This is a genomic window from Brevinematia bacterium, assembly GCA_039630355.1.
Lineage (GTDB): Bacteria > Spirochaetota > Brevinematia > DTOW01 > DTOW01 > SKYB106.
In genome coordinates this window covers 1-57,671 of the sequence record JBCNVF010000019.1, presented here as the reverse complement: position 1 = coordinate 57,671, position 57,671 = coordinate 1, and the positions used below count along the sequence as shown (strand labels likewise).

The 57,671-nt window shown below is 37.6% G+C and carries 52 protein-coding genes, 1 tRNA gene and 2 rRNA genes (1 of these 55 running past the window's edge); 25 read left to right on the top strand and 30 right to left on the bottom strand.

All coding sequences use genetic code 11. The features are described 5' to 3' along the window. Positions 1-238: the 5' portion of a phosphoglycerate dehydrogenase gene (serA, locus tag ABDH28_01830; GenBank protein ID MEN2997765.1), read on the bottom strand. The gene continues 1,361 nt to the left of window position 1, outside the view; 238 of the gene's 1,599 nt are visible here — the first part of the coding sequence; its start codon is at positions 236-238; the stop codon falls past the left edge of the window. A 187-nt stretch (positions 239-425) separates the two neighbouring features. Between serA and rplM the strand changes: the two genes are divergently transcribed. From rplM to fmt, 4 genes are read left to right on the top strand one after another with little or no spacing between them, the layout of a single operon-like run. Beyond that, entirely contained in the window at positions 426-851 is a 426-nt protein-coding gene (gene rplM, locus ABDH28_01825; protein ID MEN2997764.1) for a 50S ribosomal protein L13, read from the top strand. A gap of 8 nt (positions 852-859) precedes the next feature. Further along, positions 860-1,261, top strand: a complete 402-nt coding sequence (gene rpsI / locus ABDH28_01820) for a 30S ribosomal protein S9 (protein ID MEN2997763.1) — start codon at positions 860-862, stop codon at positions 1,259-1,261. Between the two features lie 7 nt (positions 1,262-1,268). Continuing rightward, positions 1,269-2,111: an NAD(+)/NADH kinase gene (locus ABDH28_01815; GenBank protein ID MEN2997762.1), complete on the top strand. Its 843-nt coding sequence runs from the start codon at positions 1,269-1,271 to the stop codon at positions 2,109-2,111. A 23-nt stretch (positions 2,112-2,134) separates the two neighbouring features. Then, positions 2,135-3,061: a methionyl-tRNA formyltransferase gene (gene fmt / locus ABDH28_01810; protein MEN2997761.1), complete on the top strand. Its 927-nt coding sequence runs from the start codon at positions 2,135-2,137 to the stop codon at positions 3,059-3,061. On the opposite strand, the gene ABDH28_01805 is transcribed toward fmt, so the two are convergent. Then, the gene (locus tag ABDH28_01805; protein MEN2997760.1) at positions 3,062-3,820 is read right to left on the bottom strand and encodes an enoyl-ACP reductase; all 759 of its coding nucleotides are present in this window, start codon (positions 3,818-3,820) and stop codon (positions 3,062-3,064) included. 363 nt (positions 3,821-4,183) lie between these two features. On the opposite strand from ABDH28_01805, the gene ABDH28_01800 reads away from it, so the two are divergent. The 3 genes from ABDH28_01800 to ABDH28_01790 are packed head-to-tail and all read left to right on the top strand — an operon-like array spanning position 4,184 to position 6,532. Next, positions 4,184-4,471 (top strand): hypothetical protein, encoded by a 288-nt coding sequence (locus ABDH28_01800; GenBank protein MEN2997759.1) that lies wholly within the window; start codon positions 4,184-4,186, stop codon positions 4,469-4,471. A 5-nt stretch (positions 4,472-4,476) separates the two neighbouring features. Continuing rightward, positions 4,477-5,805: an ATP-dependent protease ATPase subunit HslU gene (hslU, locus tag ABDH28_01795; protein MEN2997758.1), complete on the top strand. Its 1,329-nt coding sequence runs from the start codon at positions 4,477-4,479 to the stop codon at positions 5,803-5,805. Next, complete coding sequence (locus ABDH28_01790; protein ID MEN2997757.1) at positions 5,795-6,532, top strand: HAD hydrolase-like protein; 738 nt, start codon at positions 5,795-5,797, stop codon at positions 6,530-6,532. Before hslU ends, ABDH28_01790 begins: the two co-directional genes overlap by 11 nt. Here the strand turns inward: ABDH28_01790 and ABDH28_01785 are convergent. The 4 genes from ABDH28_01785 to ABDH28_01770 are packed head-to-tail and all read right to left on the bottom strand — an operon-like array spanning position 6,482 to position 10,110. Further along, positions 6,482-7,117: a CDP-alcohol phosphatidyltransferase family protein gene (locus ABDH28_01785; protein MEN2997756.1), complete on the bottom strand. Its 636-nt coding sequence runs from the start codon at positions 7,115-7,117 to the stop codon at positions 6,482-6,484. The two genes, ABDH28_01790 and ABDH28_01785, sit on opposite strands and share 51 nt — an antisense overlap. Further along, entirely contained in the window at positions 7,092-8,450 is a 1,359-nt protein-coding gene (gene rimO, locus ABDH28_01780; GenBank protein MEN2997755.1) for a 30S ribosomal protein S12 methylthiotransferase RimO, read from the bottom strand. Before rimO ends, ABDH28_01785 begins: the two co-directional genes overlap by 26 nt. 15 nt (positions 8,451-8,465) lie before the next feature. Then, positions 8,466-8,978, bottom strand: a complete 513-nt coding sequence (gene purE / locus ABDH28_01775) for a 5-(carboxyamino)imidazole ribonucleotide mutase (protein MEN2997754.1) — start codon at positions 8,976-8,978, stop codon at positions 8,466-8,468. Further along, positions 8,950-10,110: a 5-(carboxyamino)imidazole ribonucleotide synthase gene (locus ABDH28_01770; protein ID MEN2997753.1), complete on the bottom strand. Its 1,161-nt coding sequence runs from the start codon at positions 10,108-10,110 to the stop codon at positions 8,950-8,952. Before ABDH28_01770 ends, purE begins: the two co-directional genes overlap by 29 nt. 399 nt (positions 10,111-10,509) lie before the next feature. Between ABDH28_01770 and lpxC the strand changes: the two genes are divergently transcribed. Further along, on the top strand, positions 10,510-11,367 hold the full coding sequence (lpxC, locus tag ABDH28_01765) for a UDP-3-O-acyl-N-acetylglucosamine deacetylase (GenBank protein ID MEN2997752.1): 858 nt from the start codon (positions 10,510-10,512) through the stop codon (positions 11,365-11,367). A gap of 19 nt (positions 11,368-11,386) precedes the next feature. On the opposite strand, the gene ruvC is transcribed toward lpxC, so the two are convergent. From ruvC to rpmJ, 5 genes are read right to left on the bottom strand one after another with little or no spacing between them, the layout of a single operon-like run. After that, positions 11,387-11,887 (bottom strand): crossover junction endodeoxyribonuclease RuvC, encoded by a 501-nt coding sequence (gene ruvC / locus ABDH28_01760; GenBank protein ID MEN2997751.1) that lies wholly within the window; start codon positions 11,885-11,887, stop codon positions 11,387-11,389. Further along, entirely contained in the window at positions 11,884-12,963 is a 1,080-nt protein-coding gene (locus ABDH28_01755) for a mannose-1-phosphate guanylyltransferase (GenBank protein MEN2997750.1), read from the bottom strand. The genes ruvC and ABDH28_01755 overlap by 4 nt, the downstream gene beginning before the upstream one ends. Before the next feature lie 15 nt (positions 12,964-12,978). Then, on the bottom strand, positions 12,979-13,956 hold the full coding sequence (locus tag ABDH28_01750) for a DUF4340 domain-containing protein (GenBank protein ID MEN2997749.1): 978 nt from the start codon (positions 13,954-13,956) through the stop codon (positions 12,979-12,981). A gap of 10 nt (positions 13,957-13,966) precedes the next feature. Beyond that, positions 13,967-14,338: a 30S ribosomal protein S13 gene (gene rpsM / locus ABDH28_01745; GenBank protein MEN2997748.1), complete on the bottom strand. Its 372-nt coding sequence runs from the start codon at positions 14,336-14,338 to the stop codon at positions 13,967-13,969. Next, on the bottom strand, positions 14,326-14,463 hold the full coding sequence (gene rpmJ / locus ABDH28_01740; GenBank protein ID MEN2997747.1) for a 50S ribosomal protein L36: 138 nt from the start codon (positions 14,461-14,463) through the stop codon (positions 14,326-14,328). Before rpmJ ends, rpsM begins: the two co-directional genes overlap by 13 nt. A gap of 345 nt (positions 14,464-14,808) precedes the next feature. Here rpmJ and ABDH28_01735 point away from each other — a divergent pair, with 345 nt between their 5' ends. The 3 genes from ABDH28_01735 (at position 14,809) to ABDH28_01725 (ending at position 17,286) form a co-directional block, all read left to right on the top strand. Beyond that, on the top strand, positions 14,809-15,207 hold the full coding sequence (locus tag ABDH28_01735; protein MEN2997746.1) for a hypothetical protein: 399 nt from the start codon (positions 14,809-14,811) through the stop codon (positions 15,205-15,207). Between the two features lie 6 nt (positions 15,208-15,213). After that, complete coding sequence (locus tag ABDH28_01730; protein MEN2997745.1) at positions 15,214-16,461, top strand: putative sugar nucleotidyl transferase; 1,248 nt, start codon at positions 15,214-15,216, stop codon at positions 16,459-16,461. Between the two features lie 63 nt (positions 16,462-16,524). After that, the gene (locus tag ABDH28_01725) at positions 16,525-17,286 is read left to right on the top strand and encodes a hypothetical protein (GenBank protein MEN2997744.1); all 762 of its coding nucleotides are present in this window, start codon (positions 16,525-16,527) and stop codon (positions 17,284-17,286) included. A gap of 2 nt (positions 17,287-17,288) precedes the next feature. On the opposite strand, the gene ABDH28_01720 is transcribed toward ABDH28_01725, so the two are convergent. Then, entirely contained in the window at positions 17,289-18,557 is a 1,269-nt protein-coding gene (locus ABDH28_01720) for a tetratricopeptide repeat protein (protein ID MEN2997743.1), read from the bottom strand. A 131-nt stretch (positions 18,558-18,688) separates the two neighbouring features. Between ABDH28_01720 and ABDH28_01715 the strand changes: the two genes are divergently transcribed. The 3 genes from ABDH28_01715 (at position 18,689) to ABDH28_01705 (ending at position 21,331) form a co-directional block, all read left to right on the top strand. Beyond that, positions 18,689-19,939, top strand: a complete 1,251-nt coding sequence (locus ABDH28_01715; protein ID MEN2997742.1) for a cyclic nucleotide-binding domain-containing protein — start codon at positions 18,689-18,691, stop codon at positions 19,937-19,939. Positions 19,940-19,990: 51 nt separating this feature from the next. Then, the gene (locus ABDH28_01710) at positions 19,991-20,722 is read left to right on the top strand and encodes a lysophospholipid acyltransferase family protein (GenBank protein ID MEN2997741.1); all 732 of its coding nucleotides are present in this window, start codon (positions 19,991-19,993) and stop codon (positions 20,720-20,722) included. A gap of 147 nt (positions 20,723-20,869) precedes the next feature. Further along, positions 20,870-21,331 (top strand): thioesterase family protein, encoded by a 462-nt coding sequence (locus ABDH28_01705; protein ID MEN2997740.1) that lies wholly within the window; start codon positions 20,870-20,872, stop codon positions 21,329-21,331. 2 nt (positions 21,332-21,333) lie between these two features. On the opposite strand, the gene ABDH28_01700 is transcribed toward ABDH28_01705, so the two are convergent. From ABDH28_01700 to mnmE, 3 genes are all read right to left on the bottom strand, one after another. Further along, positions 21,334-22,269: an oligopeptide/dipeptide ABC transporter ATP-binding protein gene (locus tag ABDH28_01700; GenBank protein MEN2997739.1), complete on the bottom strand. Its 936-nt coding sequence runs from the start codon at positions 22,267-22,269 to the stop codon at positions 21,334-21,336. Beyond that, complete coding sequence (gene gyrA, locus ABDH28_01695) at positions 22,269-24,674, bottom strand: DNA gyrase subunit A (protein MEN2997738.1); 2,406 nt, start codon at positions 24,672-24,674, stop codon at positions 22,269-22,271. The genes ABDH28_01700 and gyrA overlap by 1 nt, the downstream gene beginning before the upstream one ends. 169 nt (positions 24,675-24,843) lie before the next feature. Then, a complete protein-coding gene (gene mnmE, locus ABDH28_01690) occupies positions 24,844-26,316 on the bottom strand; it encodes a tRNA uridine-5-carboxymethylaminomethyl(34) synthesis GTPase MnmE (GenBank protein ID MEN2997737.1) in 1,473 nt (490 codons plus the stop codon). Between the two features lie 392 nt (positions 26,317-26,708). Here mnmE and ABDH28_01685 point away from each other — a divergent pair, with 392 nt between their 5' ends. Further along, positions 26,709-26,981, top strand: a complete 273-nt coding sequence (locus tag ABDH28_01685) for an HU family DNA-binding protein (protein ID MEN2997736.1) — start codon at positions 26,709-26,711, stop codon at positions 26,979-26,981. Positions 26,982-27,018: 37 nt separating this feature from the next. Here ABDH28_01685 and ABDH28_01680 read toward each other — a convergent pair whose 3' ends face one another. Continuing rightward, complete coding sequence (locus tag ABDH28_01680; GenBank protein ID MEN2997735.1) at positions 27,019-29,550, bottom strand: glycogen/starch/alpha-glucan phosphorylase; 2,532 nt, start codon at positions 29,548-29,550, stop codon at positions 27,019-27,021. Positions 29,551-29,878: 328 nt separating this feature from the next. Between ABDH28_01680 and ABDH28_01675 the strand changes: the two genes are divergently transcribed. Both ABDH28_01675 and ABDH28_01670 read left to right on the top strand, forming a co-directional pair. Then, positions 29,879-30,616, top strand: coding sequence for a response regulator (locus ABDH28_01675; protein ID MEN2997734.1), 738 nt, complete (start codon positions 29,879-29,881; stop codon positions 30,614-30,616). Between the two features lie 29 nt (positions 30,617-30,645). After that, positions 30,646-32,157 carry a HAMP domain-containing sensor histidine kinase gene (locus tag ABDH28_01670; protein ID MEN2997733.1) on the top strand — a complete coding sequence of 504 codons (1,512 nt, stop codon included), beginning with the start codon at positions 30,646-30,648 and terminating at the stop codon, positions 32,155-32,157. Here the strand turns inward: ABDH28_01670 and ABDH28_01665 are convergent, their stop codons facing one another. The 4 genes from ABDH28_01665 to ABDH28_01650 all read right to left on the bottom strand — a co-directional run bounded on the left by ABDH28_01665 (position 32,158) and on the right by ABDH28_01650 (position 38,809). Next, on the bottom strand, positions 32,158-33,225 hold the full coding sequence (locus ABDH28_01665; protein MEN2997732.1) for a hypothetical protein: 1,068 nt from the start codon (positions 33,223-33,225) through the stop codon (positions 32,158-32,160). A 101-nt stretch (positions 33,226-33,326) separates the two neighbouring features. Continuing rightward, complete coding sequence (gene ruvA / locus ABDH28_01660) at positions 33,327-33,920, bottom strand: Holliday junction branch migration protein RuvA (GenBank protein MEN2997731.1); 594 nt, start codon at positions 33,918-33,920, stop codon at positions 33,327-33,329. Position 33,921: 1 nt separating this feature from the next. Further along, positions 33,922-36,753, bottom strand: coding sequence for an SEC-C metal-binding domain-containing protein (locus ABDH28_01655; GenBank protein ID MEN2997730.1), 2,832 nt, complete (start codon positions 36,751-36,753; stop codon positions 33,922-33,924). Positions 36,754-36,928: 175 nt separating this feature from the next. Beyond that, positions 36,929-38,809 (bottom strand): alpha-amylase family glycosyl hydrolase, encoded by a 1,881-nt coding sequence (locus ABDH28_01650; protein ID MEN2997729.1) that lies wholly within the window; start codon positions 38,807-38,809, stop codon positions 36,929-36,931. Between the two features lie 227 nt (positions 38,810-39,036). On the opposite strand from ABDH28_01650, the gene ABDH28_01645 reads away from it, so the two are divergent. After that, positions 39,037-39,110: transfer RNA gene (locus ABDH28_01645), tRNA-His, on the top strand. A gap of 2 nt (positions 39,111-39,112) precedes the next feature. On the opposite strand, the gene ABDH28_01640 is transcribed toward ABDH28_01645, so the two are convergent. Further along, on the bottom strand, positions 39,113-39,577 hold the full coding sequence (locus ABDH28_01640) for a hydrogenase maturation protease (GenBank protein ID MEN2997728.1): 465 nt from the start codon (positions 39,575-39,577) through the stop codon (positions 39,113-39,115). A 142-nt stretch (positions 39,578-39,719) separates the two neighbouring features. Then, positions 39,720-41,009, bottom strand: coding sequence for a homoserine dehydrogenase (locus ABDH28_01635; GenBank protein MEN2997727.1), 1,290 nt, complete (start codon positions 41,007-41,009; stop codon positions 39,720-39,722). 144 nt (positions 41,010-41,153) lie between these two features. Here ABDH28_01635 and ABDH28_01630 point away from each other — a divergent pair, with 144 nt between their 5' ends. From ABDH28_01630 to ABDH28_01615, 4 genes are all read left to right on the top strand, one after another. Continuing rightward, positions 41,154-41,657: a hypothetical protein gene (locus tag ABDH28_01630; GenBank protein ID MEN2997726.1), complete on the top strand. Its 504-nt coding sequence runs from the start codon at positions 41,154-41,156 to the stop codon at positions 41,655-41,657. A 2-nt stretch (positions 41,658-41,659) separates the two neighbouring features. Then, complete coding sequence (locus ABDH28_01625) at positions 41,660-42,220, top strand: class I SAM-dependent methyltransferase (protein ID MEN2997725.1); 561 nt, start codon at positions 41,660-41,662, stop codon at positions 42,218-42,220. Positions 42,221-42,595: 375 nt separating this feature from the next. Beyond that, a complete protein-coding gene (rpsB, locus tag ABDH28_01620; GenBank protein ID MEN2997724.1) occupies positions 42,596-43,435 on the top strand; it encodes a 30S ribosomal protein S2 in 840 nt (279 codons plus the stop codon). A gap of 1 nt (position 43,436) precedes the next feature. Continuing rightward, entirely contained in the window at positions 43,437-44,162 is a 726-nt protein-coding gene (locus tag ABDH28_01615; protein MEN2997723.1) for a polyphenol oxidase family protein, read from the top strand. Here ABDH28_01615 and amrS read toward each other — a convergent pair. Beyond that, a complete protein-coding gene (amrS, locus tag ABDH28_01610) occupies positions 44,159-45,160 on the bottom strand; it encodes an AmmeMemoRadiSam system radical SAM enzyme (GenBank protein ID MEN2997722.1) in 1,002 nt (333 codons plus the stop codon). The genes ABDH28_01615 and amrS overlap by 4 nt on opposite strands. A gap of 280 nt (positions 45,161-45,440) precedes the next feature. Then, a complete protein-coding gene (ftsZ, locus tag ABDH28_01605) occupies positions 45,441-46,658 on the bottom strand; it encodes a cell division protein FtsZ (GenBank protein MEN2997721.1) in 1,218 nt (405 codons plus the stop codon). A gap of 662 nt (positions 46,659-47,320) precedes the next feature. Between ftsZ and pyrH the strand changes: the two genes are divergently transcribed. The 3 genes from pyrH to recN all read left to right on the top strand — a co-directional run bounded on the left by pyrH (position 47,321) and on the right by recN (position 51,023). After that, positions 47,321-48,031, top strand: a complete 711-nt coding sequence (gene pyrH, locus ABDH28_01600; protein MEN2997720.1) for a UMP kinase — start codon at positions 47,321-47,323, stop codon at positions 48,029-48,031. A gap of 4 nt (positions 48,032-48,035) precedes the next feature. Next, complete coding sequence (locus ABDH28_01595) at positions 48,036-49,154, top strand: glycosyltransferase family 4 protein (protein ID MEN2997719.1); 1,119 nt, start codon at positions 48,036-48,038, stop codon at positions 49,152-49,154. Positions 49,155-49,328: 174 nt separating this feature from the next. Then, positions 49,329-51,023, top strand: a complete 1,695-nt coding sequence (recN, locus tag ABDH28_01590; GenBank protein MEN2997718.1) for a DNA repair protein RecN — start codon at positions 49,329-49,331, stop codon at positions 51,021-51,023. 6 nt (positions 51,024-51,029) lie between these two features. Here the strand turns inward: recN and fliD are convergent, their stop codons facing one another. From fliD to ABDH28_01560, 6 genes are all read right to left on the bottom strand, one after another. Then, a complete protein-coding gene (fliD, locus tag ABDH28_01585) occupies positions 51,030-53,096 on the bottom strand; it encodes a flagellar filament capping protein FliD (protein ID MEN2997717.1) in 2,067 nt (688 codons plus the stop codon). A gap of 58 nt (positions 53,097-53,154) precedes the next feature. Beyond that, positions 53,155-55,686 carry an endopeptidase La gene (gene lon, locus ABDH28_01580; protein MEN2997716.1) on the bottom strand — a complete coding sequence of 844 codons (2,532 nt, stop codon included), beginning with the start codon at positions 55,684-55,686 and terminating at the stop codon, positions 53,155-53,157. Positions 55,687-55,697: 11 nt separating this feature from the next. After that, positions 55,698-56,057 carry an Hsp20/alpha crystallin family protein gene (locus tag ABDH28_01575; GenBank protein ID MEN2997715.1) on the bottom strand — a complete coding sequence of 120 codons (360 nt, stop codon included), beginning with the start codon at positions 56,055-56,057 and terminating at the stop codon, positions 55,698-55,700. A 56-nt stretch (positions 56,058-56,113) separates the two neighbouring features. Beyond that, the gene (locus ABDH28_01570) at positions 56,114-57,235 is read right to left on the bottom strand and encodes a hypothetical protein (GenBank protein ID MEN2997714.1); all 1,122 of its coding nucleotides are present in this window, start codon (positions 57,233-57,235) and stop codon (positions 56,114-56,116) included. Between the two features lie 21 nt (positions 57,236-57,256). Further along, a 5S ribosomal RNA gene (rrf, locus tag ABDH28_01565) occupies positions 57,257-57,373 on the bottom strand. Positions 57,374-57,436: 63 nt separating this feature from the next. Then, positions 57,437-57,671: ribosomal RNA gene (locus tag ABDH28_01560) — 23S ribosomal RNA — on the bottom strand; the annotation flags it as partial.

Below are 57,671 nucleotides of genomic sequence, written 5' to 3'. Positions count from 1 at the left end.
CCAATCCCACACCAGCCCTGGCTATTATCTTTAGCCTCTTGCCTGCATCAATTACATCTCTATCAACTTTCGTTGAACTTCTAACTACCAAAACATCATAGCCTGGTATCTTATCAATAAGTTCTTCTTTTGAAGTCTTCTCATTAACAGTAACAGAGATCTCTTCATAGTAAGAGAGTATATCCAGGCCAACCTTTGAAAAACCATCCGCGCAGAAAACTTTCACCTTGCCTCCCATACTCAACTCCCCTTAAGGATACACTTAGATTAAATGTAAAAACTAAACTTTTTCAACTATTTCAAAACCTTTACAACAAATATATAATTTGCAAATCTCCAAATTTTGGAATTTACTGTTGATTACAATTCTTAACTTGAGAATCTGTGGAAACTAAGTTTATAATAAGCAAGAAAGGTGAAAATGTATGAAGACAATAATGATCAAAGGGAGCGAAGTATCAAGAAAATATTACGTTATAGATGCCGAAGGGAAACCCTTAGGAAGACTAGGTGTTGTTATAGCAAAACTTCTTATGGGCAAACATAAAGTTAACTATACTCCTCATATTGATAACGGTGATTTCGTTATTGTTAAGAATGCTTCAAAAGCTATCCTGACAGGTAAAAAGCCCGAGTATAAGGTATTCTTCTGGCACTCTGGATACCCAGGTGGGTTGAAGCACCTTCACTTTAAGGAAGCAATAGCAAAAAATCCAAGGTTTGTATTTGAAAGAGTTGTGAGAGGAATGCTACCGAAAAATAGACTGAGAAAACATAGATTGCGAAGGCTTATTGTCTTCAAAGACGAAAATATTAAAGCTCCTATTGGTGCAATTGAATACAAAATTTAGGAGGTAATATGAAAACCCTAACAACTCCAACAAGAGGTGCAAGAAAAACTTCTGTCACCAGAGTTTTCCTAAAGCCTGGTGGTAAGGGTAGAATTACAATAAACGGTAAAGATCTGAAAGAGTATTTCAGAGGAATAGAAAGTTATATCAACATTGTATTAGAACCCTTCAAGGTAACTAATACTCTCAACAAGTTTGACATTTATGCAACAGTAAGAGGTGGAGGTATCTCTTCCCAAGCCCAGGCTATCAGACATGGCATTGCACTGGCTCTGGCAAACTATGATCCTCAGACATTAAGACCTACACTTAGGAAGCTAAACTTGGTTAGAAGAGATCCCAGAATGGTGGAAAGGAAAAAATACGGCGAGGTTAAAGCAAGAAAATCCAAGCAATACTCAAAGAGATAGTTCTTAGATGTCACCTTTCATCGCCATTGTCTATAATCCTGACAAAAATGAGGCGAAAAGAATAATAGATGTCCTAAAGAATTTCTTCACAAGAGAAAGAATTGAATTTTTCATTTTAAAAACCGATTTTTCGGACTTTTCTGCAAATCTCAGCTCTTATAAGGATATTAAGAAACCAGATTTTGTCGTAAGCATTGGTGGTGACGGAACGCTACTCTACTCCGCTAGACTCTTTTCAAAGTATGAAGTCCCCATTGCGGGAGTAGACGTAGGTAAACTTGGATTTCTTATGCATTTTTCAGAAAATGACCTTGAGGAACTTACCCAATTGATCGTGTCAGAGAAATACGAAGTTGAGAATAGAATGATGTTAGAAGTGGAAATAAAAATTAGTGGGAAGGAGACATACTACAACTCTGCGCTAAACGAGGTTGTGATCTCCAGAGGAAAACTCCACCGCCTTATTGAGATAGAGGTCCTTATTGACGGAGAGTTTTTCAATAGATACCGAGGAGATGGAATCATCGTCTCCACACCTACTGGTTCTACCGCATACTCACTCTCTGCCTTTGGCCCGATATTGATGCCAACTATGGAGAATATTCTAATAACCCCTATATGTCCACACACTCTCTCAGCAAGATCCATAGTGCTTGACAAAGATAGCACCGTCACTCTCAAAGTAGATTACCTTTCACCACTACCGGTTGTAGTATTTGATGGGCAAGAGTATATTGACGTTGACGGTAAGACTGAGCTAAACATAAAAAGAAGCAAGTTCTATGCAAAAGTTGTTAGAAACCCCAAAAGAAAGTTTTTTGAAACCCTTAGGACAAAGTTAAGTTGGTAGTGAATATCCCCTACGGAGGCTTTATGAAGAAAGTTTGTTATTTTGGGTCAGGAGAGTTTTCCAAAGCAGTTCTTGAAGGTCTACTACATATTTCTTGTGACTACAAGATTGATTTTGTAGTAACTAAGTCAGACAAAGAGAAAGGAAGAGGAAGGGTTCTAAGTCCTACTCCTGTTAAGGAATTAGCAATCTCTAATAGCATTGAGTTTACGGATAATGAAAATATCAGGTCACAAGAGTTTTTTAACCTCTTAAGTTCTAAAGGCTTTGATCTATTTATTGTGTGCGACTATGGGAAAATAATTCCTAGAGAAATCTTTGAAATGCCACCTATGAAGACAGTAGGCATCCATCCCTCGTTACTTCCGAAATACAGAGGACCTTCTCCTATTCACTTTGCTTTGCTAAACTGTGACAAAGTCACAGGAACTACAATTTTCTACATAAATGAGAAAATGGATGCTGGGGAAATCTTACTTCAGAAAGAAGTGGAAATTGACGAAGATGATGACTACTCATCCCTAAAAAGGAAACTTACCGAGTTGTCTATAGAGCTGATAGCTAGGTTCTTTGAAAATCCCAACATTACTCCAGTTCCACAGGAGGATAGTTTAGCAACTTTTACCAAGATCATAAGAAAGGAAGACTCAAGAATTGACTGGAGTAAAGAAGCCAGACACATATTCGGTCAGGTCAGAGCTTTTGTTGAATGGCCTAAAGCTTATTGTTTCTACAAAGGTAGAATGGTGAAGATTCTTAAAGCTAGGTATTCGGAAGAAGAAACTAGCGGTGACTTTGGTGAAGTTATTAGGCTAGGCGATAGAATAGGCATTAAGACAGGGAGGGGAGTGCTGGAAGTAGAAAAGCTACTCCCAGAGAATTCTAAAGTAATGGATGCTAAATCTTTTGTAAACGGTTACAGGGTAAAAGTAGGTGATAAGTTTGAATAGCTACATTCCCATTATTTCATACCCAGCGTCCACGTATATAACCTCACCAGTTATTCCAGAAGAGAGGTTACTTAAAAGAAACAGAGCAGTTTCTGCTACTTCCTCCGCACTTACGTTTCGCTTGAGTGCAGATCTTTTAGGATACTCTTCATACATACTCATAAATCCACTTATACCTCTAGCAGCTAATGTTTTTATTGGTCCTGCAGAAATTGCATTACACCTTATACCTCTTGAACCTAGGTCGTAAGCGATGTATCTTACACTAGACTCAAGCGCAGCTTTTGCAACACCCATAACGTTGTAGTTCGGAACCGCTCTGACAGAGCCAAGGTAAGTCATAGTAACTATGGCAGAGTTGTCATTCAAATACTTCTCTGCCTCTTTGACAATCTTGACAAGAGAATAAGCACTTATATCAAGTGCGATTCTAAATGCCTCTCTAGTGGTATCAATATATCTTCCCTGTAGTGCCTCCCTTGGAGCAAAAGCAATTGAGTGCACAATAAAATCAATCTTTCCAAACTCTCTACCAACGAATTCAAAAAGCCTCACAATATCTTCATCCTTTGAAACATCACATGGAAAAATCTTTGCATTAATTTCACTGGCTAATTCCTTGATTTTATCTTCTTCACCTAAGTAGGAAAGAAGTATCTCTGCCTTCTCTCTATGCAGTGACTTTGATATTGCCCACGCAATACTCCATTTGTTAGCAACACCAAAAACAACTCCCCTCTTACCTTCCATCAATCCCATAAAACACCTCCAGAATGCTAAAAATAATACAAAAACCCCAAATACCGATTCAAGTTAATTAACTACAATGCCGATGAATTCTAAAATTCAACAATCAGGCATGTCTTTCTTTTATTTCCCTTGCAATACCCATCTGGACCAAAGGAATACTCTTCTTAACAAGCACATAAGAAGCTCGATTTAGGTGAAGCTTTGTAACTCAAGAAGACTATCTAGAAACAAAGAGGTTAAGTAAGCGAAAAGTTCGGAATCTTGCTTTCTCACCTAGTGGAAGTAATGGAAATTGGAACTTATCAGGCAGTTATTTATAGTCTTGATTGAACATTTAAACTAAACTCATTTATAATTTTTAAGAGGTGATTGATGAAGAATTCTAGAATTCTAACAATCCGTGATCTTATCTTATCCTCCTTTGCTCCAGATACAATCTCCTACGAATATTCCTCTTGGTACTTTGAAGGTAAATGCTCAACAAAAAGGGATATCCTCCAAGAACTCCTTGATATAATACCAGACATTACAATTGACGCTTTCTCACTGAAAAAGACAGGTAAAAATTCATATAAATACTCTGTAAGATTCTCTTTTATAGAAGACGAAATATCTTTTGGTGAAATTTTCAACCTACAAGACGATTACGAAGAGGAGTAAAACACATGGATAAACTAGGCCTAACCCCAAGAGAGATTGTTGAAGAGCTAAGTAAATACATAATAGGGCAAGAAGAAGCTAAAAAAGCAGTTGCAATAGCCTTAAGAAATAGAAACAGAAGAAAAGCCTTACCAGACAGCTTGAAAGAAGAAATAATACCCAAAAACATCTTAATGATAGGTCCAACCGGAGTTGGTAAGACGGAAATAGCACGGCGAATGGCAAGCATAATAAATGCTCCTTTTGTTAAAGTTGAAGCAACAAAGTTTACAGAGATTGGCTACATTGGCAGAAGTGTGGAATCAATGGTAAGAGATCTAGTAAATACTGCCTACTCTATGGTAAAGAAGGAGCACATCTCAAGAAATATTGATAAATACGATAAAAAAGTGAATGAGATCATATACAAATACCTAATAAAATCAAACCCCTCTCTGATTGAACTTGACAAAAGTGAGGTAATAAACCAGATAAAAAAAGGAATTTACGACGATGTTGTGATTGAGATAGAAATAGAAGAACTACCCAAAGAGAACTTAATGACATTTGAAGAAATTCTAGAAACTGGAAATTTTGGACAAATAGTTGATGTTCAAAATCCCTTTGATTTGATATTTGGATCCAAAGAGAAGAAAAAGAAAAAAAGGGTCGCCGTTAGAGATGCTAGAATACTGCTATCATCCATAGAATCCGAAAAAGCTATAAACCCCTCCGATATAGCAGATGAGGCTAGGAAGAGAACAGAAGAAGAAGGAATAATATTCATAGATGAGATAGATAAGCTTATAAGTAAAGGTGAAACCACAGGACCTAATGTCTCAAGAGAAGGTGTGCAAAGGGATCTTTTACCAATTGTTGAAGGAACGACAGTCAATACCAAATACGGTCCCGTCAGAACTGACCACATCCTTTTCATTTCAGCAGGAGCATTCTCAAAAAATAAACCCTCAGATTTAATAGCAGAACTTCAGGGAAGATTTCCAATAAGAGTAGAGCTTAAACCTCTGTCTATGGAGGACCTAGAGAGAATACTAGTTGAACCGAAAAATGCTCTTGTAAAACAATACAAACTCCTTATGGCAACAGAAAACGTCAAGCTTGAGTTTGAGAATTCAGCAATAAGAAGAATAGCAGAGATAGCTTACGATTCTAACCAGAAACTTGAAAATATAGGAGCCAGAAGATTATACACTGTGATGGAAAAGCTTCTTGAAGATATCGCATTTGAGGCACCAGAACTATCTGGAAGGGAAATAATCATAACCAAAGAGTATGTAGATAAGAAACTTTCAAGCATTATACAAAACGAAGACTTAGCTAAGTATGTCCTTTAGAAACAGAATACTTTTTCTTTACGATATAGATGGAACCCTAGTCAAACTAGATGGCGGAAGATTGGTATACCAGAAAGTTCTCTCAGAAACCCTTCGCAAGGATATATCCTTAGAGCATATTGACTGGCTTGGTACTACCGATGTAGAAGTAATTCACAAAATTCTCTGCGATAACGGATTTGCAGGAAAACAGTTAGTTACAAAAATGTTTGAAGTTTTTGAAAAAGCCTCTGAGCTATTTAGAGAAATGATAGAAAAAAACCCTGAGAAACTTAGAGCACTACCATACGCAAAAGAAACAACTGAGTGGACATACAAAAACTACTACAACTGCCTACTCACTGGAAACATAAGAAAAATTGCGTATATGAAACTCTCACCATTCGGTATGGACAAATACTTCCCAGTAGGCGCATTTGGAGATGAAAAGAAAAGCAGAACGAAGTTAGTGCCAATAGCAATAAAAAGATCAATGAAACACTACAACACAAGTTTTGACGAATTTTTCATAATTGGAGACTCTCACAGAGACACAATAACCGCAAGGGAAAATGGAATAAGGTCAATAATAGTTACCACAGGCAAAATGAGCAAGGAAGAATTAGAAAAATTCGCTCCAGACTTTCTGATAGATTCCCTCTCCGAACTTCCCAAAATAGTAGCTCAATTTACTGATTCACCTTCCCCCATTCCTTACACCCCTGATTCCCCTCACAAACAACACTAAATACTCAACACCCGAAATGATAGTCACCATCGCCACAAAGAGAACAATGTAGTAAGGCAAAAGTGAGAATACCTCAACCGAAAGCAATTGGTTTCCCGAAACTGAATAAACCGTAAGATTTACAAAAATTAGGTAGACAAACACAAGAATTATCCCTACAAACTGCACTGTCGTTTTGACTTTCGCAAAAAGCGTAGTAGGTATGGAAAACCCCCACCTCTCGGAAATAGGTTTAAGAATACTAACAATAACATCCCTGAAAAGAATGACAAAGAAAAGCCAGATAGGTATCATCAAATAATCAACTAGAGAAATTGCAAGAAGAGTCCCCAGCACCAAAAACTTATCTGCTATGGGATCAATGATAAAACCAAATTTGCTCTCAACATTGTATTTCCTTGCAAGAATCCCATCAAAAGCATCCGTCAAAGCCCCTATAACAAAAAGAAAAAATGCTATCAGTATATTCACCAACCCACCACTTAAAACAAGAACAAGTATCACCGGGAATAAGGCTACTCTCGCCAAAGTAAATATGTTGACAAGAATAAGCTTTGACCTAAATTGCTCTTGCATATAAATCATATCCTACCACTTTCACTATGAAGCTTTCAACAAAATCTCCTTTCCTCAACCCCTTAGCAGACATTAGATGAACAGCTCCATCAACCTCTGGAGAATTATACTCACTTCTTGCTATGTAATTCCTCTCGTCCAAAACTTCATCAACAATAAGCTTCATAACTTTACCAACAAGTTTCTTAAGACTATTCTGAGTTATCTCCTGCTGAACTCTTAAAAGCCTATTCCTCCTTCTCATTTTGACAGCCTTTGACACATCATCTACCAGCGAAAAAGCCTGTGTCTCCTCCTCATGCGAATATGCAAAAACCCCAACCCACGTAAACTGAACTTGCTTTATAAACTCCTCAAGCTCTCTAAACTCCTCTGCACTCTCGCTAGGAAACCCTACAATAAAGGTAGTCCTAATAGCTGAGTCTTCTGCCTTGCTCCTTATCTTCTCAATAAGCTCAATATACTTTCTTTTTGATCCTCCTCTCCCCATAAGTTTAAGAATTCTATCACTCACATGCTGAAGAGGTATATCAAAGTAATTACAGACCTTCTCTATCTCAACTATTGCAGAAATTACTTCGTCACTTACTTCGGTAGGATAGAGATAGTGTAACCTTATCCAATTAATACCCTCAACCTTACTAAGACTATACAGTAGTTCTGGTAACTTTGGCCTACCATAAATATCTATCCCATAACTTGTAGTATCTTGCGAAACCAAGATCAGCTCTTTTACGCCACTGTCAGCTAAAAATTTTGCCTCCTCAACAATACTCTCTATACTTCTGCTTCTTTGTCTTCCCCTTATTAAGGGTATAGCACAAAAGGAACACGAGTGGTTACACCCTTCCGAAATCTTGACATAGGCATAAGGAAGCTCTTTGTTCACAAGCCTTCTAACTTCTTGCTCAGCAAAGACAATATCTCTATACTCATAAGCTGTATCCAGAAATTTGTTGTTCCCGGGTTCAGTTAGTAAGTTGACTAACGCTGTATAATCCCTAACTCCTGAGATCAGATCTATCTCTGGAATTTCCTCTACTAACTCTTTTCTATATCTCTCCGCTAAGCACCCGAAAACTACTAGTTTTTTCCCACCTTCTCTTCTTCCCTTAAACTCTTCCTTCAGTTTAGCATACGTTAGAATGTAATCTATTGATTCCTGCTTTGCACTTTCTATGAAACCACAAGTATTAACAAGTATAATGTCGGCGCTCTCAGGATCATCAACTACCTCAGCTCCGTTTTCAACTAGCAGGAAAGCTACCTTCTCAGAATCAACAATGTTTTTCGCACATCCTAGTGTTTCAATAAAGATTTTCTTTCCGCTAAGCTTCTGCATAAGGACTACCACTTATCACTTTCTTTCCTCAAGGTATACCCTATATCCAACCTCCTGAAGCCTATCGTCTTTGGTATTAACCTCATCTTCCATCTTCTTTCTAAACTCCTTTAGTTTCTGTCTCAACTCTGGATACTTTATGGAAAGAATCCTGATCGCTAACAGTCCTGCATTCCTTGCGTTGTTTATAGCAACCGTTGCTACAGGAACTCCAGCCGGCATTTGAACTATTGAAAGAAGAGAGTCAAGACCATTTAGTGAAGTAGTCTTTACTGGCACACCTATTACTGGTAAAGTCGTCATTGACGCTGTCATACCAGGAAGATGAGCAGAACCACCGGCACCAGCTATTATCAGGTCTATCCCTCTCTCTTCGGCAGTTTTGGCATACTCATACATCTTCTCAGGAGTTCTATGAGCAGAAACAACTCTTATCTCGTATTCAACCCCAAATTCTTCCAAAACTTTAGCTGCCTCGGACATTACCTCAAGATCCGAATCACTTCCCATTATTATCCCCACCTTCATACCTCTCTCCCTTAACTTTTAGTTTTTCTTTCACAAGCTTAGCCTTCTCTAAGGCTAACTCAAGATCTCTGTCAATCACTGTAACATGCCCCATCTTCCTACGAGGAAAGGTTTCTCTCTTACCATAGATGTGCAAATAAACACCGGGTATCCTTAGCACTTCTTCCACTCCCTCATACACTGCTTTCCCATAGTATCCATCACTACCCAATAGGTTGACCATAACAGCTGAAACCAAAAGATCCGTTGCCCCCAAAGGAAGTCCTAAAATTGCTCTGATATGCTGTTCAAATTGACTAGTAGCACAAGCCTCTATTGTGTAATGACCTGAGTTATGTGGCCTCGGAGCTATCTCATTTACTAAAACCCTATCATCCCTTGAGAGGAAAAATTCTATCCCAAACACTCCCACACCACCTAACGCCTCAACAGTTTTTACCGCAAGCCTCTTCACCTCGTCAACTACACTAGTTTCCACCCTCGCAGGAGCAATAAGAAAATCAAGAATATTCCCCCTAGGATCAAACACCATCTCAACAACTGGGAAAACCGCAATCTCTCCATACCTATTCCTTGCTACCATCACAGCAAGTTCTTTAGCAATATCAATAAATTCCTCAATATAAGATGGAGATGTTATTGCTCTCTCCAAATCATCTCTACTTCTTATAACAAAAGTTCCTCTTCCGTCGTAACCCCCTCTCCTTGCCTTCTGAACACACGGAAATACATCTATCTCACCAACCCCACCTATCTCTCTAAACTCAGGTGTCGGAATACCATGCTGTTTCAGAAACCTTTTCTGCAAAAGCTTATCCTGAATAATATCTAAAATTTCAGGAGAAGGAAAAACTTTGTATTTTATCTCCCGAAGATAAGAAGTATCCACACTTTCTATATCGTAGGTAATAACATCAGATACTTCTGCTAGCTTTTTCACATACTCGGAATTCCTGAAGTCTCCTACTATCTGATTTGCAACCATTGACGCCGGAGAGTGGGGAGTAGGATCTAGAACAACAACCTCCAGTCCCATCTTCCTAGCTTCCTGAGCCATCATCTTCGCAAGCTGTCCACCACCAAGTATACCTATCCTCAGATCCATCAAACTTGAAACCCTTTGAGAATTCATACCCAAATTTTAACCAAACATCCTCAGTTATTTCAAGTCGCTAGAAAATGAGCCTAAAACAGATTTCTCTAATTGACTACCCCACAAGTCCTCTGTCACTACTTCTAAATACTTGTAAGCTATCAAAATCATCTCCTGAGAAAAATTCCTAAAACTCTCCTCACTTTGCATTCCCAGAGCTAAATAAGAAAACATAACCATAACACACCAACAACACCCCTTATTTACCTAACGAGAGTTAGAATCTATTGATCTCAGAAGTCTTCAAATTGAAAGTGACTTGGAATAACTAAGAATATAATACCAAACCATAGATACTGCAAAAACCAAAAAGTAGTCAAACCATCGGAAATCTGAATTGATCCTAAACATCACAACTTAAGGAAAAGAGGTGATAGTATGTTTAGAGAAAATATAACCTTCCAAAAAACACTCAAGAAACCCATCTCCTTTGAAGGAATAGGATTGCACAAAGGAGAGTATTCTCTAATTCATCTTCTACCATCGGATGAAAACACTGGAATAATGTTTGAGTTTGATAATAAAGTTTTCCCAGTAAGTCCAAAGAATGTTTGTGATACCTTACAAAACATAACACTCTGTTTTAATAGTTACAAAATAATGACAGTAGAACATCTATTCTCAGTATTCGTTGGACTAGGAATTGACAACGTTGTTATTAAAGTAGTGAGTGGAAGCGAAATTCCTATTCTTGAAGGAAGTGCACAAGTTTTTGTAGAGAAAGTTCTAGAGGTTGGAACAGTTCAACAGAGTGCTAGGAGGAACTACCTGTTTTTAGGTAAAGAATACTCGTTTTACAAAAACGAAGATCAATACATCATTGCAAGACCGAGTGATAGGTTAGTAATAGACTATGAGGTAGAGTTTGAGGTAATTGGTAAAGAAAGCATAAGGATTGAGATCAACGAGGAGAACTACGTGAAAGAGATAAGTAGGGCAAGAACCTTTGGGTTTCTTGAGGATGCTGAAAAACTTAAGAAAGCAGGACTAGCCTTAGGAGCAAGTATGGAGAACGTCCATGTTTACAGCAGAGCTGAAAGAAAATCTCTCAATGGTGATAGGTATCATAACGAGAATGTAAGACATAAGGTGCTGGACCTACTGGGAGCAATAGCACTCACCAATCCCAGAGTAGTTGGAGAGTTCATAGCAAGGAAAAGTGGACACTACATTGACTGCAAACTCATAATGAACATAGTTGAAGGTGAGAGTAAAGAAGAGGGGAAAATTGTCTAGTTATATCTTTATTATTTCTCTAGAGTTGCTTTGGCAAAACCCTACACACCCTTGCTTTAGAAGCGCCAGCAATCGCAACAGCTATTGCATCTGCACAATCATCAGGCTTTGGTATCTCATTAAGTCTCAGTAACATCCTCACAAGATTTTGAATTTGAACCTTAGGGTGTTTCCCTTTCGAGCCTACTATCAACCTTTTAACTTCTGAAGGAGTTATACCAACCAGTGTAATATTTTTTTGCAAAACTGCAAGCTTGACTACTCCGACCATCTGGGCAACCTTCATTCCAGTTTTCACATTTTTGCCAAAGAAAATTTCCTCCACACATACCATGTCAGGTTTGTACTCCGAAATTAGAGAAGATAGTGAAGAGTAGATAATAACCAATTTTTGATTGAAATCTTGCTGTGAACTCGTATCTATAACTCCAGCTTTGACAAGGCTAAATGTTTCACTTTCCTCATCAACTATCCCAAAACCTAGAAGTGAATATCCTGGATCTATTCCAAGAAATCTCATAAATATTTCGCATATTTATCCTGACTCTTCATAAGCCTAACAAGCTCTCTTATTGACTGATCCTCAGACTTTTTTGTAATCAAAACATTATCACCATCTTTGACCACAATAACATCCTCAAGACAACTCACAGCAATCACCCCTGTTGTTTCGCCAATTATCAAGGAATCCTTAACATTGTAAGTTATCACATTTCCCTCAATAGTATTACCATTTCCATCTCTCTCATTCAACCTATATACAGCTGACCAAGAACCAACATCATCCCACTCAAAATCTCCTTTTACACACAAAACCGACTTACTCTTCTCCATAACACCATAGTCAATAGAAATACTTTCCAGTTTCTCAAACTCTCTAAGAACAACCTCCCCTTCGTATTCCTTTCCTATAGCCTCATCAATGTTAAGAAGTGCTTCAGTAAGAGCAGGCATGCATTTAGATATCTCCTCAAGTATTACAGAAACCTTCCAAACAAACATCCCACTATTCCAGAAAAATTTTCCGCTACTTAGGTATTCAACCGCCTTATCATAAGAAGGTTTCTCAACAAATCTCCTTACCTCAAAAACATTTCTCCCAAGAAAAGAATCTATCACATTTCCAACTTCTATATACCCATACCCTGTATCTGGTCTTGAAGGTTTTATACCTATAGTCACCAAAGAAAGATACTTCTCTGCAACACTGAACCCTGCGTCAACGGTATTCAAAAACTTATCTACACCACCGATGTAGTGATCCGAAGGAGTGACAAACATGGTACAATCTCCGAGATACTTCCTTACATAAACTGCAGACAATCCGATAGCAGAAGCGGTATTCCTCGGCAAAGGCTCAACAATTATGTTCTCTTGCCTAAGCGAGGGTAACTGCTCCTCAACCAATTCAACTAGATCAGAAGAGGTAACAACAAAAATCTTATCCTCATCCACTAATTCACTAACCCTAGCGTAAGTGTGCTGTATCATGGATCTGTCGCCAAAAAGATTAAGAAATTGCTTTGGATAAGAACTTCTACTTTTGGGCCAGAATCTCTCTCCTCTCCCACCAGCCATTATCACCACACACCGCATAAATGCTCACTCCCATCAGTTAGTAATTTTAACAAACCTTTCGTAACCACTCGCAAATAAACTCTTCGTGCTCTCGTAATCTATTGCAAACAATACATTCCTCTGCGGGTCAAAACAGTAGAAGTTAGTTGAAATGTTGGTAAGCACAAGCAATAAGAATCGTTCCCCAGCGTTGTAAAGCCTTATATAAGAAATAGGAGAATTGGTTTTTGGTATGAATAATGAATACCTCCTGTCATCCCTATCTATAAAGTATTCTATTTGAATGCTCCTTAAGTTTTTGAGAAATTCAGTCTCTACAAAAACAGAATCTACTTCTTTGTGCAAAGGTTGTAACAAGAACCAAACTTTATTACTGTTTGTAAAAACAAACACGTTTGTTGACGAAACCGGCTTATACTCAAACCCCATAACATTCGTCCACTGGTAAGTAAAGATGTTCCTATCCCTTATCTCATAAGGATACTTGAGAATATTGTCTATTTTGTATGCATATACAAGGTAAATAGTAGCATAGTTATCGTTAAGCAAGGTATAGTAATAGTCCTTCGTAGGAGCTAAATTACCCACTCTAAGCCTATTTGTCTTCCCCCTAACATCAAATTCTATTTCAGCATTAGGAATATTAAACCCAAAAGCAACATTAATGTCCTCTACCTCATTTGAGGATATAGTTCCTAAGCTCTCAATATCGCCTAAAATGTTGACCACGAAATTACCTAACTTCGGATCCACTCTATCAACAACATTTGAATGTGAAACAAACCAAGTGTCGTTTGACTTAAACAGAGTATATCTATACTCCTTGGTCCTATCATAATAATCCCTAAAATATACCGAAACAAAAGAGACATCTTGGTGGGTAAATTCCCCGACTAAAAATTTCTGCTTTTTGAGTACCTTTACCTCTCCTCTCTCAAAAATGAAAAAGACTAACAAAAGAACAGCAAGAACAAGAAGGAGGGAAAGTATCGTTAATGTCTTCCCCCTCATATACCTTCCTTCATTTTTTCTCTTTCTTACCTAATCTATGAGGCCTTGGACCTTTTCTAGTCCTTGCGTTAGTTCTTGTCCTCTGTCCTCTGACTGGTAACCCTTTCTTATGTCTTATTCCTCTATAGCAACCGATGTCTATCAACCTCTTTACATTAATCTTTATCTCCGTTCTCAAATCTCCTTCAACTTTATAGTTTTTCTCTATTTCGTTCTTAAGCTTATTGAATTCCTCCTCAGTAAGCTCAGAAACTTTCTTATTTGGGTCAATTCCTAGCTTCTTTGGTATACTGTAAGCTAAGGATTTACCAATTCCAAATATATACCTAAGGGCAACAAGTAACCTTTTGTTAGGAAGCTCAACTCCCGCTATACGTGCCATGACACTCTACCTCCTTTCTGCCTTTGCTTATGCTTAGCATTCTCACAGATAACCATAACTCTCCCCTTCCTCTTCACTACTTTGCATTTCTCACATATAGGTTTAACCGAAGCCCTCACCTTCATAAACTCCTCTTTCAAGCCTAAAAATTTTAGACAAGCTACCCCATAAAATTCAACTTAACCGCTACTCACCAACAACAAATTCCGATTTCCATTAGGTGATAGAAAAAATTCTAAACTTTTTGTTTACCTCCTCTCTTTGTTTCTAGATAGTGTTTGTCGGTCACAAAACTCTACTTCATGCCAAGTCTCAAATGCTCGTTGAGAAAAAGTATTTACCTAGCTCCGATAAAGATTGTGAGAGTAGTGAAAAGAGAACTATTCTCTAACTACAAATTTTGGAAGTTACTGCCACCAATTAGAGCCCAAATTGCCAAAAGACTTACGTTTTGATTAAAATAGAAAAATATGAAAAAACTTTTACCAATTCTTCTTATATTCATACTTACACTTTGCGGATGCGGGCCTGCAATAAGGGAAAAGAAGGAAGAGATAGAAAAAATGGATATACCAACAATATACAGACTCGCGATAAAGTATTACTCTGAAGGACTTGTAGACGAATCGGAGATCCTATATAAAGAGATAATAAACAAATACTCACAACTTAAAACACCTAGTGAAGAAGAAAAAAGAACATACTTCTGGGCTCTTTACGAGGTAGGATTCATCAATTACACAAAGGGTATTTACAAAACTTCTAAAGAATACCTTGAAAAACTATTCTCTGAAGTTGGGAATAACCATACTTTACCTCAGGTAGTTCTAGGTAAGAAGATCTACTCAAAAGTTAAGTCAACGGAGTAGTAGTTGATGATAGTGCTTTTTGAAGAAAAAAAATCGGTAAATTGCCTTAAACCTTTTTCTCTAACAAGACCTATACAAGATCTCAAAAGTGGATTCTTGACAGTATCGGAAAGAATATCCTTTATGTATAATTCCGAAGTTAAGCTACTTACAAGAAGTGAAATGATGTTTCACTTTCCCGAAACAAGAATACTTTCATTTCAGGACATAACCAGAAAAAATAACATCATATTTCTAAACTCATCCTACTTCTGTCCAAAAGAGAATTTTGTTGATACCATGAACACCGTTGCTACCTTTGACGGCAGAGTGATATTTCTACACATTGATTCTTCAGAAATTAATTCCCCTGAGCTACTCTTAGAAGGCTTGTACGAAAACGATCTTCAGAAAGTAAAAGATGCACTTGATACTAGCATCCAAGAGGTAAATCTTAAGGAGATAAGCAACTTTGTCTTCTATCCTTGGGATTTAGTCTACCTTAATACCTTCCTAATGAAGCTTGACTTTGAGCTAATACTGAAACATTCCCTAGATGCTAGTCTGAGTAAAAACTTGGAGGATTTGGAAATAGAGGGAAGTAGCGAGTTTGTTATAGTTTCCAGAAAAGCAAGTATTTCCAAAGGAGTATTTATTGACGTAACCGAAGGTCCTGTTTTCATAGACGCAGAAGCGAGAATATCACCTCTTACAGTCATAACAGGTCCAGCATATATTGGCAAAAAGACTGTAGTTAGTCAAGCTAGAATAAGAGAAGGAAGCAACATAAGGAATGTATGCAAGGTATCTGGCGAAATAGAGGAAAGCATAATTGACTCATTTTCAAACAAGAATCACGAAGGATTTATTGGACATTCTTACATTGGGCAATGGGTAAACATTGGCGCAATGGCTACAAACAGCGATCTTAAAAACACCTACGACGAGGTAAAAGTTTTCCTGTCACCTAACGAGGTTATCAACACTGGACTTCTTAAAGTAGGGTGCTTCATAGGAGATTTCTCAAAAATAGGAATAGGTGTTCTCATCAACACTGGAACCGTCATAGGAGTTGGAGCAAATGTATTTTTTGAAGGCGAATTAGTGAGAAAATATGTTCCCAATTTCGCATGGGGTGGCAAAGAACCTTACAGAAAATTCCCACTACCAAGACTTATGAGCATGATCAAAACTATGTTTTCAAGAAGAGGAAAAGAAGTTAACGAATCTATTGAATTCATCTTAGCAAACCTATATAATCAAGTACAGAGCTAGTTAGATTCTGACGAAAATAAAAATGACAGTTAGTATTTTGATAACCTAACTTTGGAGGCATTAATGGAAAACTTCATAGGTATTGGTTATCTGACTTACTACTCAGAGGGGGATATAACTATGTACGATAAAGTTGACATAAACGTCAAAAGCGAAGAAGAGTTTCTTAAAGTTGTGGATAGTTTTGTAAAAGAGGGTAAATATTTTTTTATAAAGTTTTATGGAATTTCTTCTGAAATAGAGAGGCGCCTCAATTTGGTAATAACAAGAATATTTGAGCACTACGGAAGGGAAGATTTGTCGGACGTTATATACACTTGCGTCAAAGAACTCGTTCTGAACGCAAGTAAAGCCAATATAAAAAGAATAGTATTTGAAGAACATAATGTTGACCCTTCCGATGAGAAAAGCTTCTTAGCTGGTATGATAAAATTCAAAGAAGAGCTCTCAGAGATGAATTTACCGAAATATCTACCCAAACTAGCAAACAAAGACCTATATATAAGTGTAGCATTCTACCACTCCCAAGATGGAGTTAGGATAGAGGTTGTAAACAATGTGGCTATAACCGAGTTTGAGGATAAGAGGGTAAGAGAAAAGCTTAAGAAAGCTATGGGATATGATGACTTATCACAATTCTACCTTGAACAAGGAGATGAACTTGAGGGAGCTGGCATAGGAATAGCTCTTATCGTGATGTTGCTCAAAGGAGTAGGAATTGATCCCGCTCTTTTTAGAATCTCAGGACCTAACAACAACTATGTCCTAGCTAGAATAGAAATTCCTTTCACCGATAAATATGTAAGTGTAAGAAGAAGGCAGTAATATCACCTATTCACTAAAAACCTATCCAACCAAAATCCTGCCTCCTCTGGTAGTATCTTCACAGCCCTGAAAAGAGTAGCTATGGCCTCCTCCCTATTACCCAGAATATATTCAGCCCTTGCTAAGTATATCATGATCCTGCCCTTCAACTCAGAATCTTCTCTCACTTCACTCAGTAATTCTCTAAGCATACTCCTGGCAGTAGAATAATCCTTCTTATTGAAAAACTTCAAAACTATATATTTCAGTTTAACCTGTAGTTGTTGCAATTCCAAATCATAAGGTTGGACATACTCCTGAGACAAAGGAGCAGTATAGAGAGGCTTTATCTCTTGAACAGTCTTCTGATTCCCAATATTGTCAACGACTCTGGATTCCATATTAGTATAGAAGACTAAGTTAGTCAGTGTAACTGTATTGGTCTGAAAAAGCACAACCTCATTGGTTGTATAAACAGTTACATAATTAGTTGCAAAATTAGTCACGTAATTAGTTACATGATTAGTAAGAGCTATTTCTCTAAGATTCTGCAAGTGCGATTTTACCTCCACAAACTTTTGACCGTAAGTCTGACCTTCTAGAAAGTCCCTTTTTGACATCTCCATAAATATACCATTGTATTTCCTAGAAAAGTAGTAGTTAGTATAGTGCTTAGTAAAAGGAACAACAACATAAAAAAAGTTAGTATCAGAAGGAATTACATCAAAAAATATAGTTTCATTGGATGTAAGTTGAACCAAAGGTTGAACTTTAGAAAGGTTCCCACTAAAACTATCTCTTAACTTATAAACCAGATACCCTTCGGCACCCTCCACCTTCTCCCACCTTATTATAGCATTGTTCACACCCCTTACAAGCTCAACCGAAACCTTCGGCAGCGGAATATATACTATAAATCCAGAGGAATAATTTTGCTCTGGTATAAACTCAATAATATCTTCACCATTCTTGTTACCAAAAATGAAATAATAATTTGTGCCAACATTAGGCTTTGGATCTATAAGGTAGAAATATTCTTTCTCTCTCCTCAACTCAGCTTGTGAAAAAGTCCCCAATTTGTATACAGAACTTAAGTTGTTTGAAAATGAAGCAACATTTGAGATCATAACAGCACTACGATACACTGAAAAATTTATACCCTTTTCAGCAGACTTCCACTTCACAAAAACATCGCCATCTTCTACACCGTAAGTTATCAAAGATACATTTTGTGCCCCTCCCTCATGAGAAAACAAAAACAGCATTAGGAAAACAACAATTAGCACCTTCATAAAACCCACAGATAATATTATCGTAATTCCCAGCTTATTAGCAAATTGGATAGTTCTCTCCCTTCACCTAGTTTACATTGTTGTTAGTGAAGCGTATATTATTTATAATAGTTTTCGGTAAGGAAGATAATATGGACGGTGGAATGACTTTCAAGGTAGTTAAATACCGGCAAGGAAGTTACGTGATGATAGAAGGTGACAAGATTCCAGAGGAGTTTTATATAATCCAAGATGGTAAAGTGCAAGTGTTTGAAACAATTGACCCTATAATAAGGGGAACAAAAGAAGGAACAACTCTCTATAAAGGTGATTTTTTCGGTGTAGTATCCTGCATGAGTAAGAGAAGCAACATGGAAACGGTTTTAGTTCTGGAGGATACCTCTTTATTGTCAATCCACAGATCTCAGTTTGGAGAACTGATACAGAAGAGCACTCCTATCGCTATAAAAATCCTTAGATCATTCAGTCAAAAGCTTAGAGAATATGACTCAACTCTGACAAAACTCACTTTTAAGTCTCAGGTTGATGAAGATCCCTACTACCTTTTCAACATAGCTGAATTTTATTACTCCAAGAAGATGATGGAGCAAGCAGCTTATGCCTACAAAAAATACATAGAATACTGCCCAGACGGCGGTTATGTATCAGTAGCTAAGATGAAGCTCGCTTCTATTGACCCTATCATAGCAATGGCTGAACCCGAAGTTGATCCTTCAAGATCGGTTGAAAGATACCACGACGGCCAAGTTATTTTCTGCGAGCACGAATACGGGGAAAAGGCCTATGTTATACTAAAAGGCAATGTAAGAATAACAAAATTTGTAAATGGAAACGAAGTATTACTAGCAGTTCTTAAGGAAGGAGATATCTTTGGAGAAATGTCAATTCTTGAAAATAGACCCAGAAGCGCAACAGCTACAGCCGTTGGAAATGTAGAACTACTCTTTGTAAAGAGAGGAAACTTTGAAGCTATGGTTCATACAAGACCTGAAATAGCTACCAGAATAATAGAATTACTAAGCGACAGAATATGGGCAATATACCGCCAACTTGCAAATATAGCACTCAAAGAACCTAATGCAAGGATCTATGACGCCTTGATGATACAAATAGAGAAAAATAGAATTCCGATAAAACCCATGGAATCATTTAAGTTGAACTTCTCCATTGAGGATCTAATAAAGTTTCTTGGATATACTATGGAAGAAGGCAAGAAATATATAAAGAACATCCTTGATAACGACAAAAATATCACCATATCCCAGGACGGCAAAATAGTAGTAAATGATCTTGAGAAACTACTCAAGGATGTAACTTTCTACAAGAAAAAGCTTCTAATGGAACTGAAAATCCAGATAAGCAGACAGCAAGGAAAAACTTGAGAGTTCCTCATTTTGATTTCAACACACTTATACGCTTATAGTTTATCTTCTATGAAGAAAAAGTTAGCCTATCTCATGAAAATTTTGTTTACAGTTTACCTCTTTTTAGCGCTAATTCCCCTTACAATCATATTCGGAATCCTAGGAATAACCCTAACCTTTTTCTCAAGAAATCTAGCCCATTATGTTGAGAAAATGTATTTCAACACAATACTTACCCTTACTTTTACACGTGTAGAAATCTCTGGACTTGAAAACCTAGAGAGTGGTAAAAATTATATAGTCACCGCAAATCACCAAAGTGCATTTGACATCTTAGTTCTTTCCGCAAAGTTACCCTTGCAAATAAGGTGGGTCTCCAAAGAATCTGTATTCAGAATACCTATAATTGGACAATTCATGAGGCTTATGGGGTATATACCAATACCCAGAGAAAAGCTAAAAGAGTCAGTGAGCCTTATGAAAAAAATGGCTACCAAAACAGACGGTAGCCCAACTATATTTCCTGAAGGGACAAGGTCAGAAGATGGAAGATTACAAAAATTCAAAAGAGGCTTTGTTATCCTTGCTAGAACTACCAAACTAGATGTGCTACCCGTCGTGATAAAAGGAACCATAGAAATTATGAGAAAAGGCTCTCTTCTAGTAACACCCTTTAGAAGTGTAAAGGTAAAAATCCTATCACCTATAAGTAACGAAGAAGTTACAAACAACGAAGAAATCATAAACGAGCTTAGAAGAATATACTTAGTTAACCTTGAGCAAGAAAATCATCAGCCTTAAATAGAAAAAGTCCGAAAGTTTAAAGTATCGCTTTTAGCTAGCTCAAATACCGCCCGCTGGAGACTGAGCTAGTTTTTAGGCGGGATACAAATACTCCAGCCCAAATTGTGAATAAGCATTTTTCACAATTTGGATAACCTAAAAAATATGATCAGTGAAACCAGGATAAGAGTTAGATATTCAGAAACAGATCAGATGGGGGTAGTATACTATGCAAACTACTTTATCTGGATGGAGATTGGTAGAACCGATCTTATAAGGAAGTGGGGAATAACCTACAAAGAAATTGAAGAAAGGGGATTCCTTCTACCAGTTATTTATGCCTCAGCTAAGTTTTTAGGCTCTGCTTACTACGATGACGAGATTATCATTCAAAGTGCATTAGTGGAACTTACTAAAACCAGAGTAAGCATCGGGTATAAGATCTTCAGAGCAGACAAGGAAGTGAAACTTATATGCGTAGGAATATCAGATCTTGTATTTCTGGACAAGAGTAGCAGAAAAGTTGTCAAGGCTCCATCGTTTTTCGTTGAACTAATGAAAGTAGAAGACACAGAGGAATATAGGGAATTTGTTGAGTTTGTAAGGACTTCTTTAGCCCAGAAATAAGCTTATGCATTGTGGCAGTAGGATATGTGCCCCTTAGAAACTTCTCTGGGATCAGGAAAGCTTTTCATACATATTCCAGAGGCTAGTGGACACCTATCGTAAAATGGACAACCTTGACCCTTCTCATCCCTCTGAACTACCTGAAACTCTGGCACAAGGGTCTGACCAGGAACCGAAAAAAGCAAAAACCTAGTGTATGGATTTGTTGGATAAGAAAACACCTTCTCTGACTCACCAAACTCCATAACCCTACCCTTATACAAAACAAGCAAGTAGTCAGAAATGAATCTAGTTGTTGACATATCATGGGAAATATAAACATAAGTCAGATTGTGGTTTTTCTTAATTTCCATAAGCAAATTTAGAACTTGTGCTCTGACTGATACATCCAGCGATGACACAGGCTCATCAAGAACTAGAATACTAGGGTGAGATACTATACTCCTCGCTATGCTAACTCTCTGCTTCTCACCCCCACTCAGTTCATGAGGATATTTGTAAAGAATATCCCTACTCAACTTCACTTCCTCTATAACCTCCATTATTCTCTTCTCAATCTCGCTCCTTGAAAATCTCTTCCTAAAGATCAATGGCTCAGCTATTATTGTTTTCACATTCATACGCGGGTTCAAAGAACTTAAAGGATTCTGAGAAACCGTATGAATCTGTTTTAGATATTCTTTCCTCACTTCTGCTGAAAATATTGAGTTTCCGTTCCACCTAACATCACCCTTAGTCGGCCTTAAAGCTCCCAGGATTATATTGCCCAGAGTTGTTTTACCAGACCCGCTCTCACCAACTATTGAGAAGGTTGTACTTTTAGGAATATGTAAATTTATCCTCTCAAGAGCTTTCACAGGAATATACGAGAAGAACGTGTTAGGGTTTTTGATATAAAATGTATGAGATACTTCAATAATTTCTAAAAACTTATCCATCATTCAAATATCTCAACATCAACTACAGTATCATTGTCCTTAAGATTTACAGCTTTTATACCTCTGGCTGGCCTTCCCATAATAGGTATCTCATCTCCCGGAATTCTTATTATCATTCCCTTTGATGTTATTATCACAACTTCGTTCTCTTGAGACACAGGAAGAGTCCTTACAACCTTTCCCGTCTTTTCGTTCACACCAAAGTATACTACCCCCATTCCGCCTCTACCCTTTTGCAAGAACTCCACCATCTTTACTCGCTTTGCATACCCTCTTTCCGTAACTGCTAGAATCTCCTTACTATCGGTATACCTAGTCAGCCCAATCACATAATCATTACTTCTAAGTTTTATTCCCGTCATACCCCTAGCTATCCTACCCATAGGTCTTATCTTTTTCTCAGAAAACCTTAAAGCATAACCGTAAGCAGTTGATATTATCACATCGTCACTCCCACTGGTAAACACTGCATCTTGCAGAACATCCCCTTCCTCCGTAGATAACGCAATTATACCACTTGACCTTATGCTTCTAAACTCTTCTACACTTACCTTCTTTATCATCCCTCTTCTGGATACCATGGTTATATACCCCTTCTTATTTTCATCAAAAACAACCATTGCTCTTATATTCTCATCACTCCCAATGTTAAGAAACATTCTTATGTTCGCACCTCTTGCAGTTTTAGAAGACTCCGGTATTTTATACACATCTAGAGAATATGCCTTACCCTTGTCAGTGAATATTAACAATTTCTCAAGTGTATTAGCTATTATCAGATGCTCTATTGAATCTTCCTCCATAGTAGAAGTTGCAACAACACCTCTACCTCCCACTCTTTGGGACCTATATACAGAAAGAGGTATTCTCTTTATCATACCTATCTTCGTCAATATTATTGCTACATCCTCCTTTTGCACCAAGTCCTTTTCGTCAACTTCCTCAACCTCACCATACTCTATCTCAGTTCTCCTCTCATCACCATATTTCTCAGATAGATATCTAAGCTCTTCTTTCATTATTTCAAACACTCTTTTCTCACTTGACAGAATATCCTTCAGATCTTTTATCACTTCCACCAAATTCCTATGTTCTTCCTTTAGATCCTTGACTTCAATAGATGTAAGTTTTTGAAGTTTCATGTCTAGTATTGCATCTACCTGAGCTTCAGTAAGCTTAAATCTCTGTGACAACTTTACTTTTGCCACTGATGGAGAATCAGACGACTTTATCATTTCTACTACTTCATCAATGTTTCCCAAAGCCACTAATAGCCCCTCAACTATGTGTAGCCTTTCCTGAGCTTTCTTAAGCTCAAACTTTGCCTTTCTCGTTATCACCTCCTTCCTGTGCTCTACATAATGATAAATGATATCCTTAATGGACAGGACCTTAGGTTCGTTACCTACTAAGGCAACCATACTAATGCTAAATGTCTGTTGTAGCTGAGTATGTTTATATAACTTATTCATCACTATCATAGGATTGACTCCTCTTTTGAGCTCTAGAACTATCCTTATCCCATCTCTATCCGACTCATCCCTAACATCGGACACTTCATCAAGCTCTTCATCTTTAACTAACTCAGATATTCTCTCAACAATTGCTGACTTCCTAACTTGATATGGAATCTCGGTTATAACGACCAAATCTTTGCCACTTTTAAGTTTCTCCAATTCCATCTTTGCCCTTACCGTTACTCTACCTTCCCCCGTTTCATATGCTTTCTTCATCTCTTCATCACCTATTACTACTCCTCCAGTTGGGAAGTCAGGCCCCTTTATAAACTTCATCAAGTCTGCTACAGAACAGTTCCTATGGTCTATATAGTAAATCACTGCATCTACAACTTCTCTCAAGTTATGAGTAGGTATATTGGTAGCCATACCTACCGCTATTCCACTAGCACCATTCACAAGCAGATTGGGTAATACTCCTGGCAATACCGAAGGTTCCTCTAAAGAGTTATCAAAGTTAGGTCTAAAGTCAACAGTGTCTTTATCAATGTCCTTTAGCATTTCTTCCGCAATAGCTTCAAGCCTCGCCTCTGAGTATCTCATCGCTGCCGGAGGATCACCATCAATTGAGCCAAAATTCCCCTGACCATCAATAAGAGTGTATCTCATATTAAAATCCTGTGCCATTCTCACCAAAGCTTCGTATACCGAAACATCACCGTGAGGGTGATATTTACCTAAAGTATCTCCTACAATTCTTGCACACTTCTTATACGAAGTATTGTGCCGTAATCCTAGTTCATACATTGTGTAGAGTATTCTCCTCTGGACAGGCTTTAAGCCATCCCTTACATCTGGCAACGCTCTGCTTACAATAACACTCATTGCATAGGTCAGATAGGATTTTTTTACCTCTTCCTCCAGTACAGTCTCTATTACCCTATCCATATATTCCCCTCAAGCTTTGATCCTATTTTGAATGATTTTAAAACCAGAGTTCTAAAAACCTTCAAAAGTTCCAATTCAAAACTTACAAAACACCTAAGAAAACTCATTCTACTCTATAAAATCACACCTTGACGAGAATTAAACAGATTGCCGAAATACTCAAAAATCCCTATTTCCCCACGCAAAAATTCCTAAAAATAGCATCCATCAAATCTTCTGTAGTTACCTCTCCTACCATCTCACCAATATAAGACAAAGCATCCCTTATCCCTATCGCTATAAACTCTTCAGACATTCTGTCCCTAGCGGACTCGTAAGCCTCTTCAAGCGAAGAAATGACATCTAGGATAAATTGCCTATGTCTCTCGTTATTCACTAGAATGTTATTAACTTCGCTCTCAATATCCCCGATTACACTTTCCACAATCCTCTTTGAGAGTTTCTTAATACCTATTCCATCCTTAGCTGAGACTAAGAAATATTCTGCTATTTCAACGTTGTTGCTTTTCACAAACTCCAAAATTTCATCAACCACTCCTTGGAGCTTTGAGTCTTTAGAAGAAAAGCTTTCTCCAACATCCGCTAAACCAAAACCTGAAGAGATGAGATCTATTTTGTTTAGCACCAAAAATACATTTTTGCCTCCTGCATACATTTTAACAGTCTCCAGAGCTACCAAGTCCTCATCTGATGGTTTTAAAGAAATATCAAGGACCAAGAGTACAACATCTGAAGTTTCTATACTCCTAATAGTTCTCCTCACACCTTCTTGTTCTATAGGGTCTTCGGATTTTCTTATACCTGCAGTATCAAAAATACTCACGGGAACACCTTCTATTGAAATTATCTCCTTTATTACATCTCTCGTCGTTCCTGGAATACTAGATACTATAGATCTATCCTCTCCTATCAGTGCGTTCATAAGACTTGACTTACCAGCATTTGTCCTTCCAACTATGCAAATCTTAAGTCCCTCGCTAAAGAATCTACTATTTTTTGACTTCTCAATCAGATCTTCTAGTACCTCTTTGGACTCCAGAATCGTTTTCTCAATGTAATTCCAGTTTCTTTCAGCTAATTCCTCTTCAGGATGATCAACCAAAACTTCCAGATAAGCAAGAAGATTGAGCAAATTATTTTTAACCTCCTTTATCCTTTCCGAAAGTTTTCCGTCAAGGATATGCCTCGAAATCCTCAGATTTGAGGTATTTCTACTCATAACGAGAGAATTGACTGCTTCAGCTTGAAGTAGATCCATCTTACCATTTAGAACTGCTCTCTTAGTAAACTCTCCGGGGAGTGCCATCCGTAACCCTTGTTTCTTAAGTAGTTCCATAACCTTACCAACTATCAACGGATTTCCATGACAACTTATCTCAACCACATCCTCACCTGTGTAAGAATTTGGCTTTCTCATAACCGCAACAAGCACATCATCTAGTTTTTCACCACTCTCATCTACTATATACCCGTAGCTCAAGGTATGAGTCCTAGCATCCTTGAGACTCCTCTTACCTCTGAATAACTTATCAACTGACTCTATTGCTCTCTCACCCGAGACTCTTAATACACTAACAGCAGAATGAACATTTGGCGTTACAGGAGCAAAGATCGTATCTTCGTCAGAAAAAACCTCTCGCATAGTCTTATACTCTCCTTACTTCTTCGCTCTACGATAACGAAATTCTAATACAAACCCTCCATAATATTAAAAATGAAATCCTCTTACCAGCAAAGTCTAATTTTATATCTCACTCTACACAGCCTCCGGACTTCACTAAGAAAACTATTTTACCCAATCCTGAGAGAAAATGCAAGAAAAGTGAAAGAAAAACTATACCCAATCATTAAACTCTAGAACCTATTGCTACAGTCTCACTCTCTGCATTAACAGAAAAGCAAAAAAATTTCCAAACTTGAACTTATCAACAAAAGAGAAGAGATCAAACACCCAAAATATAGTATTCTAGAGAAAATTTTCTTGACAACGTTAAGCCTGATAAATAAAATAAAGAATGTAAAGGAGGTTTGCCTATGAACAAAAAGGAGCTTATTAGGAACATTTCAGGTTCCACCAAGCTCAGCCAAAAGGCTGTTTCTCAAGTTATTGACGCCTTACTGAAGGAACTTGAGAAAGTGGTTAAGAACAAGGGGACGCTTTCACTGGTAGGGTATTTCACTCTCTCCGTAAAGCAAAGAGCCCAAAGAACCGCTATCAACCCAAAGACCAAGCAGAAGATTACAATTCCCGCCAGAAACTATCCAGTGTTCAAGGTTGGAAGCAAGTTAAAGAAAATTGTCAAGTAAAACCCCTTTATCTAGGGGAGCATAAGCTCCCCTCATCCTAATCTATCTCAACCTTCACGGGTTTGACTTTCCATATCTCTTCAGCATATTCCCTTATCGTCCTATCACTGGAGAATTTGCCAATTCTTGCAACATTAAGTAGTGCTTTCTTGTTCCACTCATACTTATTCTCGTAAAGAGCAGAAATTTTCTGGTGAGTATCTTTATAGCTATTAAAGTCAGCAAGTAGGAAATACTCATCAGGAGCAGACCCTCCTCTTCCAAAGAGTAATGAATTATAGATAGGCTCAAATATTCCTTGCTCCTTGGGAGCAAAGTAACTATTGTTTATCATATCAAGTATTCTCTTGATATTTGCGTCAGAGTTGTATATCTCATAAGGGTTGTATTTCCCTGTCATTCTCAGTTCGGCAACTTCTTCTGCCCTAAGACCAAAGATGAATATATTCTCCTCTCCTACCTCTTCCATAATCTCAATATTTGCTCCATCAAGAGTTCCTATTGTTAAAGCTCCATTAAGGGCAAATTTCATATTTCCTGTTCCGGATGCTTCCTTACCAGCAGTAGATATCTGTTCACTAATGTTTGCAGATGGTATTATTTTCTCTGCTAGAGAAACATTATAATTGGGCACAAATACAACTCTTATCTTCTCATTTACACTTTTATCTCTATTGATAGTCTCCGCTATGCTATTTATAAGCTTTATGATAAGTTTTGCCATGTAGTACCCTGGAGCCGATTTTGCACCAAATATAAATGTCCTAGGATACATATCTAAATTTGGATTATCCTTCAGCTGGTTATACAGGTATATTATGTGCATAGCATTGAGCAACTGTCTCTTATACTCGTGTAATCTCTTGACTTGGACATCAAAGATACTGAGAGGGTCAATCTTAATATCACATACCTCCTTAACATATTTTGCTAACCTCTCCTTATTGTGCTGTTTTACCTTGTAGAACATTTCAAGAAAGCTCTTATCATCAGAATATTTTTCAAGCTTTCTAAGCTCACTTAGGTCCTTGATCCAACCATCGCCGATCGCATCAGTTATCAATTTACTCAAAGCTGGGTTAGCAACCAGTAACCATCTTCTCTGAGTCACGCCATTTGTTTTGTTGTTAAACCTCTCTGGAAATATCTCATAGAAGTCCTTCATCACACTATTCTTCAGAATTCTAGTATGCAGTTCCGAAACACCGTTTACAGAATGTGAACCCACAACACATAGATTTGCCATCCTCACCATCTTTGAAGGGCCTTCCTCAAATATGGAAACATTTCTTATCTTGTTCATATCATTGAATCTTACTGAAACTTCGTTTAGAAACCTTCTGTTTATTTCGGTTATAATCTGCAGATGCCGTGGGAAAAGTCTCTCAATCAAGGTAACCTCCCACTTCTCTAAGGCTTCTGGCATTACAGTGTGGTTTGTGTAGCCAAAAGTTCTTACTGTTATATCCCAAGCTTTGTTCCACGGCACTTCCTCAATGTCAACCAATATTCTCATAAGCTCTGGTATAGCAAGCGCTGGATGAGTGTCATTAAGCTGTATAGCAACTCTGTCCGGAAAGATTTCAAAATTGTTTCCAAATTGTTTCTTAAACCTTCTTATTATATCCTGAAGTGAAGCAGAAACAAAAAAATACTCCTGTTTCAACCTTAACTCTTTACCTTCATATATGTTATCATTCGGATACAAAACCTTAGAAATAACTTCGGATAAATTTTTATTCTCAACGGCTTTTATGTAATCACCATGGTTGAATATCTGTAGATCAAACTCCTCTGAAGCTCTAGCAGACCACAATCTCAATGTATTCACAGTATTTGTATCATAGCCTACCACAGGAGTATCATAAGGAACCGCTAGAACATCATGGGTATCAACCCATTCAAATTTCAACTCTCCACCCTTGACATATGAATGAACCCTACCATAAAACTTCACAGGCACAGTATATTCCGGCCTTTCTATTTCCCAAGGATTACCAAACTTCAACCATTCCTCCGGCTTTTCAATTTGATAACCATTCTGGAAAACTTGCTTGAATATTCCAAACTCATACCTTATACCATACCCATAAGCAGGATAACCCATCGTAGCCAGTGAATCAAGAAAACAAGAAGCAAGCCTTCCTAGTCCACCGTTACCGAGACCAGGATCTTCCTCAAGTTCCGCTAACTTCTCAATGTCTATTCCTATATCTTCCATCGCCTTTCTTACTTCCTCATCTATCCTTAGATTAATCATGTTGTTTACCAACATCCTCCCGATCAGAAACTCAAGTGAAAAATAATATACTCTCTTAATATCGGGAATCTCATAGTACCTCTGCTGTGTCTTTATCCACTTTTCTACAAGCCTATCCCTTACAGTCAAAGCTAAACTGAAAAGCTTATCCAAATCCGTAGCGGAATACTCATCTTTAACCATAGAATACTTTAAATGCTTTGCAAAAGAAGATTTTATTGAGTCTACATCACAACCTTCCTTATACTCCTTGAGTATCTTCCTTGTTACAGGATCCTTAACTAGTCTGCTTAAACTACCACCTGACATAAGCCTATGCCCCCAAAGTTACTATAAATTTTAATAAAAAAGACAAAACAATATCAAAGTCCGAAGTTTGCATAAAAGCTCAGCTAAACTGACAAACAAAGTAATAAGCCCAGAGCTAGCTACTGAAACTATCTATATGTAATACCTACAAACAAAACCCCAACACTACACATATTCTCCGTAAACACTCTCCACTCTTACCTACATCTTCAAATCACACAAAAATACAACACCTAGTAATATAACCAAAAGAGGGTAAAAGGTTTTGACGAAAATCTCGTAAAAATGTTGAAAGAAATTCCAATGATATATAATATTTTCTTGTGTTATGAAGGTGTTAATAGTTGAAGACAATCCTTTGAACTTGAGATTATTTGCAGACACCCTTAACATGAAAGGTTTTGAGGTAATAACAGCAAGAAATGGCATGGAAGCTCTAGAAATACTAAAGAATGTTACTCCAGACATAATACTGCTTGACCTCTACATGCCAGGTATGAGTGGATTTAGGTTTGCAAGCGAGATATCAAAAGACCCAAGATATCAGGGAATACCAATAATAGTGGTAAGTGCTAGTTCATCAGTGTATGATGTGAAGGAAATGGCTTCGTATAACATCAAAGCTTACTTAGTCAAACCGGTTTCCCCTACTAAACTACTGGAAACCCTGAAAAAGGTAATAATACAAGAAGAAATAAGAGGAACAACTCAGAACCACCACCTTCAAGAAAAATCCAGCCTCCAAAAAGATGAAGAAACTGTAGCTCTTCTACGAAATGAGTCTCCAGAAAGAGTCAACAAAAGAGAATTAGAAACAGGAATAAGAATATCAGTAGATGACTTGATAGAAGGTATGATCTTGGGAGAACCTGTTGTTAAAAATAGGACAATAATATACAAGGAAGGTACGACGATAGATAGTAAGATTACTGAAAAGCTTAAATCCCTCGGAATAAGAGAAGTCTACATCACCAAGGAAAGCTTTGAGGAATTTAGAGACCTAATAGACATCAAAAGAGAAAAAGAAGAAACTAATGTTGACATTTTTAAAGATTTTGACGAATAGATACAAACATGGCATGGAATACTAGCTTTATGAATGAGCTTCTAGAAGTACTATCAGTTGGCTCAAAATTGTCAGAAATCTTCCAAAAGATAAGTGTCATCTTTTCTATAAAGTTTGGAACCAAAAACTTCTTCTTTGGTAACCAGAGAGAAATAATATATGGTTTCGGCAACAAATCAACAAAACACATCCTCAACCTCATCAGAGAAACCCAAGAACAAATAAACTACAAAGATGTAGAATGTGTAATGAAATTAAACAACTATTTCCTCTACTTTGACATAAACTCCTTTACAAGTAAGGAAGAGATAATATTATCCTACGCCATTATAGACAATTTTCTCAAAAACCATGAAAAATTTGAAACTATTTACACAAGATTCAAGTATCTCAAAGCTTTAGTATTCTCCATAGAGCCACTGATATATGAGATCTCAATAAAAAATGCCCTATCTCACTCATTGATCTCCTTAACAACTTTCACCGATATTGACAAAGCAATAATTGCAATCTTGTCTAACAAAAGAATGGAAGTAGTATCGGCAATCGGCATAGAAAAAGAAATTCTAAAGAACAAGGAAATACTGATAAACATAAAAAAGATTCTGTCAGGCGAAAAAGAGATATTCCTTAATATAGCAACCTCCCAAAACAACAAGCACAGGCTTGTCGGAATAGTTCCTCTAAGAGAGTTTAACGAAACAAAAGGAATACTACTCGTGGAGTTTAAAGAAACAAAAGAAAGCGTAACCGAGATTGACAAAGAAATCCTAAAGATTCTCTCCTTTGTAATGACACACAGAATAAAACTCTACGAGATGAATATAAACCTCATAAGGGCAAAAAAGAGAGCTGAAGAATTATCAAGACTGAAATCGGAGTTTGTTGCAAACGTTTCGCATGAACTAAGAACACCTCTTAACGCCATATTGGGCTTCGTAGAACTTCTAAAAATGGGAGACTTTCCAAAAAGTGAGCAGGATAAATACCTTGATTACATAATGTTTGCAGGAACATCGCTACTTGGGATGATAAACAACATACTTGATCTATCAAAAATAGAAGCAGGAGCAATGAAACCTATCTTCACCAGAATACAAGTTAAGGAGATCTCCGAAGAATTGGAAAGATATGGAAAGGTCCTTTCTAAAAACAAAAACATAGACTTTTACATAGAAAACAACACTGGCGATATGACTATAAATACAGACTACATGATGATAAAATCCATCCTAGTAAACCTGATATCTAACGCTGTAAAGTTTACCGAAAAAGGCTGGGTAAAAGTATCTATATACACAAAACCTAACAATGTAATTTTCAAGATTGAAGATACCGGAATAGGTATGAAGGAATCAGATCTAAAAAAAATCTTCACACCGTTTACCCAACTTGAAAACGTGAGGAATAAAAGGTTCTCAGGAACTGGTATTGGGCTATCTCTCTCAAAAAAGTTTGCTGATATGCTGAATGCTAAAATAATCCCCAAAACGAAAGGTGTAGGTAAAGGATGTATCTTCTACGTAGTTCTACCTACTTAACTACACTGATAGGTTGAAAAACTTTCTAAGAATACTTGCCCTTTCCTTACCAATAAAAGACTCAGTAGGAGGAATATTAGAATACAACATTATACTAGCATCTCTAAGGAGAAGTATAAGAAAGTTGATCATCTCACTTAGGTATGCAAAGCTTTCCTCATCATTATCACTAAACAACGAGATCATACTCAACTTGGACATAAGCCCCAAAAACGCCTTGTAATGAATAAAGTTTGCACTCTTTATAGTATTCTTAAGATCATTATACTCCCTGTATAGACTTCTTGAAGTATACCTCATTCCAAGCTTTTTTCTCTCATCCAGTTCTATCTCCCGAACCTTCTCAAGCAGAGATTTGAAGATAACCTTATTGGCAACCATAGATTCATCTGGTTGGAATACATACGTAAACTCCATAAAGTTCGTCCTATCATACAAAGGATTGTGGTTGTAAAATACCCCGTTTGATGAAAGAACTTCAAGAACACTCTCCAGAGAACCTGAGTTTCTAAGTCCCCAAACATTCATAAGAAACTTTACCTTCACACCATGACCTATTGTAGAAATATCACTAGTTATATACCCATACATCTTGCTAAAAGCAGGCACAAAATACTCATCAAACAGTATACTAAACCTCTCCACTATATCAAAAGATCTATCTATACCGTTACTCACAAAAGTGCTTCTAACTGAAAAATGATCATAGGCATTAGTAGCAATAACGTAATTTACCTTCTGATCAAAAAACAACCTCAACATTTTGTTCTTAACATTCAGAAACCTAATTAAATCATAGTCTATTATTTCCCTATCTATCAGCCCTAGAAGCTCATTATCCCTACCAGTGATAGATGTAGCATCAACTAGATTATCATACTCCGGCAGGGTTTTCAGAAATTCCATTATCTTTGAATTTATCTCCTTCTTCTGTTTCTCCCCCAATCTTACAGGTATATCATACCCATCAATATTTCTAGAAAGCGTTGTAACTGTGTATACTATAAAGCTACTATCTTCCTTCGCCTGAACCGGCATCATCTTATCAAAAACTACACTTTCTATCATAAATATAAATTTAATTACTTACCCGTACTTATTCAAATCTACACCTTCCAACAAAACGAAACTTTTACCTCCTCAAGCTTTAAACCTACACCTTTTACCAACTACTTAGAGCTACTTTTTAAAGCAGACAGACATAGATGTAGCGCCGAAGAAAGATCAAGGTAAAGAAGATTAGGATTTTGTTTCCTTACAGTATTGATTGCAAAAAGTATTTCATTCTGGTTATACCCCAAACTTCTTAAGGCCTTTACAAGATCATCAAAGTTTGACTCCTCTCCCTCAACTTTAATTCCAAGCCGATGAATTGTATTCTTCAGTTCTGCTACTATCCTCTCGGCAACCTTATCACCTACACCTTTGATTGCTGATATCACCTCGGGTTTATTCGTAGTTACAGCTCTTACTATTTCTGAAGGAGAAAGGTAGGATAAGATTCTCAAAGCTATTCTAGGACCAACATTACTAACCCCTGTCAAAACTAGAAAAAGTTTCTTTGAGTCCCTATCAATAAACCCATACAACTCCTCACCATCTTCGTAAACGTGCTTATGAACATAAATCTTATACTCTCTATTCACCTCCAACAAGTTTACATCCCTCAGAGGCAACAGAATACTATAGCCAATGTTGTTAACTTCAACCACAATCCTATTTTCCTCAACCTCGGTAACCTTTCCTACAAAGTATTCAAACATGCTACTTCCTGTTTATATAAGTTATTCCCGATGACTCAATGTCAGAGTATTTATCCGAGTCCATATGACACTTTTTGTACTTTTTACCACTACCACACCAGCAAGGATCATTGGGACCAGGTCGCTTCACCGCTCTTATTGTTCCGCTTTCCCTCTGCTGGGTAACAAAAGCAAAAGGATTTTTAGCCTCAAACTGCCCAAGTTCGTCATGCTTCTGATACATCTTATCCCAAGGAGTAGTAACAACCTTTGCAACTTGAACTTCTTCAGCCATCCTAAGCCTAGAAATTAACCTACAAAACTCACTTCTTATTTCCTTCATAGTATTGTGAAATATTTCATAAGCATCCAGCTTAAACTCAACCAAAGGATTTCTTTCACCATAGGACCTAAGAGTTATACCCTCCCTAAGTTCATCAATTTTATAAAGATGGTCTACCCACTTCATATCAATTATATTGAGAAGAATAAACCCTATTCCTTCATAGAATCTTTCATCAGAAACACCCTTTCCCATTCGCCACCTTATACCTTGATACACAAGTTCCGCAATTTTATCGTTTCTCTCCTCTTCGTTAGCAGAAGCTTTAAGTTGCTCCCTAATAAACTCTTCACTCACATCTAAAAGGAAAGTATTCTTAATCAGAGATAATATGTCATCTATCGTAAATGTAGACTTTTCAGAGCTTTTGTCAAAAAAATAATCCGAAATCATCTTCTTCACTAATTCATCAATTCCCTCTTTACGCAGAATTTTATCCCTTAGAGAATAAACTATATTTCTCTGTTCATTTAGAACATTATCATACTCTAGAAGATATCTTCTTATTTCAAAGTTATATCTCTCAACTCTCTTCTGAGCATTCTCTATAGCCGAAGTTAGCAATCTATGTTCTAACTCTTGACCATATTCCCACTTCATGATCTTCGCTAACCTCTTGAGTCTATCAGATCCAAACAACCTCAGCAATTCGTCCTCAAAGGAGATATAAAACCTTGTAAATCCAGGATCTCCCTGTCTGCCAGCTCTACCTCTTAGCTGATTGTCAATTCTTCTTGCTTCATGTCTTTCCGTGCCTATGATGTGAAGCCCACCAAGTTCTCTAACCCCCTCACCAAGTTTTATATCCACTCCTCTACCCGCCATGTTTGTAGCAACAGTTACTGCGAACTTCTTTCCAGCTTCAGCAATTATTTTAGCCTCCTTTTCGTGGTTTTTAGCGTTAAGGACATTGTGGGGTATCTTTTCTTTAGACAGCATTTTAGAAAGAATTTCCGACTTCTCCACAGAGATTGTTCCCACAAGCACAGGAACTCCTTTCTTATGGAGCTCTTTGATCTCTCTCACAACTGCCTCTAGTTTCTCCTTTTCCGTCGCAAATACCTTATCGTCAGCATCAACTCTTCTCACAGGCTTATGCGTAGGAATTACAACAACGTCAAGATGGTATATTTTCCAAAACTCTTCTGCTTCGGTCTCTGCAGTTCCCGTCATACCGGCAAGTTTCTTATACATCCTAAAATAGTTCTGGAAGGTTATGGTTGCAAGGGTTCTGAACTCCTGTTTTATTGCTACCCTCTCTTTAGCTTCAATAGCTTGGTGTAATCCGTCACTCCACCTTCTACCAAACATATACCTGCCCGTAAATTCATCTATTATCACAACCTCCCCACCAACGATGGAGTAATCAACATCCCTTTTGAAGAGATAGTGAGCCCTTATCGCCTGATTGATAGAGTGTATAAGCATAAGACTTTTAGAACTGAGAGCACTAAACAAATCTTTTGTCCCGGTAAGTTCCTCAACCTTTCTCATTCCCTCCTCTGTGAGGTAGGCGTTCTTGTCTTTTTCGTCTATTACAAAGTCACCAGTATTAGGAATAGGTTTACCTTCGCTATCAACTTGCGCAGGCTTGAGTTTCCTAGCTACATTGTCAGCAAGAACATATATCTCAGTATTCTCCATAGAAGGACCCGAAATTATAAGAGGAGTTCTAGCTTCATCTATAAGTATAGAGTCAACTTCGTCAATTATTGCATAATAATGTCCTCTCTGGACCTTGTCCTCAATTGAGTAAACCATGTTGTCCCTAAGATAGTCAAACCCAAATTCATTGTTTGTTCCATAAGTTATGTCCGCAATGTAAGCAGACTTTTTAGTAGCGCTAACAAGCTTTACCTTAAAATACTCGCTAACTTTCCTGTTAAGCTTATCCTCTGGTAGTATATCATCCGTAAAGTCTCCCCTAGGCCAAACTCTAAGATCATTTACAATTGCGTATTGTGCTTCCTGTGGATTGTTCCACTCAACTACATAACTCCTATCGTTAGGATTTATCACCCCCACACTTGCACCTAGAAAAAGGTATATTGGCCCCATCCATTCAGCATCTCTTCTGGCAAGATAGTCGTTAACCGTTACCAACTGAACATTATTACCAGTCAGGGATTCCACAAAAAGCGGTATTGTTGCTACTAAAGTTTTACCCTCCCCTGTTTTCATCTCCGCTATCTTGCCTTGAAACAATACAGTAGCACCTATTATCTGCACATCAAAATGCCTCATTCCCAGAGTTCTCTTCGCAGCCTCCCTAACAAGCGTAGCACCCTCTATAAAGTCTTCCTCCTTAACTTCACCTTGCTTCCTAACTTTATCCCTCAGTGCTGACGCTAACTGTATCAACTCAACATTGCTTAACTTATCATACTCCCTCTCAAGCTCTCCAACTTTCTCAACAATTGGCCTTATCTTCCTTATATCTCTCTCGTGCTTCGTACCAAAGATTTTCTCCAATAGCCCCATAAAAACCTCAGATATAAAAATATAGTCCATCTTCCCATTTAAAATCAAATTCCATAAGAGGTCAAAAACCCAACTTCGTTAGAAAGTAGACAAAATTCTAGCCCTCCATATGCTTACTTTCTCTGACTCTAGGTAGTATATGTTAGAGAAAAGTATTCACCCAGTCCCGACAGGGACTGCAAGAGACGTAGAAAGAGAAAGCAACCTATTTCATGAATATATACCCACTTACTGGTGGCAGTTCCCAACTAGTTGTTGTGCTTGTTATATTGGTTGTGGTTGTCCCTCTACTGTTCGTTGGGTCAACAACTATTTTCCATTCACCTGTTTCAAAGAACGGATATATTGTGACACCGTTAGTGCTGAAATTTACAGCTACTACGAATCTATTGGTCTCTCCAGGAACGTTACCATTATAGTTAAGAGCATAGACTATGTGTTTACTAGCTGACCAATTGAAGTTAGCACTGTTCCACTCGTTACCCCATTTGAACCACCCCTTACTTGCGGGATCTGGATCTGTTATCCTCAAAGCTGGATGATTCTTCCTAAGCTCAATAAGTCCTGAGTAGTAGTTGAATATATTCGTATTTGAAATCAACCAGGACCAATCAATATCACCATTGGCTTTACTAGTATTCTGTCCTATCCTAGGTCTTACGAATTCCTGCCCTGCCATAAGCATTGGAATCCCCATGGAAGTAAAAAGCACTATTGCACCAGCCTTGGAAGCATTCGTTGCGTCAGTTACACTTAGCCCACTGTAAGTGACAAGCTCGGTATATACAGAGTTTTCGTCATGGGATTCAAAGTAATTTACCACTTCTACCGGAGAAGCAAAAGTTCCTCCGTCCTTGTCGTAGTATATCATTCTTCCAACCCTTCCAACATTGTCATACCTTTCCCCTTCAAAGTCTCCTCTCCTTAACATTGCTTTCATCTTGTCGTGAAAAACCTGTCCCCACTGCGCTATACCAGTCCCCTTAAAATCAGAATGGTTAGGTAATTGCTCAGCTATCCAGATCTTGTTTGGATACTTCTGCCTGAGAGGACTTATTACCTGATTTATCAAGTATGTTCTTGCATTTTTGTAAGGATTACCACCTTCCATTGCGTAAGTTCCGTCAATCCTAAATCCATCAACATTGAACTCTTTTAAGTAATACTCTAGAGTATCATACACAAGTTTTAATGCCATCGGCTTCCATAAAGCAAATTTGTTTCCCCAAGGAGTTGAATCATCACCCGGATTTTCTATAACTCCATCCCCATCAAAATCAAAGTAGTAGGTTTTGTCTATAGTCCAAAGGTAGTTATTTTGATTTCCAGTGTGATTGAAAACAACATCAACTATTACCGCAATGCCAACTTTGTGAAGTTCATTAACCATAGTTTTAAATTCATCTGGAGTTCCGTAGTCAGAGTGTATAGCCATAAACAAAACAGGATTATACCCCCATGTATAGCCTGAGTAGAACTCTTGAACATGTATTGGCATTATCTCAATAGCGTTTACCCCAAGTGAAAGTAGATAGTTCGTCTTCTCAAGAATTCCTAAAAATTTACCTCTATTGTTTTGTGAAACTGTTGGATCGTTTGCGGTGAAACTTTCAACATGTAGTTCATAGATTATAAGCTCGGACTGGCTTGGTGGAGTGAATTGAACCCAAGATATTTGTGAATTGGTTCTCAGGACTGTGTTGAAACCTCCGTATCCATCGCTTGAGACATACTTTGAGTAAGGATCCGCAACCCAAGCGTTACCATCAATTACATACTTATACTCTTTACCATACACCGTTGAAAGAGGAAGTGAGGTTGTCCACACTGCACCTTCTGTGGTTAGAATCTTTTGCATAGGATTGGCGTCTTTATTCCAGCCATTGAAGCTTCCTGCTATACTTACACTCCTAGCCTTAGGAGCAAAAAGGTAGAAATAGACATTTCCGTCATTGGAGATGACAGCACCTAATTCTTGCGGTGGTTGGGAAATACCAGACTCGTCAGGAGAAGTTTTCGGTCTTAGCCCACAACCTGTAAAGGCAAACAAAAGCAAAAAAACTAAAACTATGGCAACAGCCTTCATAGTTTATCCTCTCCACCTCTTAATGATAAAAAAAGATATCCAAAGTTTCAAAAAGACCTAACTCACTTTCTGAAAATGCTTAGCCTAGAAGCAAAGAGTGTAAGTAAACAAAAAGTTGAATTTTATCTACTTACCTAATGGAAATTGGAACTCATTGGAAGACACCATTTTTTCTTGAATTATTGAAATCTAGGCATTCATAATATTCTTATCTTGTAGCTCTTGTGGCGGGCGTAGCTCAAATGGTTAGAGCATTGGACTGTGGCTCCAGAGGTTGCGGGTTCGAGTCCCGTCGCCCGCCCACTAGACCTTACTCCCTTTGAACTCCTTTATAATTTCCATAATCATCCTTTTAGCCACTGGTATTGCCTTTTTAACTTCCTCAGAGAGTGTATCATCATACATTCTAACCTCAGTGATACTGATACCCACAACCCTAACTTTAGCCTCAACATCTATTCCCAAACTTCTGGCCATCTCAATAGCAAGTGGAACCCCAATACCATGAGACGAGATTGCCTTAAGATTAAAGGGATACTCAGCATGATCTATCAAGTGCACCTCTCCAGCAGTATCTCCAAAAACAGCATCAACAATTACCATATACTCGGTATCTCCGAGTAAGTAAACTATTCTTGAAGGGTCCATCGTAGTAATAAACTCCACCTCTGGTTCATCAATTTCCTCGGACAGTTCCTCCACTACCCTTATACCAACAAAGTCATCTCCTCCCAGGGCATGACCAACACCAACTACTCCTATCTTCATACTTACTTCACATCCTCACTTGTAACTAAAACTTTTCTTAGGCAAGCTTAGTAGAAATGTTTCCAAAACAGTTCGTTTTCCAACTTTAGAAACTTTCCAAAGTTTCATTTCAAGTTTTACTTTATTTCCAAGCACCCCAGCACTAAAGCTCATCAACAATTCTTATCATAACACCCTGCCCCTTAACTACCTTAAGATTGTTTATCTCAGAGAGAGCTTTAACAAGATCCTTTTCTCTTGCATGGTGTGTAACCATAACTAGAGGAACAAACTCATGGGGACTTACCTCTTTCTGAATAACTGCAGCAATGCTTATATTATTGTCTCCAAGAATCTTTGAGATAGCACTTAGAACGCCAGGTCTGTCAATCACCGAAAATCTAAGATAATACCTAGAGTATATATCTCCAATTGATTTAATCTCTCTGTTTTCAAAATCTCTCATTTTGGCAACCAGTTTAGGATTGGAAATATTTTTGGCTATTTCTACTATATCAGCAACCACTGACACCGCTGTCGGATACCTTCCTGCTCCTTTACCATAGTACATTGATGTCCCAAGATTTTTGCTCTCAACAAGAACAGCGTTGTATTCATTTCTAACAAATGCAAGCTGGTTGGTTTTACTTATAAGCGCAGGATGAACTCTAACTTCTATCGTGCCATCATCGTCTAGCCTTGAGATTCCCAAAAGCTTTACAACAAATCCAAGCTCGTAGGCATACTTAACATCATCCAGTGAAATATTCCTTATTCCTTCAACGTATACTGAGTTAAAATCTATATACGCGTTAAAAGCCAATCTTGCAAGAATGGAAATCTTGTGAGCAGTATCAATCCCATCAATGTCCAATGTTGGATCAGCCTCTGCAAATCCAAGCTCCTGAGCCTTCTTAAGAGCAGATGCAAAATCCATATTCTCCTCAAACATCTTGGTCAAGATGAAATTAGTAGTTCCATTCAGAATACCAAGTATTTGGCTAATTCTGTCTCCCACAAGACTATCTGCAAGAACCCTTATTATCGGTATTCCACCAGCAACACTTGCCTCAAACCCAATTGCAACACCATACTGCTTTGCAAATGAGAAAATCTCGTTACCTTTTTCAGATAACAAAGCCTTATTAGCAGTTACCACACTCTTACCAGACTTCATTGCCTTAGTAAGGATATCAAAAGGAACATCAATTCCTCCAACTAACTCCACAACAATGTCAACTTCTTTATCCTGTATTATATCGTTGTAGTCTGAAGTCTTTTTCGCGTAAAGTATCTCTACCCCAGAACCTCCAAAGTTCTTACTAGCTACATACTTAAGCTCAACATCAACCCCTGCTCTCTCCCTGATAAGCTCTCTATTCTTCTGAAGAATATCTACAACCCCACCTCCGACTGTACCAAATCCTACTACACCAACAACTACTTTCCTCATAGACACTAAATTTTATAAAAACCCAGAATATTTACACAAATTCTACCTTCCCAAGTTAACAACACCTCTAGCAAGAATCCAACTTCCGACCAAGAGAAGTAATTTTAAACTTATTGCTATGTTTATTTACAATATAGTTCCAAAATGATCAAGGCAAGAAAAATTGGAATACTTCTAGGAATACTAATACTGGCTATCATACTTGGCATTATACTAGTCTCCTATATCTCCCATCTTATTGAGATAAGAAGTCTTCAGGACGTGATTTTGAAATTTATCAGATCAGCGCAATTAAGAGACAGAGACTCTCTGAGAGAAGTCTGTGGTGGGAAGGTATTCGTCAATCTCTTCTCTGGAAATATGGAAATAAACGAGTATTACATCGGTGAGCTAAATAAACAGTTTCCATCTAGCGCCCAGATAAAATTCCTAAGAATATACCAATCCTCAGAGTTTTTGCCAGAGGAGAAAAGAAAGTATGGCTTTATAGCTTGGAAAGTGAATCTACTCGTGATAGACGAAAAAAACCAATACGTAGGTGGTTATTCTTTCTATGTTTCAAAGGTCACAGAACTTGACGAAGCCGGAAACGAAACTACCTTATACAAGATTCTAGACATACTTAAAGTAGGAGACATTCTATTTTGAGTATGGTTTGGTTAATCTTGACAATGGTTTTTCTAATAGGAGCACTCTTAAGTTTCTTCTACGGACTTTGGCCAATTGCCGTAATACTCATACTCCTCACTATATCCTTGCTTTGGACCTGGATGTTAGGAGCAGCCTGGGACCCTACACCTATGAAAGTGATACATAAAACCCTCAACTACCTTGAACCAAAGGAGAAAGATGTAGTTTACGATCTTGGTTGTGGAGACGGAAGGTTTATAATAGAGGCTGCTAAAAAATATGGGTGCAAAGCAGTTGGTATAGAGATAGATCCTATCAGATACCTTATTACAAAGATCAGAGTAAAACTACTGGGACTAGAAAACAAAGTTAAAGTAATCTGGGGAAATTTCTTCAACTACCCCATTAAAGATGCTACAATCGTTTTCTGCTTCCTAACAGAAGAGACTAACAGGAAACTTGAGGTAAAATTTGCTAAAGAACTATCCTACGGAACTATAATAGTATCCTACCTATGGAGATTTTCCAGCTTTAGCCTACTGAATGTGATTGATGATAAGATCTTCATCTATATTCTCTAAAGATACACAACTCATTTCTCATATAGCACAACCACAACTAACAAAAAAGGATCTCACTTAGCCCATAAATACTACTCACTTGACAATGAATTTCAAAACTTAACAATTAAGCACTGTTTTTCTTTTATTTTTCTCACAACACCTACTAGAACTGAAGGAGAACACTCTTCTTGATAAGCACATAAGAGGTTTGGTTAAGGTGAAGTCTCATAACTGAAGAAGATTACCTAGAAACAAAGAGGGTAAGTAAGCAAAAAGTTGAATCTCATCTAATCACTTAACGGAAATTGGAATTTATCACCTACTTGAAGACTAATTTGAAGCAAATTCAAGGTGTTTTTTATAATTTTTGCTAATACAACCGGAGGAAAGCCTATGAGTGAAATAACTCAAGAGAGTCAAATAGAAATTCAGCCATTCTCCTCAGAAAAAGTAAATATAAATGTTCTCTTGGAGGCAGGAGCACATTTCGGGCACCAGAAGAGTAAATGGAACCCTAAAATGAAAGAATTTATCTTCGCTACCAAAGGAAATGTACATATTATCAACCTCCAAAAGACTCTAGAAAAACTCAAAGACGCTTACAACTTTGTTAAGGAAATGGCAAAGAAAGGAGCTAAGTTTCTGTTCGTAGGTACAAGAAAACAAGCACAAGATATAATAAAGCAGGAAGCAGTAGCATGCGGACAATTTTACGTTAACAAAAAGTGGATACCAGGCACACTGACCAACTTCCATTCTGTTAGAAAAGCAGTTCAAAACTTGATGAGAATTGAAAAGATGGAAGTAGATGGTTCTATAAACCAACTGCCTAAGAGTGAAATAAGTAAGCTGATGAAACTAAAAAAGAGACTGTCGGAGAGACTTGAAGGAATAAGGGATATGAAATCTCTTCCAGATGTTCTGTATGTTGTTGACATTACCAAAGAAGAGATCGCTGTGAATGAGGCCAGAAAGCTTGGAATTCCCATAGTAGCTATTGTTGATACCAACTCAGACCCAACGTTGGTTGACTACCCTATACCAGCAAATGACGATGCTGTTAGATCAATACAAATCATAACCGAGGTAATCAAAAGTGCCATTCTTGAAGGTGAAAGCTTTGCTATGAAGAGAGAGGTTGAAGAAGAAGAGGAAGTTGAAGAAAAAGAATCTTACTACGTCTCCGAAAAGATAGCAGAAGAGGTTGAAAGCTTAGAAGACAGAGAATCCTGAAATGCTCCTTCTATACCAATTTGATAAATTCAAGCTCGGCCTTGAAATACCAAACCTAGCTTCACCAAACCAAGAGTTTGTAGACAAATTCCAGATCCTAAACTTTTCCATGTCCTCAGTAGTCTCTCCCGAGATCAACGAGATAGATAAGATATTTACTCTCAAGCAAGTTCACGGCAACGAGGTTGTATCCATTGAAAACAATAAGATCCTTTTCAAAGAGAAGATTTATGATTTCTCATATAGCTTGTCTGGTACTATTGAAGCTGATGCTATTGTTACAGTGGACAGAGGAATAAAAGTTGGTATCAGAAGCGCAGATTGTGCCCCAATAATGTTCTTTGGAAATGGTGTCGTAGGCGGGATTCATGGAGGATGGAGAGGACTTAAAGAAGGTATTATTGAAAACACCATAAATTTTGTAAGAAAAAAGTATGGCTTTGAACCTCAAAAAGCTCTTTACTTTCTACTACCCTGCATCCACTCCTGTTGTTACGAAGTTGGAGAAGAATTCCTAGAATGGGCCAAAAACTTCTGTTTGATTAGAGGCGGAAAAGTGTACTTTGACATACCCAAATTCGTTCTATCCAAACTTCTAGAGTTGGAAGCATCCGAAGAAAACATTTACTACTCTCCACTTTGCACAAAATGCAATTCAGAGTTCCTCCCATCTTATCGCTCAACTAAAACGGAAGATAGGATAGAAGCTTTCATATATCTTACTTAGTTCCAAATTCCTTCAACTTTTGTACTACACTTTGGACACTTAGAATTACGAACCTTGTTTATCAACACATTGTGCCAGGACCTAACTATAAGTGGTTCCTTACACTTAGGACAAAAAGTAGTGCTTCCTTCATCGTACCATATGTTACCAGTATACACATACTTAACTCCCTTGCTTATCGCTATATTTCTTGCTTCCACTAACTTTTCCTTTGGAGTTTTCGGTAAATTCGTGAGCTTGTAATCCGGGTGGAAAGCAGTAAAATGCAAAGGCACACTATCACCCAAATTGTCCAAAACCCAGTCCACCAGTTCCTCAATTTCTTTTGTGCTGTCATTCAGTGTAGGTATTATCAGATTTGTTATCTCAAACCACACAGTTCCCATCTTACTCAACCTTTTAAGAGTCTCTTTGACATATTCTAGATGAGAGAGAGTGTATTTCTGATAAAAAGTTTCAGTTATAGCCTTCAAGTCAATGTTTGCACCATCAACATACTCATAGATTTCGTAAAAAGCCTTCTCCGAGATATATCCATTTGAGACCATTACAATCTTTATCCCATTCTTTTTCGCTATCTTTGCAGTATCTATAACGTATTCTCCTATTATTGTTGGCTCGTTATACGTAAACGCAATACTTGGAGAGTTATATTCTATTGCAAGTTTCACAAGTTTCTCAGGAGGTAGATACATTCCAGGAACTTGGTTTACCCGTGCCTTGGAAATATCCCAATTCTGGCAAAACAGACATCCCATATTGCAACCTACTGTTCCCAAAGAAAGAACGGTAGTTGAAGGCAAAAAGTGAAACAACGGCTTTTTTTCAACAGGATCAATATTGACAGCAACAGGTCTTGCATAACCAAGAGAATACAAAACCCCACCATTATTCTCCCTTACACAGCAAAAACCCGTTTTCCCCTCATCTATCTCACAAGACCTCGGACAGAGATTACATCTTACCCTCTGTCCATCCCTCTCCCACCACCTAGCCACAACTTTCTCCTCAGGCATAGATTTAAAATACTACCTTGTCAAATACTTGTCAAGTTCCATTAACCAAATCTACAAGAAGTTCAACGGAAATCCAGAAACAACTAGTAGAACAACACCACTACTTGTGCACCACAGATGCAGTTGTAGAAAAGTAAAATGAAGGTATGATAAATTTACTACACATATGCGTAGCGAGGAAGTTGCAATAAAGAAAACCTTTCATTTTACTCAGTAATCCTACATCACTGGCTTGGAATACCTAAAGAATCCAAACTAGAGATCAAAAACTATTAGATAACTCATCTTCATCACCTAATTGGAAATAAGAAGCCAGTTTATTCTTCCTTAAAATTGCTGGAGTTGAAGGATCATATACCTCCTTAATAGTTTCTTCAAAAGATCTAAGCCCTTTGCGCTTTGACAGAAAATCTTGCCTAGATACAATTTTGCCTATTCCCGGTATAACTTTAACTCCACCTTCTCCCATTTTGGAAACTTCCTTTTCTTCCTTACCATCCCCACTAATCTGCTGATGCATTTTAGAACTTGCTTCTGAAGCTAAGGAAGAGAAACCCGTAGCAATAACTACAACCCTTATTTGCTCACCCATAGTTTCATCAGGGCAAGCTCCCATTATGATGTTAGCTTCCTTATCTGCTGTCTCATTTATAGTTTCCATTATGATATTAACATCATCAAGAGAAAGCTTACTTCCACCAGAAATGTTGACAAGAACAGCCTTCGCCCCTCTAAATGAGATGTTGTCAACAAGAGGATTATTTATTGCTTTTTGAGCAACAGACTTAGGATCAGAATCTACACCGATTCCCATCAATGCCTCACCTCCTTCCCTAAGCACAGTTTTTACATCAGCAAAATCAACATTTATAAGGCCCGGTTTAGTGATTATATCTGACATCCCCTGAATAGCATGCATTAGCACTTCATCGGCTTTGAGAAAAGCTTGAACGAGAGGAGTTTTTTTGTCAATAACCTTAAAAAGATTCTGATTCGGTATTACTATTATGGTATCAATGTATTGCCTAAGCTTTTTTATACCTTCCTCTGCCCTATCCGCTCTTTTTTTTCCTTCAACTAGAAAAGGCTTAGTAACAACTGCTACTGTTAACGCTCCTATCTCCTTTGATATCTGAGCAATCACAGGTGCAGCACCAGTTCCTGTTCCTCCTCCCATACCACAAGTGATAAAAACCATATCCGCTCCTCTAAGGGCATCGTATATGATATCCCTATCCTCATTTGCAGACTCCTCACCTACTCTCGGATCAGCCCCTGCCCCAAATCCTTTGGTTATCTTCTGACCTATCTGTATCTTCGTAGGAGCTAGACTCTTCGCAAGCGCTTGGACATCAGTATTTATCGCAATGAAATCCACATTCTTAACACCTGCCCCTATCATCCTATCAACAGCATTACATCCAGCCCCACCAACTCCCACTACCTTTATATTAGTTGGATTCTCATCAAAGTCATACATATAAACCCCTCCCATCCCAAAAACTTTACTCAAGTATTGTAAAACAATAAAAAACGATTTTCAATAAATTTAACCTGAAGTTTGGTCAAGAGTTTGGTATTTTTTTGTGAAAAAGTATTCTGAATACCTTGACTATTCCCTCTTCCTGCTGCTGAGAGATACCCTAGATATCCTCAAGCTTCCAGAGAGAATGATTGCAAGAACAACTTCTACTATCTTCTTCCTGAGCTTGGATAAAAGTTAAGTAGAAAGTTTTTGATGAAGCGATTTATAGTTTTTTTGTTATTCATATATTCCTCCTTTTGCCTTTATTTTAAGGGCAAGAGGAGGTTATTTCACTTTAATTCTTACCAAACTCTGCTACAAACTTCAGATTTAACTGAAGTCAGTAAAGTCCAAAACTTACAACTAGAAGTAGTCTTCTCTCTATTTTTCTCGCAGTCCCTGTCGGAGCTAAGTAAGCACTTCCCTTAGCAAGCACCTAAGAGGCTTGGTGTAAGATGAAATCTTGCGATTAAAACAAGCGCTATGTGGAACCAAAGAGAGTATAAGCAAAAAGTCTAGAATCTTGCCTAGTTACAAACCAAAATCGGAATTTATTCACTCTCTTCTATAGCAACTTGTAAAGATATCCATTACCCAAGTATAATTATACCCGATTTATGAAAAAATTTGATAGGATTGTTATTAAAATAAGTGGTGAAGTTTTAGGTGGTGAACAAGGTTTAGGAATAGATATGAAGGTAGTCTCATACATCACTGACGAGATAATAAAGGCCTACTCCCTAGGAACCCAAATTGGAATAGTAGTTGGAGGAGGCAACTTCATAAGAGGAAGCAAAGTAGCGGTAAAAGGCATTGAGAGAGTTAACAGCGATAGGCTAGGAATGATCTCAACCATTCTTAATTCAATAACTCTAGCAGATGACTTCTCTTCTAAGAGAGTTAAAGTTGTAGTTCTTTCCGCAATACCAATAGAGGGAATAGCAGAGAAATACTCTGTTGAGAAGGCAATTGACTATCTATCCAAAGGATATATTATCATTTTCGCTGGTGGCACAGGAAACCCCTTTTTCTCAACAGACACTTCCGCAGTTCTAAGAGCAGCAGAAATTGAAGCCGATGTTGTATTAAAAGCCACTAAAGTTGATGGAATATATGATAAAGACCCTAAAAGACACAAAGATGCAAAGAAATTTGATGAAATAAGCGGTAGTGAAGTTCTCTCAATGAACCTTAAAGTCATGGATCTAACCGCATTTAGTCTAAGCTGTGAAAGCAAAATACCAATAATCGTCTTTAACCTAATGGAAAAAGACGGAATAAAGAGAATAGTGTTAGGCGAAAAAGTTGGAACATTCGTGAAGGTATAAAAACATGAAGTTCTCAATAGTTGCAGACTGGTTAGTAACATTTGCTGGAGCTGAAAGAGTTCTAAAGTCAATTTATGAACTGTACCCTTCGGACGTCTTTTGCTTAATCTCCAACAATGAAACTCTCAACAAACTAGGAATTCCTCCTGAAAAAACACAGCAATCGTTTATTTCAAAATTGCCATTTGCCCAGAAAAAGTATAGAAACTATTTAGCTTTATTCCCCCTAGCAATAGAGCAGTTTGATCTTTCAAATTACGATGTGATAATCTCTTCATCGCACGCAGTAGCCAAAGGAGTTATAACCAGACATTATCAATTACATATCTGCTATTGCCATACCCCAATTCGCTACGCCTGGGACCTGTATCACCAATACCTGAAAGAAGCAAAACTAGAAAGAGGGCTAAAAGCCTTTCTAGCAAAACTGATTCTCCACTACATAAGAATATGGGACCTCTCTACCATAAACAGGGTCAACTACTTTATTGCAAACTCCAATTATACCGCAAGAAGAATAAGAAAAATCTACGCTAGGGAAGCAGAGGTCATCTACCCACCCGTTGACACGAAAAACTTCTCTTTTAGCGAAGATAAAGAAGAGTTTTACCTAGTAGCCTCAAGAATGGTGCCTTACAAAATGATACCTCTTGTTGTTGAAACCTTTGCAAAACTTCCAGATAGGAAATTGGTAGTAATAGGAGATGGTCCTGAGTTTGAAAAGGTCAAAAGCATAGCGAGAGGTAAAAGAAACATAGAAATCCTTGGATACCAACCCAATGATGTATTAAAAAGCTATATGCAGAAAGCAAAAGCATTTATCTTTGCAGCAGAAGAAGATTTTGGAATTATGCCAGTTGAGGCAATGGCTTGCGGAACCCCAGTAATAGCTTTCGGTAAAGGTGGAGCTACCGAAAGTGTAATAGATGGTAAAACCGGTATCCTTTTCCATGAGCAAACCGTAGAGAGTCTTAAAGAAGCCATAAGTAAGTTTGAAAAAATTCAAGAAAAGATAAACTTCAAGGATGTCAGAAAAAATGCCGAAAGGTTCTCCGAAGAAAACTTCAAATCTAAGTTCAAGAACTTTGTTGACACCAAAATCAACGAATTTTTCAAAAACTAAAAATAAACCCACAACAGAGTAGTTTTCCCCTATTTCTCTCGTAGTCTACCATCGGGACTGGAAAAATAACCTCTCAATAAACTCTAAAACCCAATCTAGAGTGATATTGTAGAAACCGAATCTCACTGTTGTCCTACTTGATAAGTAGTCCAAAAAGACTTTAGAATATTTACTATGCTGGAAAGCATAAAGATAAAAAACTACGCATTGATAGACGAAATTGAAATTGAGTTTGACAAAGGCTTTAATGTATTCACAGGCGAAAGCGGTGCAGGAAAATCAATAATAGTAGATTCTTTAGGATTTTGCTTAGGAGAAAGAGCAACACCTTCAATAATAAAAACAGGTAAAGATAAAACTATAGTTGAAGCGGTATTTCTAATAACAAATCCAAGAATCAGGGAAAAAATAGAAAAACTAGGATTCAACTTAGAGAATGAAAGAATAATAGTAAGAAGAGAATATGAAATATCAGGCAGAAACAAAGTAACAGTAAACGGCTTCCATGAAACACTGTCAAGAGTTTCCGAACTTTCTGAAATTCTGGTTGATTTTCACGGACAGCACGATCACCAGAGTTTGCTAAATCAAAAAACCCACATAGACTATCTAGATTCTTTTGGAAAATTCAACAAAGAACTCAAGGAAGTCTCAGAACTCTATAACAAAGCTCTAGAACTGAAAAATAAGATCAAAGAGTTAGAGGAAAACCTATCCCAAAAAAAGACAAGAGAAGAGTTTCTAAAGTATACGATAGAGGAACTGAAAAACTCCAACCTGAGAGAAAACGAAGATGTAGAACTTGAAGAAAAGTTTAACCTAATAACAAACTACGAAAACCTTTATAACATACTTCAAGAGTCTATCTTGCTTCTTAGTGAAAACGAAACATCAGCACTGCTTCTAATGGGAAGAGTTGCAAACCTCCTAAAGAGTGGTATAAAACTTAACCCTTTATTTGAAAACTTATCAAACTCTCTTGAGGAGTCACAAATAATAGTAAAAAACGTTGTCTCTGAGCTTAAAAACTTACTTGAGAAGATAAACTTCCAACCAGAGGAAGTAGAAAGAGTGAACTCCAGACTTGACCAAATTAGAACACTGAAAAGGAAATACAACAAAAACTCTGTAAACGAGCTTATGCTACACCTAAAGGAAACCGAAGAAGAGCTGAGCAGACTAGAGTTTAGCGATAAAGAACTACTAAGTCTTAAAGAAGAATACAACAAAACCATAGCACAGCTGAAGAGAACATGTATTGACCTCTCCGAAAAGAGAATAAACAAATCCAAAGAACTTGATAAAAAGGTAGAGGAAAAGCTAAAGCATATGGCAATGGAAAAAGCAATATTCAAAACTGACTTTAAATACTACAAAGATGAGAACGGAATAATAGAAATAAATGGAGTTAAGGTGGATGTTAATGAGAAAGGAGTAGACAGAGTTGAATTTCTTATTTCCATAAACCCAGGTGAGGAACTAAAACCCCTAAGGCATGTTGCCTCTGGTGGTGAAATATCAAGAATAATGCTAGCAATAAAGAGCGTTTTAGCAGATGTATCCGAGGTTGATATGATGGTATTTGATGAAATAGATGTGGGAATAGGTGGACACACAGCAAACGTTGTTGGCGAAATAATAAAAAGCATGGCACAAAAGCAACAAGTTATAGTCATAACCCACCTACCACAGGTAGCCTCAAAAGCAAACTCCCACTTTATGATAGAAAAAATATTTGACAACAATGAAACTAGAGTTGTAGCTAGAAAACTCTCCGACGAAGAGAGAAAATATGAAATAGCCAGAATGATAGGAAACGAAACAGATACTGGAATAAAATACGCAGAGGAACTCCTTAAGAGATCTTAGAAATACTCAATCTTTATCACCCCTCATTGCTTTCATTTGGTTGTTAAACCAATCTTGTTTTGACTTACTCTCTCTCAACACTTGCTGAAGTTTACCAAATTTTTTCTCAAGAGAAACCCTATATTCCTCAAGATGCTTCTGAAACTTAGCATACATTTCTTTGTTAGACTTTATTATGTTATCAATCTGTTTTTTCTTGTTAGCTATAACTCCTCCCACCCTTACATACTCGTCGCATAAAGCTGAAACACTGTAAGCAAACCCAGAATCAACAATTTTATCACCATTTGTGTCTCTTCCAAAAATATCATTTACCGCAAATATATTCTCCGATATCGCAAGCATAAGTTTCTCATTGTTTATAGTTAGTATCCCCCTTCTAACGTATTCCCACAGATCTGAGTCAAACTCTAGCTTTGTAGATATATCCTTCGTATAGATTCCTATATGGTAGAGAAGCCTTATGTTTGTGACTCTAGTAGGATAAGGTTGCATAGCAAACATTCTAAGTTTGTCCTTGAGCCTAGTGATATCCATATCAGTAGCAAAAGAACCTTCCTCCTTCTCTTCATCAGGCTTCTCATAAAGCTGTCTTCTGTCAACAATGGGCTTAGTTATCTTGCTAAGATACATCATAACGTCGTTGTATTTTCCAACCAAGTTTGATATAGAATTAGTTACTGCCACATAATCATAGTCTATCCTTGTTAGAACCTCCTTTTTAGGATCCTCTCCTACTACCTTTACCACTCCATTTATTACGTCAGTTATATCGTTACTTTCCCTCTCAATCCTGATACCATTAACATACAAGACCGAGTTATCCGCCTGCGAGAGATAGTTTTTGGGCTCGTATTCAGCAAGCTTCTTTATATCCTCAACCTTGTCATATATAAGAATTCTATAGAAAGTTATTCTAGCAAGATCGTTACCGTTTCTAAGAGTAACTCTTTCAATCTCCTTCCCATCATAACCTGAAAGACTCATTTTAATAAAACTCTGACCCTCCGGAATTACAACCTCTACTCTCGCTCCATCCTTTAAGTGCAGAACGACAAACAAAAAGTCATTCGTCACATATTCCTTAAGTATATCAAAGGTTGTTATCGGAGAACCACCTTTAACCTCAACGTTGCTAACTTTGACACTTTCCATCACTCTTATATCAACCTCCCTAGGCTTAGGAACAGGCTGAAAGATAGTAGAGTTTGAAATCTCAAGCACAGTGCTCTTTGTAACACTGTAGGAAACATCTTTTACAAATTCCTCTCTCTCTTTGACAGTAAAAGCTCTAAGAGGAGTGAAGATCTGCAATATGTCAAGCTCTCTTTTGTCGGTCTTAACAATCTTCTCCTTGGTAAGCAAACCTATTCTAACTAATTCACCTACATCTCCAGTTATAATTACCCCTGCCCCTTTACCCGTCCTCCTACCCTCTATTCTCAGAACCTCATTCTCGTTATCAACCTTTATAACCTCTGCTGAAACAATCTCCTTTGCAACGTCATTTATAGCTTTTGCCAGATCTCGCAGTCTTCCTCCCTTGAAATCAACTTCAATGCTTCTATCACCCAAGGATATCGTCACCTTAAAAGGTTTAAGTTCAGTGCCGATAGGCACTGCGTCAGAAACAAAAACATCAGGCTTTGCCATTCTCTCAACCCTAATCCTCACCTCACCAACATTAGCCCCCCTACTGGGAATCAGCTTTACCAGACTCTCATCTTGTGAAAATCCAACCCTATTCTGAAAAGGAGACCTATAATCATAAACAGCTTTCGCCAAGTCTCCAAGCTCTCTTAAGTTCTGTTCAACGAAGTTTATTATAGCCTTTCTGATAGTCTGGTTACTAACTTCTTGCTGGTACTTCTCACCCTTCATACCTTCTGCTTCAACTAATTTATCAACAATCTCATCTGTGTTAAGTCCTGTGCCAAAAAGATCACTTATTCCTGGCTTCTTTTTAGTAGACTGAGAGAAACTACCAACCACGAAAACCAAAAGCAAAAAAACTAATATTAAAGTCCTAATAAACACCGTACTCACAATATTTATGATAATATCTATTCTCACAGAAGTAAAGTTCGGAAGAAAAAAGCAGGTCTGAAAATTTTGGAGTACGTTCCTCCCACTAAGAGGATATAACTTTAATCTTACCCTGCTCTTTTTCTCTTCCTTTACCACCCTCTAATTGTTCTTTTTCTTCTTTTGAGAGCTTCTTAAAGACTTTATGGATATCCTCAACAGGTTCTTCTTCAAGGACCAAGCTGATAACTTCGCTTACCTTCCCAACTGGTATTATCTCTATTCCTTTTTTCTGTTCTTCAGGTATTTCATCTACATCTTTTAGGTTTTTATCTGGAATTATCACTTTAGTAATGTTATACCTTTTTGCTGCAAGTATTTTTTCTCTAATTCCACCTACGGGTAATACTAGCCCTCTAAGCGAAAGTTCTCCAGTCATAGAGACGTTGTCTCTAACTCTTCTTTGGGTCAAAAGTGATATTATGGCAACAAGTAGCGTTATACCAGCAGAGGGGCCATCTTTTGGAATTGCTCCAGAGGGTATATGAACATGTAGGTCATATTCTTTGAAAACATAATTAGGTATCCCAAAAGCTTCAGCATTGGCTTTCACATAACTAAACGCTATCGAAGCAGACTCTTTCATTACGCTTCCAAGCGAACCTGTGAGTATTAAGTTACCTCTTCCCTTCATAGCTGTAGCTTCTATAAAGAGAATTTCTCCACCAACCGGGGTCCAAGCAAGTCCCACAGCAACCCCTGGTATTCTCGTCATTTCTTTTACCTCGGGTATAAACTTCTCAGGACCTAGAAATTCCCTAACTTTCTTTTCGTCAACAACTATATCCTCTCCTCCTGGTTCTATTCCATTCCTAACAACATAGGTGGCAATAGATCTCATAATAGAACCTATACTTCTGTCTAACTCTCTCACTCCTGCTTCTTTAGTGTAATCGTTTATTATCTTGCTTAACGAAGAATCTGTTATAGTAACATTATACTCCTCAAGACCATTTTCCTTCTTTTGCTTAGGAATAAGGTAGTTTACAGCGATCATCTTCTTCTCATACTCTGTGTAACCAGGTATAGATATTAACTCCATTCTATCAAGCAATGGCCAAGGGATAGTGTTTAGGGAGTTAGCGGTAGTAATAAACATAACCCTAGAGAGGTCGTAAGGTATCTCCAGATAATGATCACTGAAAGAGCTATTCTGTTCGGGGTCTAACACTTCAAGAAGCGCAGATGCTGGATCTCCTCTGAAATCTGATGCAAGTTTATCTACCTCATCTAGCATAAAAACTGGATTTGATGACCCTGCTTTCTTAAGTCCCTGTATTATTCTTCCTGGCAAAGCACCAACATATGTTCTCCTGTGTCCCCTTATCTCAGCTTCATCTCTCACACCACCTAACGATATTCTCACAAACTTTCTACCCAATGCTCTTGCTATTGACCTACCTAAAGAAGTCTTACCAACTCCAGGTGGACCATAAAAACACAGTATAGGGCCTTTTACGTATCCTTTCTTAAGTTTCATAACAGAGAGGTATTCCAGAATCCTCTTTTTCACTTTCTCCAAGTCATAATGATCTTCGTTAAGCACCTTCTCTGCGTATTCTATATCTAGATTATCTTCTGTGTATTCATCCCAAGGTAACTGTAAAATGAGATCAACATAGTTTCTGGTCACAGTATACTCTGGAGACATCACTGGTATCTTTGATAATCTCTCTATCTGCTCAAGAGCTACCTTCCTGGCCTCTTCACTCATCTTCTTACTCTCAAGTCTTTGCTTGAGTTCCTGAATATCCTTTTCCTGATCACTCAATTCACCTAGTTCTTTCTGGATTGCTTTTAGTTGCTGTCTTAAGAAATACTCTTTCTGGGTTTTCTCAACATCGTTCTTAACCTTCTCCTGGATTTCCTTGCTAACCTTAGCAAGCTCTAGATCCCTTCCCAGATAGCTCACAACAAGCTTAAGAATCTCTTTGAGAGAGTTCTCTTCAAGAATCCTTTGCTTCTCTTCAATCGTTGCATTCACACCTGAAACAACAAAATATCCCAACAGATCTGGTTGCTCTATCGACTGAAGAACAAATTCTGCATCAGGAGGTGCATCAGGAATAAGATGGATCAACGATGTTGTCATATCCCTTATAGTTTTCACATAAGCTTCAACTTCTTCATCTCTAACAATCTCTACTTCAAGATATTCAACATTAGCCTTTATGAAAGGCTCAGTTTCCACAATATCCTTTATCCTAAATCTCTTCTCAGCCCTAACCACTACATTCAAAGTTCCATCAGGAAGCCTAAATATCTTAAATATAGTCGCAACAACCCCAACCCTATAGAGATCATCTATTCCCGGATCCTCAACATCTTTTGACCTTTGCGTAACAAATCCAATAAGTTTATCTTTCAGAGAAGCATCTTCAACAGCACTTAGAGACTTCTTTCTACCAATAGACAGAGGAGTAACAACCCCTGGGAAAAGTACCATGTTTCTAAGAGGAACTATTGGCAAAAGTTCTGGATACTTTCTATCTTGTCCTTTGCTTTCATCCTTATCAGAAGACTGAAAAATACCACCAACATCAAATTCTTTTCCTAGGAAAAACCTGACCTCTGACATTCCAAACCTCCCTAGTATTTAAAGATAGTTATAGTAAGAATCCCATCTTTTAAATCAGCTTTTATGTTTTTCTCATTAACCTCACCAACCTCAACTATTCTTTCAAAATAACCATAGCTTATCTCCATCTGATGTATCCTAACTCTATTTTCATTATACATTTCTTTTCTAACACCAGAAATCCTTAAGAAACCGTTTTTCAAAGTAATATCAATATCCTCTTTTTCAACCCCTGGTAATTCAACTAAAATCACTACTTTATCAACAAATTCATAAACATCAACAGGTGGTATCCAATGAACATTAGGTCTTACTACATTATAGGTTCCAAAACTTAGAATCATTCTAAAAAAATCTCTCTCCTTAGCCATACTGTCACCTCTCATATCTAAGTTTAATTTCTAACCTTTGCCCTTTCAACAAAAGTTTATTTAGCAGATATCAGATCCCAATAGTAGAACAATATCTTATTGTCAGGAACATCCAGAAATGAAGCAATTAACCTTCCATCCTTCTCAACCCTAAATCCTCTCATCATAGTAGGATAAGGAAACTCTATATAAATTTCATGAGAAACCTTAAAATAAGGCTCAAACGGATTGAAAAACATAATCACAGGTAACCCATTCTTAAAAGTAGCACAGGCAACGAAATTGTTTTTTAGAAGTGACAACATAGCAAAGTTACCACTAGGAAGCGAAATTTCGTATTTTTTCAACAACCTTTTGGAGTTATAATCAAGTAGCAAGATGAAGCTTTTTTGGGAAAGATCCTTAGAATCAAACTTTAGGAGAAAGAGTAAGGGTTTAAGAACAACTCCAGAAGAAAAAACAACATTTGACATCCCAAACTCTTCTAAGTTAACTGTTATAGGCGGGAGTGCAAGAAATGCTGAAGAAAACATATCAATTCTTAGGTGAGAATCTGAGACGTTTTGAAAGATATAGAAATTTCCCAAGTCATCGGAGTCAAGTTTCACAACATTTGTGAACAGAGTACCCACATTTTCAACTTTTCCACTTCCCTTCTTATAGAAAAAAGCGGAATATAAACAATCTCCTAAGGACGTTTCTGAGTCGAAAGCTAAAAGTAACATAGAACCTTCGCTATTAATAGTGGAATCAGTGATGAAAAAATCTTTTTCCAGATTTACCTCATCAACTAAGGATGAAGCGTTGTAAGAGGTAGAAAGAAGTCTCAATTTTTTAGGTACTTGATTAAGAATAAGTAGCTCTGCAGAATCTATGATAAAGGTCACAGAAAAGCTGTCATCTAAGAAATTTTTTATCTCCGGGTCCACAGACGAGGAGAAAATTTCTTGGAAAGAGTAAAACACAAAATTTGAATCATGATAAGGTATCCATATATGGAATTGGTTGGTATTAGTACCGATCTCAAGGTATGTTAAGAACTTTCCTCTGATACCTCTAGAACATGATACAGCTGATAACGTGACTAGGGTGAGCAGGAAGCAGAAAACGGCTATAGAGAAAAACGATTTGCGGATATTTAAAAGTGAAGATTGTCTTTTTCTGTGAAATCTTCTCATAGTACAGAGATAATATATATAGCCTGGCGAGTACCTACTTTCCCACCCCGTTGCCAGGGCAGTATCATCGGCGGTGTAGGGCTTAACTTCCGGGTTCGGAATGGTACCGGGTGTTTCCCCTACCCTATTCTCACCAGGCAAAAAAACGATCCATCTTTAAGAGATGGAGGCATATATATTAATTTTTGGTTTATAGGGAAGGTAGCTATGCCGGACGGGCTATTAGTAGTGCTCGGCTGAACACATTTCTGTGCTTACACCTACACCCTATCAACCTGGTAATCTACCAGGGCCCTTCAGGGGCACCTTATCTTGGGGCGTGCTTCCCGCTTAGATGCCTTCAGCGGTTATCACTTGAAGACATGGCTACCCAGCGATGCATCTGGTGACACAGCTGGTACACCAGAGGTCTTCTCACTCCGGTCCTCTCGTACTA

Excerpts from the sequence above, each read along its gene's own strand:
- rplM (MEN2997764.1), top strand. The coding sequence starts at position 426 with ATGAAGACAATAATGATCAAAGGGAGCGAAGTATCAAGAAAATATTAC.
- rpsI (MEN2997763.1), top strand. The coding sequence starts at position 860 with ATGAAAACCCTAACAACTCCAACAAGAGGTGCAAGAAAAACTTCTGTC.
- ABDH28_01815 (MEN2997762.1), top strand. The coding sequence starts at position 1,269 with ATGTCACCTTTCATCGCCATTGTCTATAATCCTGACAAAAATGAGGCG.
- fmt (MEN2997761.1), top strand. The coding sequence starts at position 2,135 with ATGAAGAAAGTTTGTTATTTTGGGTCAGGAGAGTTTTCCAAAGCAGTT.
- ABDH28_01805 (MEN2997760.1), bottom strand. The coding sequence starts at position 3,820 with ATGGGATTGATGGAAGGTAAGAGGGGAGTTGTTTTTGGTGTTGCTAAC.
- ABDH28_01800 (MEN2997759.1), top strand. The coding sequence starts at position 4,184 with ATGAAGAATTCTAGAATTCTAACAATCCGTGATCTTATCTTATCCTCC.
- hslU (MEN2997758.1), top strand. The coding sequence starts at position 4,477 with ATGGATAAACTAGGCCTAACCCCAAGAGAGATTGTTGAAGAGCTAAGT.
- ABDH28_01790 (MEN2997757.1), top strand. The coding sequence starts at position 5,795 with ATGTCCTTTAGAAACAGAATACTTTTTCTTTACGATATAGATGGAACC.
- ABDH28_01785 (MEN2997756.1), bottom strand. The coding sequence starts at position 7,117 with ATGATTTATATGCAAGAGCAATTTAGGTCAAAGCTTATTCTTGTCAAC.
- rimO (MEN2997755.1), bottom strand. The coding sequence starts at position 8,450 with ATGCAGAAGCTTAGCGGAAAGAAAATCTTTATTGAAACACTAGGATGT.
- purE (MEN2997754.1), bottom strand. The coding sequence starts at position 8,978 with ATGAAGGTGGGGATAATAATGGGAAGTGATTCGGATCTTGAGGTAATG.
- ABDH28_01770 (MEN2997753.1), bottom strand. The coding sequence starts at position 10,110 with ATGAATTCTCAAAGGGTTTCAAGTTTGATGGATCTGAGGATAGGTATA.
- lpxC (MEN2997752.1), top strand. The coding sequence starts at position 10,510 with ATGTTTAGAGAAAATATAACCTTCCAAAAAACACTCAAGAAACCCATC.
- ruvC (MEN2997751.1), bottom strand. The coding sequence starts at position 11,887 with ATGAGATTTCTTGGAATAGATCCAGGATATTCACTTCTAGGTTTTGGG.
- ABDH28_01755 (MEN2997750.1), bottom strand. The coding sequence starts at position 12,963 with ATGCGGTGTGTGGTGATAATGGCTGGTGGGAGAGGAGAGAGATTCTGG.
- ABDH28_01750 (MEN2997749.1), bottom strand. The coding sequence starts at position 13,956 with ATGAGGGGGAAGACATTAACGATACTTTCCCTCCTTCTTGTTCTTGCT.
- rpsM (MEN2997748.1), bottom strand. The coding sequence starts at position 14,338 with ATGGCACGTATAGCGGGAGTTGAGCTTCCTAACAAAAGGTTACTTGTT.
- rpmJ (MEN2997747.1), bottom strand. The coding sequence starts at position 14,463 with ATGAAGGTGAGGGCTTCGGTTAAACCTATATGTGAGAAATGCAAAGTA.
- ABDH28_01735 (MEN2997746.1), top strand. The coding sequence starts at position 14,809 with ATGAAAAAACTTTTACCAATTCTTCTTATATTCATACTTACACTTTGC.
- ABDH28_01730 (MEN2997745.1), top strand. The coding sequence starts at position 15,214 with ATGATAGTGCTTTTTGAAGAAAAAAAATCGGTAAATTGCCTTAAACCT.
- ABDH28_01725 (MEN2997744.1), top strand. The coding sequence starts at position 16,525 with ATGGAAAACTTCATAGGTATTGGTTATCTGACTTACTACTCAGAGGGG.
- ABDH28_01720 (MEN2997743.1), bottom strand. The coding sequence starts at position 18,557 with ATGAAGGTGCTAATTGTTGTTTTCCTAATGCTGTTTTTGTTTTCTCAT.
- ABDH28_01715 (MEN2997742.1), top strand. The coding sequence starts at position 18,689 with ATGGACGGTGGAATGACTTTCAAGGTAGTTAAATACCGGCAAGGAAGT.
- ABDH28_01710 (MEN2997741.1), top strand. The coding sequence starts at position 19,991 with ATGAAGAAAAAGTTAGCCTATCTCATGAAAATTTTGTTTACAGTTTAC.
- ABDH28_01705 (MEN2997740.1), top strand. The coding sequence starts at position 20,870 with ATGATCAGTGAAACCAGGATAAGAGTTAGATATTCAGAAACAGATCAG.
- ABDH28_01700 (MEN2997739.1), bottom strand. The coding sequence starts at position 22,269 with ATGGATAAGTTTTTAGAAATTATTGAAGTATCTCATACATTTTATATC.
- gyrA (MEN2997738.1), bottom strand. The coding sequence starts at position 24,674 with ATGGATAGGGTAATAGAGACTGTACTGGAGGAAGAGGTAAAAAAATCC.
- mnmE (MEN2997737.1), bottom strand. The coding sequence starts at position 26,316 with ATGCGAGAGGTTTTTTCTGACGAAGATACGATCTTTGCTCCTGTAACG.
- ABDH28_01685 (MEN2997736.1), top strand. The coding sequence starts at position 26,709 with ATGAACAAAAAGGAGCTTATTAGGAACATTTCAGGTTCCACCAAGCTC.
- ABDH28_01680 (MEN2997735.1), bottom strand. The coding sequence starts at position 29,550 with ATGTCAGGTGGTAGTTTAAGCAGACTAGTTAAGGATCCTGTAACAAGG.
- ABDH28_01675 (MEN2997734.1), top strand. The coding sequence starts at position 29,879 with ATGAAGGTGTTAATAGTTGAAGACAATCCTTTGAACTTGAGATTATTT.
- ABDH28_01670 (MEN2997733.1), top strand. The coding sequence starts at position 30,646 with ATGAATGAGCTTCTAGAAGTACTATCAGTTGGCTCAAAATTGTCAGAA.
- ABDH28_01665 (MEN2997732.1), bottom strand. The coding sequence starts at position 33,225 with ATGATAGAAAGTGTAGTTTTTGATAAGATGATGCCGGTTCAGGCGAAG.
- ruvA (MEN2997731.1), bottom strand. The coding sequence starts at position 33,920 with ATGTTTGAATACTTTGTAGGAAAGGTTACCGAGGTTGAGGAAAATAGG.
- ABDH28_01655 (MEN2997730.1), bottom strand. The coding sequence starts at position 36,753 with ATGGACTATATTTTTATATCTGAGGTTTTTATGGGGCTATTGGAGAAA.
- ABDH28_01650 (MEN2997729.1), bottom strand. The coding sequence starts at position 38,809 with ATGAAGGCTGTTGCCATAGTTTTAGTTTTTTTGCTTTTGTTTGCCTTT.
- ABDH28_01640 (MEN2997728.1), bottom strand. The coding sequence starts at position 39,577 with ATGAAGATAGGAGTAGTTGGTGTTGGTCATGCCCTGGGAGGAGATGAC.
- ABDH28_01635 (MEN2997727.1), bottom strand. The coding sequence starts at position 41,009 with ATGAGGAAAGTAGTTGTTGGTGTAGTAGGATTTGGTACAGTCGGAGGT.
- ABDH28_01630 (MEN2997726.1), top strand. The coding sequence starts at position 41,154 with ATGATCAAGGCAAGAAAAATTGGAATACTTCTAGGAATACTAATACTG.
- ABDH28_01625 (MEN2997725.1), top strand. The coding sequence starts at position 41,660 with ATGGTTTGGTTAATCTTGACAATGGTTTTTCTAATAGGAGCACTCTTA.
- rpsB (MEN2997724.1), top strand. The coding sequence starts at position 42,596 with ATGAGTGAAATAACTCAAGAGAGTCAAATAGAAATTCAGCCATTCTCC.
- ABDH28_01615 (MEN2997723.1), top strand. The coding sequence starts at position 43,437 with ATGCTCCTTCTATACCAATTTGATAAATTCAAGCTCGGCCTTGAAATA.
- ftsZ (MEN2997721.1), bottom strand. The coding sequence starts at position 46,658 with ATGTATGACTTTGATGAGAATCCAACTAATATAAAGGTAGTGGGAGTT.
- pyrH (MEN2997720.1), top strand. The coding sequence starts at position 47,321 with ATGAAAAAATTTGATAGGATTGTTATTAAAATAAGTGGTGAAGTTTTA.
- ABDH28_01595 (MEN2997719.1), top strand. The coding sequence starts at position 48,036 with ATGAAGTTCTCAATAGTTGCAGACTGGTTAGTAACATTTGCTGGAGCT.
- recN (MEN2997718.1), top strand. The coding sequence starts at position 49,329 with ATGCTGGAAAGCATAAAGATAAAAAACTACGCATTGATAGACGAAATT.
- lon (MEN2997716.1), bottom strand. The coding sequence starts at position 55,686 with ATGTCAGAGGTCAGGTTTTTCCTAGGAAAAGAATTTGATGTTGGTGGT.
- ABDH28_01575 (MEN2997715.1), bottom strand. The coding sequence starts at position 56,057 with ATGGCTAAGGAGAGAGATTTTTTTAGAATGATTCTAAGTTTTGGAACC.
- ABDH28_01570 (MEN2997714.1), bottom strand. The coding sequence starts at position 57,235 with ATGAGAAGATTTCACAGAAAAAGACAATCTTCACTTTTAAATATCCGC.